The sequence below is a fragment of the Streptomyces sp. NPDC028314 genome (genome assembly GCF_055565795.1).
The window spans coordinates 110,365-168,035 of sequence record NZ_JBVHTP010000010.1 but is presented as its reverse complement, the minus strand read 5'-3'; the positions used below and the strand labels follow the sequence as shown (position 1 = coordinate 168,035).

At 72.9% G+C, this 57,671-nt stretch carries 45 protein-coding genes (2 of these 45 only partly in view); 23 read left to right on the top strand and 22 right to left on the bottom strand.

Translation table 11 applies throughout. The features are described 5' to 3' along the window. From lipA to ACZ4TG_RS23210, 3 genes are all read right to left on the bottom strand, one after another. On the bottom strand, positions 1-324 hold the beginning of the coding sequence (gene lipA / locus ACZ4TG_RS23220; RefSeq protein ID WP_468165794.1) for a lipoyl synthase. 624 nt of this gene lie to the left of the window's left edge; only the first 324 of its 948 coding nucleotides appear in the window; the start codon lies at positions 322-324; the stop codon falls past the left edge of the window. Positions 325-434: 110 nt separating this feature from the next. Further along, positions 435-1,232 (bottom strand): lipoyl(octanoyl) transferase LipB, encoded by a 798-nt coding sequence (gene lipB / locus ACZ4TG_RS23215; RefSeq protein WP_468165792.1) that lies wholly within the window; start codon positions 1,230-1,232, stop codon positions 435-437. 76 nt (positions 1,233-1,308) lie between these two features. After that, on the bottom strand, positions 1,309-1,569 hold the full coding sequence (locus ACZ4TG_RS23210; RefSeq protein ID WP_468165790.1) for a hypothetical protein: 261 nt from the start codon (positions 1,567-1,569) through the stop codon (positions 1,309-1,311). A 173-nt stretch (positions 1,570-1,742) separates the two neighbouring features. Here ACZ4TG_RS23210 and ACZ4TG_RS23205 point away from each other — a divergent pair, with 173 nt between their 5' ends. After that, positions 1,743-3,182 (top strand): regulator, encoded by a 1,440-nt coding sequence (locus ACZ4TG_RS23205; protein ID WP_468165788.1) that lies wholly within the window; start codon positions 1,743-1,745, stop codon positions 3,180-3,182. 28 nt (positions 3,183-3,210) lie between these two features. On the opposite strand, the gene ACZ4TG_RS23200 is transcribed toward ACZ4TG_RS23205, so the two are convergent. The 3 genes from ACZ4TG_RS23200 to ACZ4TG_RS23190 all read right to left on the bottom strand — a co-directional run bounded on the left by ACZ4TG_RS23200 (position 3,211) and on the right by ACZ4TG_RS23190 (position 6,330). Then, the gene (locus tag ACZ4TG_RS23200; RefSeq protein ID WP_468165786.1) at positions 3,211-4,473 is read right to left on the bottom strand and encodes an NAD(P)/FAD-dependent oxidoreductase; all 1,263 of its coding nucleotides are present in this window, start codon (positions 4,471-4,473) and stop codon (positions 3,211-3,213) included. Positions 4,474-4,648: 175 nt separating this feature from the next. Then, complete coding sequence (locus tag ACZ4TG_RS23195) at positions 4,649-5,539, bottom strand: TIGR01777 family oxidoreductase (RefSeq protein WP_468165784.1); 891 nt, start codon at positions 5,537-5,539, stop codon at positions 4,649-4,651. A gap of 92 nt (positions 5,540-5,631) precedes the next feature. Then, positions 5,632-6,330 carry a VIT1/CCC1 transporter family protein gene (locus tag ACZ4TG_RS23190; RefSeq protein ID WP_468165782.1) on the bottom strand — a complete coding sequence of 233 codons (699 nt, stop codon included), beginning with the start codon at positions 6,328-6,330 and terminating at the stop codon, positions 5,632-5,634. Between the two features lie 76 nt (positions 6,331-6,406). On the opposite strand from ACZ4TG_RS23190, the gene ACZ4TG_RS23185 reads away from it, so the two are divergent. Continuing rightward, positions 6,407-7,489: a PP2C family protein-serine/threonine phosphatase gene (locus ACZ4TG_RS23185; RefSeq protein ID WP_468165780.1), complete on the top strand. Its 1,083-nt coding sequence runs from the start codon at positions 6,407-6,409 to the stop codon at positions 7,487-7,489. Positions 7,490-7,526: 37 nt separating this feature from the next. Here ACZ4TG_RS23185 and ACZ4TG_RS23180 read toward each other — a convergent pair whose 3' ends face one another. Continuing rightward, entirely contained in the window at positions 7,527-7,781 is a 255-nt protein-coding gene (locus ACZ4TG_RS23180) for a hypothetical protein (protein WP_468165778.1), read from the bottom strand. Between the two features lie 107 nt (positions 7,782-7,888). Here ACZ4TG_RS23180 and ACZ4TG_RS23175 point away from each other — a divergent pair, with 107 nt between their 5' ends. Both ACZ4TG_RS23175 and ACZ4TG_RS23170 read left to right on the top strand, forming a co-directional pair. After that, a complete protein-coding gene (locus tag ACZ4TG_RS23175) occupies positions 7,889-8,260 on the top strand; it encodes an ArsC/Spx/MgsR family protein (RefSeq protein ID WP_468165776.1) in 372 nt (123 codons plus the stop codon). Positions 8,261-8,826: 566 nt separating this feature from the next. Continuing rightward, positions 8,827-9,273: a hypothetical protein gene (locus ACZ4TG_RS23170; RefSeq protein WP_468165773.1), complete on the top strand. Its 447-nt coding sequence runs from the start codon at positions 8,827-8,829 to the stop codon at positions 9,271-9,273. A 124-nt stretch (positions 9,274-9,397) separates the two neighbouring features. On the opposite strand, the gene ACZ4TG_RS23165 is transcribed toward ACZ4TG_RS23170, so the two are convergent. After that, positions 9,398-10,339 (bottom strand): Gfo/Idh/MocA family protein, encoded by a 942-nt coding sequence (locus ACZ4TG_RS23165; RefSeq protein WP_468166168.1) that lies wholly within the window; start codon positions 10,337-10,339, stop codon positions 9,398-9,400. A gap of 228 nt (positions 10,340-10,567) precedes the next feature. Here ACZ4TG_RS23165 and glnII point away from each other — a divergent pair, with 228 nt between their 5' ends. Together glnII and ACZ4TG_RS23155 are read left to right on the top strand one after the other, a co-directional pair. Then, on the top strand, positions 10,568-11,587 hold the full coding sequence (gene glnII, locus ACZ4TG_RS23160; protein WP_468165770.1) for a glutamine synthetase: 1,020 nt from the start codon (positions 10,568-10,570) through the stop codon (positions 11,585-11,587). Between the two features lie 663 nt (positions 11,588-12,250). Next, a complete protein-coding gene (locus ACZ4TG_RS23155) occupies positions 12,251-12,904 on the top strand; it encodes a winged helix-turn-helix domain-containing protein (RefSeq protein ID WP_468165767.1) in 654 nt (217 codons plus the stop codon). A gap of 105 nt (positions 12,905-13,009) precedes the next feature. On the opposite strand, the gene ACZ4TG_RS23150 is transcribed toward ACZ4TG_RS23155, so the two are convergent. Further along, positions 13,010-14,461 (bottom strand): PepSY-associated TM helix domain-containing protein, encoded by a 1,452-nt coding sequence (locus tag ACZ4TG_RS23150; RefSeq protein ID WP_468165764.1) that lies wholly within the window; start codon positions 14,459-14,461, stop codon positions 13,010-13,012. Between the two features lie 78 nt (positions 14,462-14,539). Beyond that, the gene (locus ACZ4TG_RS23145; RefSeq protein WP_468165761.1) at positions 14,540-15,280 is read right to left on the bottom strand and encodes a hypothetical protein; all 741 of its coding nucleotides are present in this window, start codon (positions 15,278-15,280) and stop codon (positions 14,540-14,542) included. A gap of 163 nt (positions 15,281-15,443) precedes the next feature. On the opposite strand from ACZ4TG_RS23145, the gene ACZ4TG_RS23140 reads away from it, so the two are divergent. From ACZ4TG_RS23140 to ACZ4TG_RS23105, 8 genes are all read left to right on the top strand, one after another. After that, entirely contained in the window at positions 15,444-16,073 is a 630-nt protein-coding gene (locus tag ACZ4TG_RS23140) for a rhomboid-like protein (protein ID WP_468165758.1), read from the top strand. 43 nt (positions 16,074-16,116) lie between these two features. Beyond that, on the top strand, positions 16,117-16,917 hold the full coding sequence (locus ACZ4TG_RS23135; protein ID WP_468165755.1) for a tyrosine-protein phosphatase: 801 nt from the start codon (positions 16,117-16,119) through the stop codon (positions 16,915-16,917). 150 nt (positions 16,918-17,067) lie between these two features. Beyond that, positions 17,068-18,996, top strand: coding sequence for a hypothetical protein (locus ACZ4TG_RS23130; RefSeq protein ID WP_468165753.1), 1,929 nt, complete (start codon positions 17,068-17,070; stop codon positions 18,994-18,996). 133 nt (positions 18,997-19,129) lie between these two features. Then, the gene (locus tag ACZ4TG_RS23125) at positions 19,130-20,032 is read left to right on the top strand and encodes a metal-dependent hydrolase (protein ID WP_468165751.1); all 903 of its coding nucleotides are present in this window, start codon (positions 19,130-19,132) and stop codon (positions 20,030-20,032) included. After that, entirely contained in the window at positions 20,029-21,075 is a 1,047-nt protein-coding gene (locus ACZ4TG_RS23120) for a PDR/VanB family oxidoreductase (protein ID WP_468165749.1), read from the top strand. Before ACZ4TG_RS23125 ends, ACZ4TG_RS23120 begins: the two co-directional genes overlap by 4 nt. A gap of 143 nt (positions 21,076-21,218) precedes the next feature. Beyond that, positions 21,219-21,929, top strand: a complete 711-nt coding sequence (locus ACZ4TG_RS23115) for a TetR/AcrR family transcriptional regulator (RefSeq protein WP_468165747.1) — start codon at positions 21,219-21,221, stop codon at positions 21,927-21,929. Between the two features lie 36 nt (positions 21,930-21,965). Then, complete coding sequence (locus ACZ4TG_RS23110) at positions 21,966-22,490, top strand: GNAT family N-acetyltransferase (RefSeq protein WP_468165745.1); 525 nt, start codon at positions 21,966-21,968, stop codon at positions 22,488-22,490. A 167-nt stretch (positions 22,491-22,657) separates the two neighbouring features. Beyond that, the gene (locus tag ACZ4TG_RS23105) at positions 22,658-23,272 is read left to right on the top strand and encodes a polysaccharide deacetylase (protein WP_468165743.1); all 615 of its coding nucleotides are present in this window, start codon (positions 22,658-22,660) and stop codon (positions 23,270-23,272) included. Positions 23,273-23,356: 84 nt separating this feature from the next. Here ACZ4TG_RS23105 and pulA read toward each other — a convergent pair whose 3' ends face one another. The 7 genes from pulA to ACZ4TG_RS23070 form a co-directional block, all read right to left on the bottom strand. Then, positions 23,357-28,738 carry a pullulanase-type alpha-1,6-glucosidase gene (pulA, locus tag ACZ4TG_RS23100; RefSeq protein ID WP_468165741.1) on the bottom strand — a complete coding sequence of 1,794 codons (5,382 nt, stop codon included), beginning with the start codon at positions 28,736-28,738 and terminating at the stop codon, positions 23,357-23,359. A 99-nt stretch (positions 28,739-28,837) separates the two neighbouring features. Next, positions 28,838-30,619, bottom strand: coding sequence for a carbohydrate-binding module family 20 domain-containing protein (locus ACZ4TG_RS23095; protein ID WP_468165739.1), 1,782 nt, complete (start codon positions 30,617-30,619; stop codon positions 28,838-28,840). Positions 30,620-32,629: 2,010 nt separating this feature from the next. After that, positions 32,630-33,637: a LacI family DNA-binding transcriptional regulator gene (locus ACZ4TG_RS23090; protein ID WP_468165737.1), complete on the bottom strand. Its 1,008-nt coding sequence runs from the start codon at positions 33,635-33,637 to the stop codon at positions 32,630-32,632. Next, positions 33,634-35,235, bottom strand: coding sequence for a glycoside hydrolase family 13 protein (locus tag ACZ4TG_RS23085; RefSeq protein WP_468165734.1), 1,602 nt, complete (start codon positions 35,233-35,235; stop codon positions 33,634-33,636). The genes ACZ4TG_RS23090 and ACZ4TG_RS23085 overlap by 4 nt, the downstream gene beginning before the upstream one ends. Before the next feature lie 49 nt (positions 35,236-35,284). Further along, the gene (locus ACZ4TG_RS23080; RefSeq protein ID WP_468166165.1) at positions 35,285-36,199 is read right to left on the bottom strand and encodes a sugar ABC transporter permease; all 915 of its coding nucleotides are present in this window, start codon (positions 36,197-36,199) and stop codon (positions 35,285-35,287) included. 2 nt (positions 36,200-36,201) lie between these two features. Continuing rightward, positions 36,202-37,239 carry a carbohydrate ABC transporter permease gene (locus ACZ4TG_RS23075; protein ID WP_468165732.1) on the bottom strand — a complete coding sequence of 346 codons (1,038 nt, stop codon included), beginning with the start codon at positions 37,237-37,239 and terminating at the stop codon, positions 36,202-36,204. A gap of 7 nt (positions 37,240-37,246) precedes the next feature. Further along, a complete protein-coding gene (locus ACZ4TG_RS23070; protein WP_468165730.1) occupies positions 37,247-38,521 on the bottom strand; it encodes an extracellular solute-binding protein in 1,275 nt (424 codons plus the stop codon). Between the two features lie 222 nt (positions 38,522-38,743). Between ACZ4TG_RS23070 and ACZ4TG_RS23065 the strand changes: the two genes are divergently transcribed. The 3 genes from ACZ4TG_RS23065 (at position 38,744) to ACZ4TG_RS23055 (ending at position 42,403) form a co-directional block, all read left to right on the top strand. Then, the gene (locus tag ACZ4TG_RS23065; RefSeq protein WP_468165728.1) at positions 38,744-40,363 is read left to right on the top strand and encodes a glycoside hydrolase family 13 protein; all 1,620 of its coding nucleotides are present in this window, start codon (positions 38,744-38,746) and stop codon (positions 40,361-40,363) included. Positions 40,364-40,388: 25 nt separating this feature from the next. Continuing rightward, the gene (locus tag ACZ4TG_RS23060; protein WP_468165726.1) at positions 40,389-41,420 is read left to right on the top strand and encodes a LacI family DNA-binding transcriptional regulator; all 1,032 of its coding nucleotides are present in this window, start codon (positions 40,389-40,391) and stop codon (positions 41,418-41,420) included. A 95-nt stretch (positions 41,421-41,515) separates the two neighbouring features. Next, the gene (locus ACZ4TG_RS23055; RefSeq protein ID WP_468165724.1) at positions 41,516-42,403 is read left to right on the top strand and encodes a phosphatase PAP2 family protein; all 888 of its coding nucleotides are present in this window, start codon (positions 41,516-41,518) and stop codon (positions 42,401-42,403) included. A 103-nt stretch (positions 42,404-42,506) separates the two neighbouring features. Here the strand turns inward: ACZ4TG_RS23055 and ACZ4TG_RS23050 are convergent, their stop codons facing one another. Beyond that, positions 42,507-44,090, bottom strand: a complete 1,584-nt coding sequence (locus ACZ4TG_RS23050; protein WP_468165722.1) for an amidohydrolase — start codon at positions 44,088-44,090, stop codon at positions 42,507-42,509. After that, positions 44,012-45,595 carry an APC family permease gene (locus ACZ4TG_RS23045; RefSeq protein ID WP_468165720.1) on the bottom strand — a complete coding sequence of 528 codons (1,584 nt, stop codon included), beginning with the start codon at positions 45,593-45,595 and terminating at the stop codon, positions 44,012-44,014. The genes ACZ4TG_RS23050 and ACZ4TG_RS23045 overlap by 79 nt, the downstream gene beginning before the upstream one ends. Before the next feature lie 121 nt (positions 45,596-45,716). On the opposite strand from ACZ4TG_RS23045, the gene ACZ4TG_RS23040 reads away from it, so the two are divergent. Continuing rightward, positions 45,717-46,361, top strand: a complete 645-nt coding sequence (locus tag ACZ4TG_RS23040) for a TetR/AcrR family transcriptional regulator (RefSeq protein WP_468165718.1) — start codon at positions 45,717-45,719, stop codon at positions 46,359-46,361. Here the strand turns inward: ACZ4TG_RS23040 and ACZ4TG_RS23035 are convergent. Further along, positions 46,349-49,336 carry a bifunctional [glutamine synthetase] adenylyltransferase/[glutamine synthetase]-adenylyl-L-tyrosine phosphorylase gene (locus ACZ4TG_RS23035; RefSeq protein WP_468165716.1) on the bottom strand — a complete coding sequence of 996 codons (2,988 nt, stop codon included), beginning with the start codon at positions 49,334-49,336 and terminating at the stop codon, positions 46,349-46,351. The two genes, ACZ4TG_RS23040 and ACZ4TG_RS23035, sit on opposite strands and share 13 nt — an antisense overlap. A gap of 270 nt (positions 49,337-49,606) precedes the next feature. On the opposite strand from ACZ4TG_RS23035, the gene ACZ4TG_RS23030 reads away from it, so the two are divergent. The 3 genes from ACZ4TG_RS23030 to ACZ4TG_RS23020 all read left to right on the top strand — a co-directional run bounded on the left by ACZ4TG_RS23030 (position 49,607) and on the right by ACZ4TG_RS23020 (position 55,097). Then, the gene (locus tag ACZ4TG_RS23030; protein ID WP_468165714.1) at positions 49,607-51,988 is read left to right on the top strand and encodes a PIG-L family deacetylase; all 2,382 of its coding nucleotides are present in this window, start codon (positions 49,607-49,609) and stop codon (positions 51,986-51,988) included. A 197-nt stretch (positions 51,989-52,185) separates the two neighbouring features. Next, positions 52,186-54,261: a PIG-L family deacetylase gene (locus ACZ4TG_RS23025; protein WP_468165712.1), complete on the top strand. Its 2,076-nt coding sequence runs from the start codon at positions 52,186-52,188 to the stop codon at positions 54,259-54,261. A gap of 83 nt (positions 54,262-54,344) precedes the next feature. Beyond that, the gene (locus tag ACZ4TG_RS23020) at positions 54,345-55,097 is read left to right on the top strand and encodes a hypothetical protein (RefSeq protein ID WP_468165710.1); all 753 of its coding nucleotides are present in this window, start codon (positions 54,345-54,347) and stop codon (positions 55,095-55,097) included. A 73-nt stretch (positions 55,098-55,170) separates the two neighbouring features. On the opposite strand, the gene ACZ4TG_RS23015 is transcribed toward ACZ4TG_RS23020, so the two are convergent. Beyond that, positions 55,171-55,362: a hypothetical protein gene (locus ACZ4TG_RS23015; RefSeq protein WP_468165708.1), complete on the bottom strand. Its 192-nt coding sequence runs from the start codon at positions 55,360-55,362 to the stop codon at positions 55,171-55,173. Positions 55,363-55,595: 233 nt separating this feature from the next. Continuing rightward, positions 55,596-56,957: a type I glutamate--ammonia ligase gene (gene glnA, locus ACZ4TG_RS23010; RefSeq protein ID WP_351040235.1), complete on the bottom strand. Its 1,362-nt coding sequence runs from the start codon at positions 56,955-56,957 to the stop codon at positions 55,596-55,598. 173 nt (positions 56,958-57,130) lie between these two features. Here glnA and ACZ4TG_RS23005 point away from each other — a divergent pair, with 173 nt between their 5' ends. Next, positions 57,131-57,541, top strand: a complete 411-nt coding sequence (locus tag ACZ4TG_RS23005; RefSeq protein ID WP_468165706.1) for a hypothetical protein — start codon at positions 57,131-57,133, stop codon at positions 57,539-57,541. A gap of 73 nt (positions 57,542-57,614) precedes the next feature. After that, positions 57,615-57,671, top strand: the 5' end (the start) of a protein-coding gene (locus ACZ4TG_RS23000) for a DUF3105 domain-containing protein (RefSeq protein ID WP_468165704.1). The gene runs 597 nt beyond the window's last position; 57 of the gene's 654 nt are visible here — the first part of the coding sequence; its start codon is at positions 57,615-57,617; its stop codon lies off the right edge, out of view.

Below are 57,671 nucleotides of genomic sequence, written 5' to 3'. Positions count from 1 at the left end.
GCCCACACGGCGGGGCTCGTCGCGGTCCAGGGCCTCGGGCTTGCCCGTGTCGATCTGGCAGAAGTCACAGCGCCGGGTGCACTGGTCGCCACCGATGAGGAAGGTGGCCTCGCGGTCCTCCCAGCACTCGTAGATGTTCGGACAGCCGGCTTCCTGGCACACCGTGTGCAGTCCTTCGCCCTTCACCAGGGCCTGCATCTTGGTGTACTCGGGACCCATCTTCGCCCGGGTCTTGATCCACTCGGGCTTGCGCTCGATGGGGGTCTGGCTGTTACGGACCTCCAGGCGCAGCATCTTGCGTCCGTCGGGTGCGACTGCGGACACGACCGGCTCCCTGTGACTTCGATTCTTCGGCGCCCACCAGGGTACGCCCGTAATTTCATACGCTCTTACGTCGGCCAACCTGGGGGCGGCCGGACGCATTCCCCGCGTCGTCAGCCGGCGGCCGGCGCTGTTTCCCGGGGCCGCAGCTCGGCCTGCTCCAGTACCTCCCTGAGGTGGCGCTCCACGACCGGCAGCACCTCCGCGATGGTGATCTCCCGGCCCAGTTCGTACGAGAGCGAGGTCACACCCGCGTCCCGGATGCCGCAGGGGATGATCCGGTCGAACCAGGTGCTGTCCGGGTTCACGTTGATCGCGAAGCCGTGCATGGTGACGCCCTTGGCGACGCGGATGCCGATGGCGGCGAGCTTGCGGTCCTCGCGGCGCTGGCCGGCATTGGACGGGGCGTACTCGGGGCCGTTCAGCCGGGCGTCGAACTCTTCGTCGGTGAGCCGGGGGTCGAAGTCGAGGGAGAGGCCACCGATCTTCGGGCGCTCCTCCACCGGGTCCCCGAGCACCCACACCCCGGAGCGGCCCTCGACCCGGGTGGTCTCCAGGCCGAACTCGGCGGCGGTGCGGATCAGCGCCTCCTCCAGGCGGCGGACGTGGGCGACCACGTCGACCGGGCGGGGCAGCTTCATGATCGGGTAGCCGACCAGCTGGCCCGGGCCGTGCCAGGTGATCTTGCCGCCGCGGTCCACGTCGACGACGGGCGTGCCGTCCAGGGGGCGCTCGCTGGGGTCGGTCCGCCGGCCGGCGGTGTAGACCGGCCGGTGCTCCAGCAGCAGGCAGGTGTCGCCGATCTCGTCCGCGAAGCGGGCGGCGTGCACCCGGCGCTGCTCTTCCCAGGCCTCGGTGTACTCGACGAATTCCGGCCCGAAGCCCAGATGGACAAACCGAAGCTCAGTCACCGCAGCGCCTCCTCGTTGAACCTGCTGTGTGCACCTATCGCACCAGCCAAGAGTACGGCGGCCCGCGCGCGGCCCCTCAGGGCCCCGGCAGCCGCTTGCGGGCGCGCCTGCGCTCCGGCGGCCGGTCCGGGTCCTCGTCCGCCCTCGGCAGCCGCCGGTGGCCCTCCGAGTGGTCGTTGACCCAGCCGCAGACCCCGCACGCGTACCGCCCGTCCAGCCCCGCGATGTACGTGCCGCAGCGGCGGCACTCCGCCTCCGTCAGCTCGGGCGCGGGGAGCGGTGCGGCGGATTCTGTGCAGTCGTCGGGGCGGTGCGCCCCGGTGGGCCGGCGGGTCATGAGCCGCAGCCTATGCGGGCGGAGGGGGGCAATCCGTAAAGGGTCCCACCGGTTCTGCACACGATCGGATGAATGTGGGGCAGAGCGGGCGGTACGGGCGGAGTTCGCCGCTACATTCACGCCGTTCACAGGGCCGGGACCCCGGTCCGTCACGTCAGGAAACCGTGGAGCCGATGACGGAACGACCTGCCCAGCGCGTCCCCAACCGGCAGCTCGCGGCGCTGATCGCGGAAGCCGGGTTCTCCAACGCCGGTCTGGCCCGCCGTGTCGACCAGCTCGGCTTGGAGCACGGTCTCGACCTGCGGTACGACAAGACCTCCGTGACCCGGTGGCTGCGCGGCCAGCAGCCCCGCGGCACCACACCGGCGCTGATCGCGGAAGTCTTCACCCGGCGCCTCGGGCGGCGGCTCTCCGCCCAGGACCTGGGACTCGACGCCTGCGCGCCCGTCTACGCGGGGCTGGAGTTCGCGGCCACGCCGGAGGAGGCCGTGGACATCGCGAGCGGGCTGTGGCGCAAGGACTCCGGCTCGCACGCCGAGCTGCGGAAGATCGCCTTCACCCCCGCCGGGCTCGTCGTACCGAGCCGGGACTGGCTGATCGGCCGGCCCGACGAGCGGGTGGGGCGGGGCGCGGAGACCGCCGGCGCCCGGGTCCCGCTCCAGGGCCGGACCTCGGTACCCCGCCAGCGGCAGCTGGAGCGCGGGCCTGGACAGCGGGTGACGGGCGGCGACATCGCGGCGCTGCGGTCGGTGGGCGAGCTGTTCCGGACCCTGGACGAGGCCTACGGCGGAGGGCACGCCCGGCAGGCCCTGGTGCGGTACCTGGAGCACGAGGCGGAGTCGATGCTCCGCGGGACCTACGGGGAGACCACCGGGCGGCGGCTGTTCTCGGCGGCCGCCGACCTGACCCGGCTCGCGGGCTGGACCTCGTACGACATCGCCGCGCACGGGCTGGCCCAGCGGTACTTCGTCCAGGCCCTGCGCCTCGCGCAGGCCGCGGCGGACCGGCCGTACGGGTCCTACGTGCTGGTCACCATGAGCCGCCAGGCCGTCTACCTCGGACACGGCCGGGAGGCGGTGCAGCTGGCCCGGGTGGCCCAGCAGGGCGTGGGTTCCGGCCCGCCGCCGGTGGTGCAGGCCCTGCTGCACTCGGCGGAGGCGCGGGGGCACGCGGTCCTCGGCGAGGTGCGGGCCTCGACGGCCTCCCTGGTGCGGGCGGAGCGGGCGCTGGGCGCGGCCCGGCCGGGGGACGACGTACCGCACTGGGCGCGGTTCTACGACGAGGCGCAGCTGGCGGACGAGTTCGGGCACTGCCACCGCGACCTCCAGCAGTACCGGGCCTCGGCGCAGCACGCGGAGCGCTCGCTCCAGCTGCGGGCGCCCGGGTACGCGCGCTCCCGGCTGTTCTGCCGGGTGGTGCTGGCCACGGCCCGGCTGGGGCTGGGCGAGCTGGACCAGGCGTGCGCGCTGGGCGCGGAGGCGGCGCAGCAGGCGATGGAGATGCGGTCGGCGCGCGCGGTGGAGTACGTACGGGACTTCGAGCGGCGGCTGGAGCCGTACCGGGACGCCTCGGCCGTGCGGACCTACCGGGACCGGGTCGCGGCGCTCTCGTGAGCCGCTGCCCGGTCCCGGCGGGGTGGTGTCAGGCCGCCAGCGGAACTTCTGATTCCGAGATGGCCGGCACCGGGATGCCGAAATCGCGCAGGACGGCGGTGGTGGCGCGGCGGGCGGAGCTCAGGGCCCCCTGGACGGTGTTGGAGTCGCGGTGGTCGCCGCACACGTACAGCCCCGCCAGGACCCGTACCGGCCGCCGCAGGTCGTGCGGCGGGGGCATGGCCGGCACCGCCTCCGGGGTGTGGTGGACGGCCAGCAGCTGCCACTCCCGGGTCGAGGTCTCGTAGAGCCGGGCCAGCCGGGAGGCGACGGTCCGGGTGGGCGGCGGCGGCCCGTGGACGGTGGTGGTGACCAGGCTCCGGCCGGCCGGGGCCCGCGTCGGGTCGACCGCGCTCATCACCGTGGTGTGGGCGACCGGCCACTTCGGGTCGGCGTCCAGGAGCAGCGAGCCGTCCCACGGCAGCGGCGCGGCGGTCGCGTGGTGGATGACGGTGACCTCGTGGAAGTCCGGCACCCGCAGCCCCGGCAGCAGTTCGGCGGCGGCCCGGGCGCCGGTCGCGAGCACGGCGGAGCGGCAGCTGAAGTCGCCGTGCTGCTCGGTGGTGACGAGGTTGGTCGCCACCGACCGGACCCGCACCCCGGTGCGTACGGTGCCGGGCGGCAGGGATGCGGCGAGCAGCTCGGGCAGGATCGCGGCGCCGCCCTCGGGCACCGCGAGCCGGCCTCGGGCGAAGCCGCGCAGGGCCAGGTCGGCGACCCGGCTGGAGGTGGTGAGCTCCGGGTCGCGGAGCAGGGTGGCGAGCAGGGGGCGCACCACCCCGTTGACGGTGCGCGGTGGCAGGCCGCGGGTGCGCAGGGCGGCGAGCGCGGTGCGTTCAGGGCGGGCGAGCAGGCGGTCGACGGGCAGGGCGGCGAGCCGGCCGAGGGCGGCGCTGAGCCGGGCCTGGTCGAGGGAGCCGCTGGCCAGGGCGCGGGCCGGGGTCAGGGCCCCGGCGCGCTGCTGTTTGCCGTCGCTGCCGTGGACCAGGACGCCGGGCGCGAAGGGGCGCAGGGTGAGGCCCTCCAGGCCCGGGGTGCGGGTCAGCTCCGTGTACGAGGTGCCCAGGAGCTGGCCGATCCGGTCGAGGCGGAAGCCGTCGGCCGTCTCGGTGGCCATCCGGCCGCCGGGGTCGTTCGCGGCCTCCAGGACGGTGACCGAGACTCCGGCGGCGATCAGGTGGTGTGCGGCCGCGAGTCCTGAGACTCCGGCTCCTACGATGACAACGTCTGCGTGGTGTGCGCTACTGAGCACGTGCCCCTCCCCGAGGTCGGCGCGGCTGTGTGGGGTTCCTCCTTCCCCCAACCGGCTCCAGGAGAACCCGAGTCCGGTGCCGTATTACGAACAACTCCGGTCGCACGGTGGTCGCATGCGGGTCACAACCGGTCGCACGTGAACGGGCGGTGCTCCCCCGGGTCCGCCGGGCCCTTCAGGCCAGCGCGGCCCTGATCGACTCGTCGATCCCCGGGTACCGGAAGACGAAGCCGGACTCCAGCAGCCGGGCCGGGCGCACCCGCTGACTGCCCAGCACGTCCTGGGCGAACTCGCCGAGCACCACCCGCATGGCGGGCGCCGGCACGGCGAACACGGCCGGGCGGCGCAGTACCCGGCCCATCGCGGCGGTGACCTCGCGGTTGGTCAGCGGCTCGGGGGCGGTCAGGTTCACCGGGCCCGACATCGCGGGGGTGTCCACCAGGTACCGCAGGGCGGCGATCTCGTCGTGCATCGAGATGTGCGACCAGTACTGGCGCCCGTTGCCGAGCCGGCCGCCGAGGCCCGCCCGGAAGACGGGGAAGAGCTTGCCCCAGGCCCCGCCCTCGGCCGCGACCACCAGGCCCGTCCGGGCGAAGACGGTACGGATCCCGGCCTCCTGGGCCGGAGCCGCCGCCGCCTCCCACTCGACGCAGACGGAGGGCAGGAACCCCTCCCCCGCCGGGGCGTCCTCGTCGACGGCGCGGTCACCGGTGTCGCCGTAGTACCCGACGGCGGTACCGCAGACCAGCACCGGCGGGGGCTCGGCCAGACCGGCCATGGCCCGGGCGATGGCCGCGGTGCCGAGGACCCGGCTGTCGCGGATCTCCCTCTTGTACGCGGCCGTCCACCGGCGGTCCCCGACCCCGGCCCCGGCCAGGTGCACGACGGCCCCGCAGCCGGCCAGCCCGGCGGGGTCGACGTGCCCCCGCTTGGGGTCCCAGGTCGCCTCACCCGGCCCGGCGGCGGGCCGGCGCACGAAGCGGACCACCTCGTGGCCGTCCGCCTGGAGGGAGCGCACGAGGGCCTTGCCGATGAGGCCGGAGGATCCGGTGACCGCGATTCGCATGGGGCCAGTGTGCCGCGTCGCCGCGCGAACCGAACGCAGCCCCGCGCCCTCCGCCCCAGGCAGCGCGGGGCGTCCGGGGACCGTGCCGTCGCTCAGCCCGTGCCCAGCCAGCTGCCCACCGCGTAGGTCACCGCCATCGCCAGCGCGCCCCCGCCCACGTTCCGCAGCACCGCCCGCCCCGCGGGCGCGCCGCCCAGGCGGGCGCTGACCACCCCGCACAGCGTCAGCGCCGCCAGCACCGCCGCCACCGTCACCGGCACCCGCTCCGACGGCCCCGGCAGCACGATCGCCAGCAGCGGCAGCACCGCCCCCACCGTGAAGGCGATCAGGCTCGCGATCGCGGCGTGCCAAGGGTTCGCCAGCTCGTCCGGGTTGATCCCCAGCTCCACCCGGGCATGGGCCCGCAGCGCATCGCGTTCCGTCAGCTGCACGGCCGCCGCCCTGGCGAGGTCCCGGCTCAGGCCCCGATCCGCCAGCAGACCCGTCAGCTCCTCCAGCTCGGCCTCCGGATCGTCCGCCAGCTCCGCCCGTTCCACCTTCAGCGCAGCCTGCTCCGAATCCCGCTGCGAGCTGACCGACACGTACTCCCCCGCCGCCATCGACAGCGAGCCCGCCAGCAGCCCGGCGACCCCCGCCGTCAGGATCTCGGCCCGGGCGGTGGTGGCACCGGCCACACCCACCACCAGGCCCGCCGTGGAGATGATCCCGTCGTTGGCACCCAGCACCCCCGCCCGCAGCCAGTTGAGCCTGCTGCTGATCTCCGCGCTCTGCGTCCGCGCCGCTTCACTCACGCCCCCACTGTCGCGGGCACGGCCGAACGGGGCCACCCGGGGTGCGCGCCGGGCTCCTCAGGACCAGGGTGGAGGGGTGAGACGCGGACGCGAGGACCCTGGCTGGCTGCGCGGGGCTCCGCCCCCACGCTGGGCCCGGCTCGCGCCCGCCGTGGCCCTGGTGGTGCTGTGCTGCGCGCAGTGGCTCACCCCCGGGGACGTGGAGCTCGGCTACTTCCTGGCGGCCCTGCCCGCCGTGGCCGCGTTCTCGTACGGCGCCCTCGGGACGGCCGCCTTCGCCGCCCTGGTCCTCGTCCTCCTCGGCGTGCCCCAGATCGGCGTGGGTCACGCCCAGGGCTCCGACCTGGCCACCGTGGCCGTCGTCGGCCTGCTCAGCGTGGTCATCGCCTGGGTCCGGCGCCGCCGCGACGCCCAGCTGGTCAGCGTCCGCACCGTCGCCGAGGCCGCCCAGCTGGCGGTCCTGCCGCCCGTACCGGACCAGGTCGGCACGGTGCGCTGCGCCGGCCTCTACCGGGCGGCCCAGCGCGGCACCCTGGTCGGCGGCGACCTCTACGACGTACGGGCAGGGCCCTACGGCGTCCGGGCGGTGGTCGCGGACGTCCAGGGTCACGGCCTGACGGCGGTCGGAACGGTCGCCGCGCTGCTCGGCGCCTTCCGGGAGGCGGTACTGGACGACCCCGAGCTGACGGCCGTCGCCGCCCGGCTGGACCGGCGACTGGTGGCCGACGCGTCCGCCGCCTCGATCGAGCACCCGGAGCTCTTCGCCACGGCGGTGCTGCTGGAGTTCCCGCCCGGGCTGGACCTCGTACGGATCGTCTCCTGCGGGCATCCGCCCGTACTCCTGCTCCGCGGCTTCGCAGCCTCGGAGCTCACCGTCGAACCGGGCCCGCCCCTGGGCCTGGGCCTCGCCGGGCCCGCCCTCCCGCCGACCGCCGAGGTCCCCCTGCTGCCGGGCGACCGGCTGCTCGTGCACACGGACGGCGTCACGGAGGCCCGCGACGCGGCGGGCCACTTCTACCCGCTGGCCACCCGCGTGCCGGTACTGGCCAACGACCCGGCGGGCCTGGTGCGCGCGGTCTGGCGCGACCTGGAGACCTTCACCTCGGGCGGCCCGAACGACGACGTCGCGGTCCTGGTCCTCTCCCCCACCCACCCCTGAGGCCTCCGGGAACCCCTTCCCGGAGGCCCCCCCGAGGTCAGCCGACGTCGCGGATGAAGGCGCGCACCATCTTGCAGGTCACGTTGGACGGCCGGTGGATCCCCACCCGCACCGCCATCGTCCGGATCTTGCGGTTGGTGGCGCGCTGAGCGTCGTACGTCCCGGTGTCGAGCAGGGATATCGCCAGCCGCATGGCCTTCAGGCGGCGGTTGTGGTTCTCGTACCACTCGCGGGGCAGACCCGCGGGCAGCGGCTTCTTCTTGGGCATCGAAATGATCGCGGCAGCGGCCATCTACAGCCTCCCAAACGGTAGTTGGCTTCCTGTCGTTCTCCCTCGATTTTACCGGCGACCACTGACAAAAGCCCCTGGCCAGACCGCCCCTGACTACGCTGGGAGCCATGGAGATCTGGATCAACCCCGCCTGTTCGAAATGCCGCAGCGCACTGACCCTGCTGGACGCGGAAGGCGCCGAGTACACGGTGCGCCGCTACCTGGAGGACGTCCCGTCCGAGGCCGAGATCCGCGAGGTACTGGGCCGCCTCGGCCTGGAGCCCTGGGACATCACCCGCACCTCCGACCCCCTCGCGAAGGAGACCGGAGTACGGGACCTGCCGCGCGAGGAGACGGACGCCGCGCGGGCCCGCTGGATCGCCCACCTGGCCGCGCACCCGAAGCTGATCCAGCGCCCGATCATCACCGCCGAGGACGGCACGGCCGTGGTAGGCCGCTCGGAAGAAGCCGTCCGCGAGGCCCTCTCCCGCCGCCCCTAGCAGCAGCCGCCCTACGGGGCGTCCCGCAACGACCGGGTCCCAGGACAACAACCAGCCGCCGAACCAGCCGGAGCACGTAGCGATCTGGGGCGTGGGCCGTGACCGCGCCGGGGCTGCGAAGGCACCGGAAGCTGGCTGCGGGAAAAACGAATCTGCCCGTACATCACGAGGGAGCCGGAACCGCACACGAACCTCCCGGCCACTCCCCTGGGGGCTTCCCGGCAGTCTTATGGCATTCCGGGGCGGTCCGGTCGGTCAAGGGTGGCCGAAGGCCATCGCGAAGCGACGCGAGCGCGGCGAGCGCCCTTGAGGGACCGGACCGAACCGGAAGGACAGTGGACTGCCGGGAAGCCCCCAGCCGCTCTCCCACTCCGCTCCCCCGTCCCCCGTCTTACCCGAAGCCCATCCGCCACCCCCTACGCTGACCCGAGCACAAAGGAGCCATTAACCACCCAAAAAGGAAAAAAGTGACCGCACGCCACCCCCAACCCGAACCCCACCCCCAACCCCACCCCCAACCGCACCTCCCCCCACCCCGCCGCAGCGCGGACTGGATGTTCGGCGGGGTGTACGGAACCGTCCTCGCGAGCGGGCTCCTGGCAGCGCTGGACCAGAAGGGCGGCGACTACACACCCTTCTACGACGCCGCCTGGGTACTCGTCACCGCTGCCGCGGCGGCAGCCGCGCACGGCTACTCGCACCACATGACCACCCACCAGGCCGGCTCGGCCGGGCATCGCTGGCGGGTGCTCACCCGCGCGCTCTGGAACGAGTGGCCGCTGATCGCGGCCACCCTGCCCACCGTCCTCCTCCTGCTGATCGCGGGGCTCACGCACTGGGACTCGTACGGAGTGACGGCCGTCGGACTGGGCCTGAACACCGCGCTGCTGTTCGGCTGGGGGTCCTTCGTGGCCGTCCGGGTCGGCTACCGGCTCCGCTCCGCCCTGTCCATCGGCCTGGCCGACGCCACGATCGGCCTGGCCATCATCGTCGCGAACGCGGTAATCAAATAAGCCCCACAAGAGCGAACGGGGTAATCAAACGGCCCGCAAGCACCCCACGCACGCCCCACAAGGCCCCCGCAGCACACCCAACACCCCCACCCACCTCACCCCACCCACCTCACCCCCCACCCCCTCACCCGCCCAGCTGCACCTCCGCCTCCGCCAGGATTTCCGTCAGCCGCACCCCGAACTCCACCCCGCGCGGATCCGGCACCCCCGTCCGGGCGGCGGTGAGCAGCGCGTCCAGGGCCCGGCCGTAGGCGCCGGGTACGTCGCTCCAGTCGGGCAGCCCGAAAACGCCCTCGGCCCCGCGCAGTTCCAGCCCCACCCCGGCGGCCGCATGCGGCGCGCCCAGGCTGAGCACGGCGGTGCTGGCCGCGCCCGAGGCGTGCCGCAGGGCCAGCTGGACCACGTCGGACGGGCCCCGGGTGGCGCTGACGGCGGTGACCTCGCCCAGCACCGGAATCAGCACGGACAGCGCGTGCGGCCCGACGTCCCACAGTCCGCCCTTGGCCTTGCGCCAGGGCGAATCGGCGTACGCGCTGGGCGCGCCGTCGGGCGGGAAGACCGCGCCCAGCCAGTGGGCGGAGGCGGTGAACCACCCGGACCGCCGGGCCTGTTCCTCGACCCATCCGGCGGTCGGCTCGGCGAACCGCAGGGTCAGGAAGACGACGGAGGCGACCTTGTGCTCCGCCACGGCGGCGGCCACGGCCGCCGCGTCCGCCACGGTGGTCGCGACGGGTTTGTCGAGCAGCAGATGGCATCCGGCGGCGGCCGCCCGCACGGCGAGCGGGGCCTGTACGTCCGGCGGCAGGGCGAAGGCCACGACGTCACAGTCGGCGAACAACTGGTCGGGGTCTTCGTACACCTTCACGCCGTACGCCTGCGCCAGCTCGGCCGCCGCTTCGGGGCGCCGGCCCCACACGCCGACGAAATCGGAGCCGGCATGGGCGGTCAGGGCAGGGGCGTGGGTGCGGTGGGCCCAGGGACCGGTGCCCAGCAGGCCCACCCGGGGACGGGGGCTTTCGGCGGCGCCCTCGAAGGGATCGCCGGCAGGGTTCAAATCGTACGAAATGCTCACCCGCTCAGTTTGCAGCACTCGGACGGGTGTCCACGCTTCAACCCGCACAAGCTGTCCCACCTGCGGCGCAACCCCCGGTAACACGGGGTTCACACACGGGCAACGGAAGAGAAATCGCAAGCGGGCACGCTGCGGTCATCACCGCAGCATCATCACCGCAGCATCACCACCACCGCAGCACCGAGAGTCTGCGCCGGGGCGACGCACCGAAGGATGGGGACCGTGAGCTACAAGGCTGAGTACATCTGGATCGACGGAACCGAGCCGACGGCGAAGCTTCGCTCCAAGACGAAGATCCTCGCGGACGGCGACGCGCTGCCGATCTGGGGCTTCGACGGATCCAGCACCAACCAGGCCGAGGGCCACGCCTCCGACCGGGTGCTGCAGCCGGTCTTCTCCTGCCCGGACCCGATCCGCGGCGGTGACAACGTCCTCGTGCTGTGCGAGGTCCTGAACATCGACATGACCCCGCACGAGTCGAACACACGCGCCCTGCTCCGCCCGATCGCCGAGAAGTTCGCGGGCCAGGAGCCGATCTTCGGCATCGAGCAGGAGTACACCTTCTTCGACGGCAGCCGCCCGCTCGGCTTCCCCGTCAACGGCTTCCCGGCCGCCCAGGGCGGCTACTACTGCGGCGTCGGTTCGGACGAGATCTTCGGCCGCGACATCGTCGAGAAGCACCTGGACCACTGCCTCGCGGCGGGCCTGAGCATCTCCGGCATCAACGCCGAGGTCATGCCCGGCCAGTGGGAGTTCCAGGTCGGCCCCGTCGGCCCGCTGGAGGTCTCCGACCAGCTGTGGATCGCGCGCTGGCTGCTGTACCGCACGGCCGAGGACTTCAACGTCTCCGCGACGCTGAACCCCAAGCCGGTCAAGGGCGACTGGAACGGCGCGGGCGCGCACACCAACTTCTCCACGAAGGCGATGCGCGAGGACTACCGCGCGATCATCTCCGCGTGCGAGGCACTGGGCGAGGGCTCGAAGCCGCTGGACCACGTCAAGAACTACGGCGCGGGCATCGACGAGCGCCTGACGGGTCTGCACGAGACCGCCCCGTGGAACGAGTTCAGCTACGGCGTCTCCGACCGCGGTGCCTCGGTCCGCATCCCGTGGCAGGTGGAGAAGGACGGCAAGGGCTACATCGAGGACCGCCGTCCCAACGCGAACGTCGACCCGTACGTGGTGACCCGCCTCATCACGGACACCTGCTGCACCGGCCTGGAGAAGGACGGCCTGATCTAAGCCCTCCCACCCAGCAGCCCCCACCCGACAACGGCGCCCCGGCAACGGCGCTCCGACAACGGGGCCCCGACAAACGACGGCGCCCGCCGAGCCCCAGGCCCGGCGGGCGCCGCTGTCAGCTGGTCGGGGCCACACGGCGCCGGCCGACCGGGACACACGGCCGCCGGCCGACCGGGGGCACACAGCCGCCACCCGGCCGACCGGGGCCCGCGCCCGGCGAACGCCCCCCGGAACAACGCCCTGGGACGGATCCGCCCACCATCCGATACGCACCCCCGGCCCGGACCACCGCGTACCCCCGACCAGCTGACGGATTGTCGCGATTGTGACACCGCATTCACACCCACCGCCCGGAATTTGAGATTCCGATCCATGAAGTGAGACGGGGTCTGCCCTGGGCCCCGCACATCTGCTTGAATGGCGTCCATGGCCAGCTACTCGTACACCTCGACAGGTCGCAGCGACCTCGAGCCGTTCTGGCCGTCCCGTCAGGATCATGATTTCGACCGGGTGTGTTGCCGCGCGAAGAACGCGCCGGCCCTCTAAAGCCTTCCGGGATCTCCCACCAGACGACCTTCCCGAGGCCTTCGGTCTGCGCGGTACGACATCGACGACGTACGCACGTCTCCTGCCGACCACTCCGCGTGAAAGAGCTGACCACTCATGGCTAACACCCGTTCCATCACTTCTGCCGCCTCCGCTGCGACCTCCGCTCCCCTGACCTTCCCGCCCAGTCCGCGCCACCGGCTCCGGGCCGTGGACCGGGACGAGGTCGCCCGGGTGGTGGACCTGCTCCCGCCCGGCGCCACCTGGCTGCCCGCGCCCCAGCACACCCTCCCGACGCTGCCGGGGCAGCCGCCGATGGTCGGCTACCTGGTCCTCGTACCGGCCGACCAGCAGCCGATCGCCTTCGCCCCGCACTCCGTACCCGCCCCGGCCCGCACGAGCCCGCCCGCCGGCTCCGCCACCGCCGGCACCGCCATCAGCGGCTCCGCCTACGCCCCCACCGCCCCCACCGCCTCCGTCACCACGGGCGACGCCCTGGTCCGCATCGACGCGGCGCAGCGCACCGCCGAGGTCGACGGCCAGGTGCTGGACCTGACGTACCTGGAGTTCGAGCTGCTGGCCCACCTGGTGGCCCACCCGCACCGGGTGCACAGCCGCGACCAGCTGGTGACCACGGTCTGGGGCTACGGGCACGTCGGCGACGGCCGCACGGTCGACGTCCACATCGCCCGGCTGCGCCGCAAGCTGGGCACGGCCCACCGCGGCGCGATCCAGACCGTACGCCGGGTGGGCTACAAGTACGCCCCGTGAGCCCCTGATTGAACATCGAAGCGCTCGCCGGCCGGCCCGGACACACCGGTGGGCCCGTACTCACGAGGGGGAGTACGGGCCCACGGTCACGGGCGGCGCCGGGCGCTAGGCCTGGGACACCGACACCGCCCCTCCCCCACGCCGGCGCGCCACGAAGCCCCACGCGGCATCGACCACCAGGAACACCAGCAGGCTGATCCCGAGCATCGGCACGAACCACCCCACCACGGCCGTGACCGCGCCCAACGGCAGCAGTGTCGTGACGGGCAGCTTCCGCCAGGCCCCGCGCGGCTGCGCACGGCCGACCGAGAGCCCGCGCTCCTTGGTGGGCCGGCGCATCCACCACATCCGGTAGCCCCAGACGACGAGGAACATCACCGCGACGGCGAGCGCGGCCAGCGCGAGCTGGTTGGCGAGCCCGAAGGTCAGGCCCATGTGCAGGTCGATGCCGAAGCGGGTCAGCTGGGCGAGCAAGGGGTAGTCCGCGAAACGCAGTTCGTCCAGGACCTTGCCGTCGGCCGGGTCCACGGCCACGGAGTCCAGGTGCACGGGAAGCTGCTTGTCCGCCTCCTTGACGACGTAGCCCTTCCCCGCGGCGGGCAGGGTCACCCGCAGGTACTCGGTGACCCCGGCGGCCCGGGCGGCGGCCACGGCCGCGTCGATGCCGACGTCGGCGGTCGGCGCGGGCGGGGGCATCTCCATGCCCTCGGTCATGACATGCCCGGCGTGCTCGTCTCCCCCGCCACCGGCGGCGGCGCCGCTCAGCTTGGCGGAGACCGACGGGGTGGCCCCGCCCAGACCGTCCTGGAGCTGCCCGATGTTCTCGCCGGCGTACTTCGACCAGGTCAGGCCGGTTGCGGACAGGACGACGAGTCCGGCGACGGCCCAGAGGCCGACGGTCCCGTGCCAGGACAGGGTCCGGCGACGGCCGGTCGCGGACCGGTCGGGAAGGATGAGCTGCGCCTTGCGGGTGCGGCGGCGGCCGATCCACAGGGCGAGTCCGCCCAGGGCGACCACCCACAGCCAGCTCGCGGCGAGCTCGCTGTAGTTCCGGCCGAACTCCCCCAGCTGGAGGCTGGAGTGGAACTCGCTCAGCCAGGCCCGCAGCGGCAGCGCGTCGCCGGCGGTGGTGAGCTGCCCGCGCACGTCGGCCGTGTACGGGTCGACGAAGACGGTCAGGGTCTCGCCCTCCGCGAGCCCCTTGCTCTCCATGATCACGCGGGTGGTCGCGTCCGCCTCGGGCGCCGGCCACACGGCCGTGACCTTGCCCTGGGGGGCGGCCTCCCGAGCGGCCTGGACCTGGGCGCTGAGCGGCAGGGCGCTCTCGCCGACGTGGGCGACGGTCAGCTCGTCGGCGTAGAGGATCTTCTCGGCCTGCCACGAACCGGCGTACAGCAGTCCGGTGGTGGCGGCGACGAACAGCAGCGGGGCTATGAGCAGCCCGGCGTAGAAATGCATCCGCAGGAGCAGCGGCCGCAGCGCGGCCCAGCCTCCGGCGGTGCGCTTGGGTACCTCGGCGTCCCGGGTCGGGACGTCCTGGATCTCGTCAAGGGACATGTCGGTCCTAGGTGTTGGCGAAGACATGGGTGATCGGCCCCAGGTCTCGCCCCCTCACCGAGGAGGGTGGTGCGCCGGTCAGGCGCAGGCAGGACGGCCGGGGGCCGTGGCTCGGGCGGTCCGCCGCAGCGGCGGACCGCGACGCACCACGGCATGGGCGTGCACCGCCCCGCGCAGGCCGCGCGGTCGTTCGTACGGAGGGCAGTACGCGGGCGGGGCCGGTACGAGGGCCACCCGCGTCCGGACCAGCGCGAGAGCGCGGGAGAGCGGCCGGGCCGCGAGGAGGGCGGCGGCCCCGAGAGCTCCGGCGAGCCGGAAGACGGCGGCCTCGCCCCAGGCCAGCCAGGCGGCGCAGAACAGCCCGGCGAGCACGTGGGCGGCGATCATCCCGAGTCCGCCGTGCCCGTGTCCGGCCATCCCGGCGAGGTCGGCGAGGTCGGCGAGGTCGGAACCCCCTCCGGCACCCACGGCTCCCCCGCCCATGGACCCCATCTCCATGCCCGCGACGTGCTGGTGCGCGGGCATCGGCTCGACCCCGTGCCCGCCGGCCGGCATGCCCCCGCCGACCGGCACCGGCGCGAGCCCCGGCATCGGCATCGGCATCGGCATCGGCATCGGCATCGGCACGAGCCCCGGCATGGCCGCCCCATGGCCCCCCTGGCTCCCCTGGCTCCCGGAGAAGGCGAGGTGCAGCATTCCCTGCGCGGCGAGCAGTCCGGCGGTGATGCCCAGCGGGCCCCGGCGGCGCCCGGCGGCGAGCCATGCGAGCCCGCCGATCACCCCAAAGGCACCCAGAAGGCCGATAAAAGGGATGTCCATGCCAGACATGTACGAATGCCCCATCGCACCCAAGGCGACACACACCGCCGCGAACATCGCGGCCCGCGTGGCGCGCATCGGCGCGCGGGTTTCAGACATGTCCTGGTCATGCTCCCATGGGCCCGGTGGAGGCCGGAACGGGGCCGTGTCCGATCATGGTCCGGTGAATCCACTGCCCTGGTCATGGTCATCACCTCCCGGCGCCCTCAGCGCCCTCTACACCGGCGGGGTCCAGCTCGGCGCCCACGCACTGGAACGGCTGGATCCGGCCGACCGGGAGCGGGTGCTGCGCGGCTGCTCGACGAACGTCGACAACCTCGACGCGGGCCACTGGGGGACGCTGCTCAGCAGCGCCTTCGTCGTCGAGGAACCGATGCCCCTGCCCTACGCGCTGCTGCTGGTGGCGGTGCTCGGCTACGCGGAGTACGCGTACGGGGCCTGGTGGACGGCCGCGGCGTTCCTGTTCGGGCACCTCAGCGCGACGCTGCTCGTCTACGGAGTGCTGCGGCGCACGGCGGGCACCGAGACGCGGCGGGCCCTGGACGTGGGCGCGAGCTACGGGCTGAACGCCGTACTCGGCGTCCTGACCTCGGCGCTGCCGCGCGGTGCGGTGCGCGGGGTCGCCCGGGCGGGGCTGCTGGCGCTCGCCGCGCGGCCGGTACTGAAGCGCGGACGGACGTTCACGGACGCCGGGCATCTGGTGGCGCTGGGCGTCGGGGTCGGGATCTCGCTGGCCGTCGATTGTCTTTCGCGAGCGAATCATCAGAAAATCACTCTCGGACGAGCGATATGACACGAGTAAGCAACCCGATCCGCACCCCGCTGGAGCCGCCACGATGACCGCCATCCCCTCCACCACCGTCCCGAACCTGCGGGATCTCGGCGGCACCCCGCTCTCCGGCGGCCGCAGCGTCCGGCCGGGCCTCGTCCTGCGCTCCGGCCAGCTCGACCGGCTCGACCTCGACGCCGACCCGGTGGTGGCCGCGCTGGGAATCCGTACGGTCGTCGACTTCCGCAGCGACGTCGAACGCGGCGACCACCCCGACCGGGTGCCGGCGGGGGCCCGCCTGCTGGTCAGCGACGTGCTGGCGGACAAGGTGAACTCCGACCGGGGCAGGATGCCCGCCGCCACGCAGCTCAAGGACCTGCTGCGCGACCCGGCGGTGGCCGAGGAGCACCTGGGCGGCGGCAAGGCGCAGGCGATCTTCGGCGACGTCTACCGGTCCTTCGTGAACTCGGGCTCCGCGCACGCCGCGTACCGGCTGCTGCTCACCGAGGCCGCCGACCCGGAGTCGGGCCCGCTGCTCTTCCACTGCACGGCCGGCAAGGACCGTACGGGGTGGGGTGCGACCGTCATCCTGTCGCTGCTCGGCGCCGGGGAGGCGACCCTGATGGAGGAGTACCTGTCCGTCAATCCGGCCGTCAAGCAGGCGTTCGCCCCGTTGATCGAGGGCTTCACGGCGGTCGGCGGGGACCCGGACATCGCGCTGGCCCTGGTCGGGGTGTTCCCCTCGTACCTGGAGACCGCGCTCCAGGAGGTCGAGGCGCGCTACGGCTCGATGGAGAAGTACGTGCGCGAGGCCCTCGCAGTCTCCGACGAGACGGTCGAGGCGCTGCGCGCCCGCCTCATCGCCTGAACCCGCCCCGGTCCGGGCCGGCCTCGCCCCGCGTGCGCCGACCGCCCCCGGCCACGCTCAGCCCCACCCCGCCCCGCCCCGCCCCCGAATCGCCCGAACGTGTGAGCTGAAGGCGGGTGACCATCCGACGATTCGCTCGTTCTGCTGAACGTGACTGCGCCGGATACCGCCACCCGCCCCCTGCCTCCCGTGACGCCCGACGTCGAACTGGCCGAGGCCGCCATCGTCGAGCACTACCCGCGGCTGGTGCGGCTCGCCTATCTGGTGCTGCCGCCCGCCCTCGGCCGCAACCGGCGGGTGATCACCGCCCATTCCCTGACCCAGCGGGCGCTGCCTCGCGGGCGCCGGGGCACGGAGGCCGCCGTCCGGGGCGGGGTTCCGGCGCAGCGGGGCGAGGTGGGCGGTCCGGAGTCCGGGTATGCCTACGTCCGGCTGCGCGTACTGCGCTCCGCGCTGGAGGCGGGGGTCCCGCTGACCTTCCGGGCGCTTCCGCTGCGCGGGCAGCTGCCGCCGCTGCTGCCCCAGGTGTGGGGGCTGCGGCTGTTCCCGCGCTCGGGCGGGGCGGAGGAGCTGGCGCTGGACCAGTGGCTGGCCACCCTGAACGGGCCCGGCCGCGCGGCCTGTGTGCTGCGGGCGCTGGAGGGGCTGTCGGAGCCCGAGGTGCTGGAGGTGCTGACCGAGGCCGGGGTCGCCCATCCCACCGCGGCGGTCGCGGAGTCCGGGGACCCGGCGCACGACGGCCTCTTCACCTCCCCCGAGTTCGACCCGTGCGTGCTCCAGGCCCGGCCCACCGACCTGCTGCGCCGCCGGCGCTTCGTGCGGGGCGGGCTGGCCGCCGCGGCCGCCCTCGCGGTGTGCGGGGCGCTGCTCGCGCTGCCGGGCGGGGGCTGGGGCTCGGACGGGCCCGCCGCCCCGCCGTACGCGAGGAACGCGGCGGCGGAGCAGGCCCTGGACCCCGGTCAGCTGGTGCGGGTCGCGCCCACCGTCTGGCGTACGTCCTCCCGTACGGACTACTCCGGATGGCCCGCGCGCGGCGACCGCGCCGACGACACGGAGCTGCTGCGCCGGGCGCTCGCCGTCTGGGCCCGGCCCGGTTCCTCGGTGGTCGTCTCGGCCACGCCCGGAACCCCGACCGGGCCGCCGATGGGCCCGCCGCAGCTGCTGTACGCGGGCGCCGTCGACCAGGCCGTCGTGGTCCTCCTGTACGACGGCCTGCGCGTGATCCGGTACGCGGAGCCCCGCTCCGGGACCGCCGGCGCGGCACTCGACTTCGCCCGGACCGACGGGGCCTCGGCGGACACCGCGACCGGGCTGGTCCTCAGCCGGGTCGACGGCAACGTCCGCTACCTCACGGCGCCCTGGGTCCTCGGTGCCTCGCTGCGGGACCTGCTCAAGCCGGGCGACTCCCCGGCGGCGCTGAAGCTGACCCCGGACGGGGTCACTCCGCCGGTCGTGGGCCCGGCCCCCGGGGGCAAGTGCAGCAGCTGGAACGCGCTGGCCCTGACGGGCGACGGCGCCACCCGGCTGGTGACCGACCTGGGCGAGCTCACCCCGGCCCGGCTGACCTCGGGCGCCCCGGGCGCGGAGCGTGACGTGACGGAGGCGGCGGAGCTCGGCGAGTGGTCGAGGACCGCTTGCCTGCTGCCCTCGGTCCGCTCGCACGGGGTGCGCAGCGTCAACGCCTGGACGTACGCGAAGCAGCCGCTGCCCGAGGGCGACGGAACGGCGACCTGGCTGTGCTCCCGCGCCGAGACCTGGCGGGGCACGGCGGACCGGGTGCAGGCCCAGTTCCTGGCCCCGGGAGCGCCGCTGGCGGCCCAGGCGGCCAAGGCCGAGGGCTCGCCGGCCTGCGGGCCGCGGGAGCCGCGGGTGCTGGCGGGCGTGCTGTGGAAGTCCCGCGCGGGGCAGTGGTACGTACTGGCCGCGGGCAGCGCGCAGTTCGCCTCGCTGTCGGTTTCGGGCGGCGGGGTGAGCGGGGCCGCGACCGGGAATCGACTGGCCGTCAAGGCGCGGGAGGGCGCCCAGGTGGACCTGTCGGGCAAGCTGACGGACGGCTCGAAGGCGGGGGTGCTGCGCTAGGCCGTCTCTTCCGGGGCGACCGGGCCCGGCTTCCCGCCCGGGACCGGGCCGTCTTCCACGGCGCGCCCGGTCCCGGGCAGGAAGTCGGCGCAGAGGGGTTTTCCTCCCCGCTACCCCTCAGTACATTGACGCCATGTCTAATACGCCGCTCGCGCCGGCCCCCGTGGCGTCGGAACACATAGACCTCCAGGCGCGGAACGTGTCCTTCTCCTGGGACGCGACCCCGCTCCACTGGCTGCCCGGCGACCCCTTCGCCGGCCACACCATCAACGTGCTGCACCTGCTGCTGCCCGCCGGGGAGCGCTGGTTCGTACACGTCTACAAGCAGGTGCTCCCGTACATCACGGACGAGCGGCTGCGGGCGGACGTGGTCGGCTTCATCGGCCAGGAGGCCATGCACGCCGCCGCGCACGACGACGTGCTCCCCCACCTCAAGCGGCTGGGGCTGGACCCCACCCCGTACACGGCGCAGGTCGACTGGCTCTTCGAGAAGCTGCTGGGCGACCGGACGCTGCCGCCGGGCAAGGCGCGCAAGTGGTGGCTCATGGAGCGGGTCGCGATGATCGCGGCGATCGAGCACTACACGGCCTTCCTCGGCGACTGGGTGCTGAACGCGGACGAGCTGGACCGGCGCGGCGCCGACCCGATGATGCTGGACCTGCTGCGCTGGCACGGGGCGGAGGAGGTCGAGCACCGCTCGGTGGCCTTCGACCTCTTCATGCACGTGGACGGCAGCTACCGCCGCCGGGCCAGGACCTGGGCCACCGGCTTCGCGGCCCTGGCGTTCCTGTGGCAGCGCGGCACCCGCTTCTTCATGGAGAACGACCCCGAGCTGCCCGCCGCCAAGGCCTCGCTGGGCCAGTTCTTCCGGGCGGGGCAGCAGGGCGTACTGCCCTCTGCGGGGGCGATGCTGAAGTCGATCCCGACGTACCTCTCCCGTACGTACCACCCCTCGCAGGAAGGGTCGACCGCCCAGGCGGAGGCCTACCTGGCGTCCTCGCCGGGCGCCAACGGCGGCTTCGGGGCGCGGGCATGAGGCGCACCCTGACGGTGACGGCGGTGGCCGGGGCGGCGCTGCTGACCCGCCGCGCCCTGCGCAGGCGGATCGCCCGCTCGCCCCTGTGGCCCCTGCCGGCCCTGGACACCCCGGTATCGGGGTACTCCCCGCGCCGGCTGCTGCGGGCCCTGATCGTGGAGCGCGCCGAACCGGCCGAAGGCGTGCTGGAGCTGACCCTGGAATCGCCGGAGCTGCCCGCCTGGGCCCCGGGCGCGCACGTGGACGTGGTGCTGCCGTCGGGGCTGGTCCGCCAGTACTCGCTGTGCGGCGACCCCGCCGAAGAGGGCCGCTACACGATCGCGATCCGGCTGGTCGAGGACGGCCGGGGCGGCTCCCGCGAGGCGCACGACCGGCTGGTGGCGGGCGCGGAACTCGAACTGCGCCCGCCGCGCAACCGGTTCCCCCTCCAGCCCTCGTCCTCGTACGTCTTCGTGGCCGGCGGGATCGGCATCACACCGATCCTGCCGATGCTGCGGGCGGCCACGGCCGCCGGGGCCGGGTGGACCCTGCTGTACGGGGGGCGCAGCCGGGCGTCGATGCCGTACCTGGCCGAACTCGCCGCGTACGGGGACCGGGTCACGGTCCTCGCCGAGGACGAGACGGGCCTGCCGGACCTCGGCCCCCTCGCCGCCGCCCGCCCGGGCACCCTGGTCTACTGCTGCGGCCCGGAGCCCCTGATGGCGGCGGTCACCGAGGCCGCGCCCCCTGGCGTGCCGGTACACCTGGAGCGCTTCGCCCCGGCCGCCTCGACGGACGCCGCGCACCCCTTCACGGTGGAACTGCGCCGCTCGGGCCGCACGGTGGAGGTCGCGGCGGACGAGTCCACCCTGACGGCGGTCCGGCGGGAGCTCCCGAACACCCCGTACTCCTGCGAGCAGGGCTTCTGCGGCACCTGCCAACACCGGGTCCTGGCGGGCGGGATCGACCACCGCGACGAGCTCCTCACGGACGGCGAACGCGAGGACAGCATGCTCCTGTGCGTGTCCCGCGCCTCCTCGGACCGCCTGGTCCTGGACCTGTAGCGAGGGAGGACGGCCTACCGGGCCGCCCCGTCCCGCAGTTGCCCCGGGTGCGGAGGGCCGGGATCCGGTCCGGCTCCGCGCGCGGCGGCCGGACCGGGAGGCGCTCTGGTCAGGGGGGCCGGGCGGCGAAGTAGGGTGTCCGCATGACAACCGGGGTGCGACGCAGGATGGGTGTCGAAGAGCGGCGGCAGCAGCTGATCGGGGTGGCCCTGGAGCTGTTCAGCCACCGGTCGCCCGACGATGTGTCGATCGACGAGATCGCGGCGGCCGCCGGGATATCCCGGCCGCTCGTATACCACTACTTTCCGGGCAAACTCAGCCTGTACGAGGCCGCGTTGCGGCGGGCCGCCGATGAGCTCGCGCAGCGGTTCGTCGAGCCTCAGGAAGGGCCGCTCGGGTCGCGGCTGCTGCGCGTCATGGGCCGGTTCTTCGCGTTCGTCGACGACCACGGGCCCGGCTTCTCGGCGCTGATGCGGGGCGGGCCGGCGGCCGGGAGCAGCCGGGCCAACGCGATGATCGACGAGGTGCGGCAGGCCGCGTACGAGGAGATCCTCAAGCACCTGCGGGTCGAGAAGCCGCCCGCGCGGCTGGAGCTCGTGGTGCGGTCGTGGGTGTCGCTGGCCGAGTCCACGGCGCTGATCTGGCTCGACGGCCGGAAGATCCCCCGCAGCGAGCTGGAGCTGCAGCTGGTGCACGACTTCGCCGCGCTGGCCGCGGTGAGCGCCGCGTACGACGAGGAGATGGCGGGGATCCTCGTACGGATCCTGGCCGACGAGCCGGCCGAGGGGCCGTTCGGGGTGCTGGTGGGACGGCTCGCCGCGATCGTGCCGACGACGGTGCCGCGCCCCCGCTGAACACGGCGCGGGGGGACGCCGCGTGATAATGCCCGCGTGATCATTGACGACGGGATGTTGTTCCGGCCGGCCGTGGAGAAGGACGCCGGCACGCTGGTGAAGCTGTACGACCAGGCCGCCCGGTGGATGCGGGCGAACGGGATCGACCAGTGGAAGCCGGGCGAGAAGGACACCGCGCACTTCCGGGCCAAGATGCGCGAGGGCGAGGTGTGGCTCGCCGAGGACGCCGACGGGCGGGTAGTGGGCGCGTACGAGCTGTGGTGGTCGGACGAGGAGGCCTGGGGGATACAGCCGCCTGTCGCCGGCTACGTGCACCGGCTGATGGTGGAGCGCGGGGCCGCGCCCGCCGGGGCCGGCCGGCGCATCCTCGAACACGCCGAGTACCGGATCGCCAGGACCGGGCGGGAGAGAGCCCGGCTGGACTGCGTCTCCTCCAACGCCCGCCTGCTCGCCTACTACCAGGGCGCGGGCTACCGGGTGGTGGGCGAGTTCCCGTCGAAGCAGGCCCAGGACGGCCGGGTGTACGGGGTGATCCTCCTCGAGCGGCGCCTCGACGTCTGACGCGGCCCTGACCACGGCCGCGGCGCACTGGGCCGTGAACGCGCGCGAGCACCCGGCGCGCGCCGGGGCGGGTCCCCTCTCGGCCGTGGCCCCCGCGGCCGGTTGCCCCTCGCTCCGGCCCGCCGGTACAGATGGGCGCGACCAGTCGGTACCAGGAGGGGAAAACCGTGAAGAATTCCATGAGCAGGGCCGCGGGCGCCGTCTTAGGCATGGCGCTGGCGGGTGTGCTGGGTGCCACGGGGGTGGCGCAGGCCCAGGAGCAGCCGTCGGCGCCGGCTCCGGCGAGCGGCAGGGCGGTCGCGGGCGGCGGCGTCGTACAGGCGCCCGCCGCGGTGATCGCGCAGGTGGAGGCGGCGGCGGCCAGGCAGCGTTCGCTGGCCCCGGCCGCCCGCGTGGTCTGTTACTCCGCGCACGTGCAGGACATCGGGTGGCAGGCCGCGGTGTGCAACGGCCAGGTGGCCGGGACGACCGGGCAGGGCCGCCGGATGGAGGCCGTGGTGATCGCCACGCGCGGGGTCGGCGGGGTCTGCGCCAACGCGCACCTCGCCGACGTCGGCTGGCAGGGCTGGGCCTGCGCCGGGGAGGGCGCGGCCGTGACGGTGGGCACCACCGGGCAGTCGCGCCGGATGGAGGCCCTGGGGGTGCAGGTCGGCTCCGGCGGGGTGAGTGCGCAGGCCCACGTCGCGGACCACGGCTGGCTGAACTCGGCGGCCGGGAATCCGGTGTACGTCGGGACGACCGGCCAGTCGCGGCGGATGGAAGCCGTGCGGATCTGGGTCTGAGGCCTGGGGCCGCGGCCCTGTTGACGGCATGAAGCGGCGGTGCCGGACCATGGCCGGCACCGCCGCCTCAGGAGCCCTCGCCGGTCAGGAGCGCTTGAAGACGGCGACCGTACGGGCCGGGACGGTGAACTGCCCCGTCTTCGTGTCGTACGCCGACCCCTTCACCGCCGGGTCGGAGCCGGCGGCCTGGACCGGGTGCAGCGCGTAGGGCCGGCCCGCGAGGTCCGCGACGCGCTGGGACTGGGCGCCGGGGGTGGCGTTGAAGACGACCACCAGATCGCCCGCGGTCATGGTGATCACGCCCGGGGTCTCGGCCGTCCCGGAGAGCGGGAAGCCGATGCCGGACTGGACGGCCTCCGCCGTGGTGAGGGCGAAGGCCGGTTCCGTCGTACGGATCCTCAGCAGGTCGCGGTAGGCCGCCGAGGCGCCGGCGGTCTCGGTGCAGCCGGGGGCCGGGCCGGTCAGCAGGGGCTTCGCGTAAGGCCACTTCGGGCGGTTGTCGGCGGCCGGCGGGAGGCCGCGGCCGAAGCCGTTGCCGTCCCGGCAGTCCCAGTGGATGGCGTTGAACCAGTCGCCGCTGTCGAAGGAGTTGCGGTCCAGCGACTTCGAGCGCAGCAGGTCGGTGCCGGCCTGGGACAGGGCCGGGCCCTGGGAGAGGGCCGCGGTGGCCATCGCCAGGACCTGCATCCGGGCCTTGTCCGCCTCCGGGGTGCCCTGCGGGAGCTTGAAGGTCAGGGCGTCGTACAGGGACTCGTTGTCGTGGGCGTCGGCGTAGGCCAGGGCGTCGCCCGGGGCCGCCGCATAGCCGGCCGGGGCGCCGTTGTAGTCCAGCTCGGAGCCCTTGATGCGGCGGCCGGTGGTGTCGGTGAAGGCGTACGGGGCGAGGTTGCCGGTCAGCCCGACCTTGATCAGGTCCTGGGAGTGCAGGAGCCGGGCGCGCTGCTGCTCCGGAGTGCCGTTCGCGGGCGAGGAGTTCGGGGCGGTGAAGAGCCCGGACGCGAAGCCCTGGACGCGCGGGTCCTCGTCGAAGGGGCCGCCGCCGCGGACCGCGTCGCGCGAGCGGTCGGAGAAGGTGGCGATGCCGGTGCCTGCCATGTTCTTCTGGGTGGCCTGGACGAAGCGGGCGTCGTCCGCGACCTCGCCGAAGTTCCAGCCCTCCCCGTAGAGGACGATCTTCTTGCCGTCGACCCCGTCCTTGGCCACGGTCAGCTGGTCGAGGGCCGCCCGCACCGCCAGGATGTTGGCCTTCGGGTGGTGGCCCATCAGGTCGAAGCGGAAGCCGTCGACCTTGTACTCCTTCGCCCAGGTGACGATCGAGTCCACGACCAGCCGGCCCATCATCGCGTTCTCGGGAGCGGTGTTGGAGCAGCAGGTGGACGTGGCGACGCTGCCGTCGGCCAGCAGGCGCTGGTAGTAGCCCGGCACGATCCGGTCGAGGACCGACTTGTCGGACTGGCCGGACGCCACGGTGTGGTTGTAGACCACGTCCATGACCGTGCGCAGTCCGGCGCCGTTCAGCGACTGGACCATCCTGCGGAACTCGACGCTCCGGGCCGTGCCGTCGGCATCGCTCGCATAGCTGCCCTCCGGCACCGTGTAGTGCAGCGGGTCGTAGCCCCAGTTGTACGCGTCCTTCGCGGCCGCGGCGGCCACGCAGGCCTGCTGCTCCTCGCTGTCGGGGGCGTACGCCTTCAGGTCGCAGGCCGGCTCGGTGCGGTCGGCGGGCTTCTCCGGGACGGTGCCGAAGTCGAAGGCCGGCAGGAGGTGGACGTACGAGGTTCCGGCGGCGGCCAGCTCGCGCAGGTGCCGCATGCCGGCCGAGCCGGTGTCGGTGAAGGCCAGGTACTGGCCGGGGTGGGCGCTGGTGCGGTCCGCGACGGAGAAGTCGCGGATGTGGAGCTCCTGGATCTGCGCCGAGGTGAAGGGCACGGGCGCGGGCTTCTTCAGATCGCGCCAGCCGGGCGGGGCGAGCTTGGGGTCGGCCAGGTCCACGGCCAGGCTGTGGGAGGAATCGGCGGTCAGGGCGGTGGAGTACGGGTCGGTGACCAGGTTGCGGACCACCTGGCGGGTGCTCGGGGCCCAGACGGTGACGGCGTAGCGGTACGGCTTCCCGGTCCAGCCCCGCTCGCCGCGTACCGACCAGACGCCGGTGGCGTCGTCGCGGCGCATGGCGACGGTGCGGCCGTCGAGTTCGAGGGAGACCTGCTGGGCGGTCGGCGCCCAGACGGAGAGGGTGGGGCGGCCGTCCTGGAAGACCGGGCCGAGCCGGGCGTTCGTCGCGTACAGGTCGTCGAGGACCCCGGCGAGCTGGACCCCGGTGGCCGCCAGGGCGGCGCCGTTCGCGGCGCGGGCGCTCGCGACGAGCTGGCCGCGCAGGGCCTCGCGGACCCGGTCGCGGTCGCGCGGGTCGACGGTGTAGGCGGCGTACGAGGCCAGGTGCGGGAACTTCTGCCGCTGGGCGTCGGTCAGCTGGGTCCGGCCCAGGCGCAGCCACTGGGCGCCGCCCTCCTTCAGCGCGCCGTTCTCCACGGTGATCCGGCCCTCGCGGGAGGCGAGGAGCTGGACGGAGGCGGCGGCCCCGGGGGCGTTCCAGGCGACGGTGTCGCGGTCGATCCAGACGGCCTCCGCCTTGGTGAGGTCCAGGGCCGCGGCCGAGCCGGCGGGCTGCGGGAGGAGGTACTTCTCCTTTCCGCCCAGCATCCAGACCTCGTGGCCGGAGGCCTTGAGGTCCAGGGCCTGGTCGGTCGGGAGGTCCTTCTCGTCGCCCTTGTGCAGGATGTAGCTCAGGCTCTGGGCGCCGGCGGCGAGCGGGACCTCGTACACCGCGCCGTAGGAGTCGGTGCGGGCGGGCGGCAGCGGCTTGGACCAGTCGGTCGGGTTCGCGGCGCCGGTCCAGACGTGCAGCCCCCAGCCGTCGTAGGCGCCGTCGGGGCGCTGGTAGTGCAGGACGGCCTTGGCGGTGTCCTGGGGCGGGTAGGCGGGCCGGTCGGTACGGGCGGGCTCCTTGCCCTGCTCCAGCCAGATCTCGCCGGTCTTCGTCACGTCGAGGGTGCGGTCGGCGGCGACGTCCTTGTTGCCGTCCTTGTCGATGACGAGGTAGCTGACCGAGGAGGCGCCGGGCTTGAGGCGTACGTAGGCGAACGCCCCGTACGCGTCGCGGCCGGTGAAGGCGTGGCCGGCGGGCCAGGGCGTGGCCTCCCCGTCGGCCAGGTCGCCCCAGGCGTAGAGCCGCCAGTCGGTGTAGTCGCCGTCGGGGCGGTTGTAGTGGACCACCGCGTACTCGCGCTGGGTGGCGGTGGGGACCTCGACGGGCGGGGCCTGGCCGGCGGCGGATGCGGCGAGGGCGCTCGCGGTGCGCCCGGCGGAGTCGATGACCACGGCCTTGTAGCGCAGGGGGGTGCCGGGTGCGGCGGTGACGTGCTGGGTGACCTTGTACGGGGCGTGGTCGGCGGAACCGAGGACCTGCCACTTGTCGGAGCCGGTCTGGGCGGCGAAGACGACCCGGTTCAGGCCGCCGCCGCTGACCTCGGCGGACAGTTCGACGGTACCGGCGGCGCCGGCGGCCGGGGCCTTCAGCGTCAGGGCCGGCTTGGCGGCGGGCGCGGCGAGCGGGGCGGTGCCCTGCAGCACCACCGCGGCGAGGGCCGGGACGGTGACGGTGAGCTTGCCGGCCGCCGAGGAGCGGACGAGGGCGCTGCCGCTGCCGAGGCTGCCGCTGCCGCCGTAGAGGGTGCGGTACTGGGCGCCGGCCGGGGCGTCGATCTCCACGGTGCGGGCCTCGGAGCCGTTGTTCGCGGCGACCAGGTACTCGGTGCGCGCACGGGGATCCGTACGGGCGAAGGCGTAGACGCCGCCGTCCGAGAGCCGCTCGCTCTGGATCCCGTCGCGCAGGGCCGGGTGGGCCTTGGTCAGCTTCGAGAGAGCACTGATCTGCCGGTAGAGCGGGTGTTCCGGATCGTAGGCGTCGCTCGCGTGGGTGCGCACCGTGCCGAGCTGGTCGTCGTCCAGGTAGTCGGCGGTCCGCGAGGCGAACAGCGGCTGGCGGGCGTCCTTGTCGCCGCCCGCGCCCGTGAAGCCCTGCTCGTCACCGGAGTAGATCACCGGGTTCCCCCGGGAGAGGAACATCAGCTCGTTCGCGAGCCGGTACCGGTCCAGCAGCTCCTGCTCCCCCGCGGCCGGCCGGTCCTGCTTCAGGAAGGTCCCGAAGCGCCCCATGTCGTGGTTGCCGAGGAAGGTCACCTGCTCGTAGGCGTTCGCCTTGTCGGTGGTGTAGCGGTAGTCGTCCCCGAGGACGGCGGCCAGCCGCCCGGCCGCCGCGCCCTGGGAGGCGTACGCGCGGATCGCGTCCTGGAGCGGGAAGTCGAGGGTGGCGTCGAGGCGGCCGCGCGTCACGTACGGGGAGGTGACGGCCGTGTCGGCGGAGTAGACCTCGCCGAACATGAAGAAGTCCTTGCGGCCGTGCTGCGCCGCGTACTTGTCGAGGGCGGTGGCCCACTGGGTCCAGAAGGCTGTGTTGACGTGCTTGACCGTGTCGATGCGGAAGCCGTCGATGTCGAAGTCCTTGACCCACTTCTCGTAGATCTTCTCCATCCCGTCGACCACCTCGGGACGCTCGGTCCACAGGTCGTCGAGGCCGGAGAAGTCCCCCTGCTCCGAGGACTCGCCGGCGAAGGTGGAGTCGCCCCGGTTGTGGTACATCGACGGGTCGTTGAGCCAGGCCGGGGCCTTGAGGTTCTTCTTCGCCTCGGGGACGAAGGGGTTGCGGGGGAAGGAGCCGGGACCGGTCGTCGGGAACTTCCGCTTGCCGGCCGCGCCTTCGGCGTGGTCGGCGTAGTCGGCGTCGTCGAAGGGGACCCCGTCCTTGGTCAGGTACGGGAAGGCGCCCTTGGAGAGGTACCCGTAGGAGGCCTCCCGGTAGTCGACGACGTCGGCGGTGTGGTTGGTGATGACGTCGAAGAAGACCTTCATCCCCTTCTTGTGCGCCTTGTCGATCAGCCGCTCCAGATCGGCGTTGGTGCCGAAGTGCGGGTCGACCTGGGTGAAGTCGGTGATCCAGTACCCGTGGTAGCCGGCCGACACGTCGGCGCCCTTGCCCTGCACCGGCTGGTTCTTGAAGATCGGCGCCATCCAGATGGCCGTGGTGCCGAGCCCCTTGATGTAGTCGAGCCGGTCGGTCAGCCCCTTGAGGTCGCCCCCCTGGTAGAACCCCTTGTCCGTCGGGTCCAGGCCGGTCTCCAGCCGGGTGCCGGTCAGGCCGCCCCGGTCGTTGCGCGGATCACCGTTCGCGAACCGGTCCGGGAGCACGAAGTAGAACTGCTCCCGGGTCAGGTCGTGGCGGGCCGGCTCGGCCGCCAGTTTGGCGTCCGAGGGCGGGGCCGGCGGCCGGGTGGCGGCCGCGGCCGGCAGGGCGGGCAGGAGCGTCACGGCCAGGGCGGCGGCGAGCACTCCTGCGGCGGGGCGTATCAAGGCGGGTCTCCTTGTGTACGGGGGTACGCGTGGATGAGGGCCGCCCGGCGGTGGCGGGGTCGGGTGGTACACCGGGCGGCCCTGGTCTGCGGGGCGGGGTCAGTTGCGCCAGGTGTCGTTCAGCGCGACCTTGCCGCTCGCCGGGACGGTCGCGACGCGGTCGGCTCCGCTCTCCCAGGTGACGGTCCCGGCCGCGTTCTTGCGGACGTACTTGTACGAGAACGTCGTGCCCGGCGGCAGCTGGACGTCCAGCTTCCAGACGGGGTACGACGCCGGGTCGAGCTTCGGGGCGCTGCCGGTGTTCCAGCCGCCGAGCTCGGCGCGGTCACCCGTCACGTGGATGTTCTCCCCGGGGACGGTGGTGGCGTTGACGGCGAAGGACGCGCCGGAGGCGGGGGTGGTGGGCGGGCTGGTGGGCGGGGTGGTGGTGCCGCCGCACGTACGGGCGTTCACGTGCAGGGCGACGGCGGTGCCGGCCGCGAGGGTGGCCGTGAACCGGCCGCCGGAGTCGACGGCGACCGTGCGGCCGCTCTGGACGTCGCAGTAGCCGCCCGACGGGAGGGAGGTCTGGAAGGTGCGGGTCAGCGCCGAGCCCTCGTGGTTGAGGGCCACGTACGCCTTGGAGCCCCGCCCGAAGGCGATCTGGTCACCCCCGTTGTCCCACCAGTCGGTGACCGCCTGGCCGCGCGCGGCGTTGCGGAAGGCGACCATGGAGGAGATCTCCCGCCAGGCGTGCTGGCACTTCCAGCCGTCCGCGTAACAGGCGCTCACCGCTCCCCCGCTGGGCGGACCGGCGTCCTTGTCGCTCCACTCGTACCCCGAGTGCACGTCCGGGGAGCCGTACGGCCAGGCCAGCATGAAGACGCCGGCGAGGGTGTAGGCGGAGCCGTCCTTGTAGTTGAGGGTGTCGCCGCCGCGCTCGGTGTCGTGGTTGTCGACGAAGACGGCCGACCGGTCCGAGGGCATGTAGCCCCAGGCCTCGCCGAAGTTCTTGAGGTGGGCGAGGTTCTCGCTCTGGAAGACCCGCTTGAGATCGCGGGCGTAGCGGAACTCCTGCACGTCGCCGTTGCCGAGGTACTCGGAGGGCGCGACGGCCTCGCCCGCGCCGTATATCGCCTCCTGCTTCCAGTACACGCCGGGGTTGCTCAGCCGCGACTTGATGTTGGCGAGGTCGGCGGCGGGCATGTGCTTGGCGGCGTCGATCCGGAAACCGTCGACGCCGAGGGAGAGCAGGTCGTTGAGGTACCCCGCGATCCGGCCGCGCACGTAGTCCTCGCCGGTGTCGAGGTCCGCGAGCTGGACGAGCTCGCACTTCTGGACGTCGGCGCGGTTCGTGTAGTTGGAGATCGACGTCCGGCAGTCGTCCATGTCGGGGCCGGAGTAGAGGCCGGGGTAGTTGTACTTCGTGTACGAAGAGCCGCCGGTTCCGGTGCCGTCGGCGGCGGCCATGTGGTTGATGACGGAGTCCGCGACGACCTTCACACCGGCGGCGTGACAGGTGTCGACCATGGCCTTGAAGGCGGCCCGGTCACCGAGCCGCCCGGCGATCTTGTAGCTGACGGGCTGGTACGAGGTCCACCACTGGGAGCCCTGGATGTGCTCCTGCGGAGGCGAGACCTGCACGTACCCGTACCCGGCGGGCCCGAGGGCATCGGTGCAGGCCCGCGCCACGGAGTCGAACCGCCACTCGAAGAGCACGGCGGTGACGTCCTTCTCCCCGGGGGCCGCGGCGGAGGCGTGGGGAGCCTGCGCGGTCAGCGTGGCGGCGGCAAGGGCGGTGGCGGAGAGGAGGGTTGTGGTGATGCGGGTGGGCCGGATGGTGCGGGTGGTGCGGGTGGCTCTCGTGGGGGTTCTTGCAGCGCTGACGGCTCTGGCAGGCATGCGGGGGGCCTCCTGGCGGAAGAGGTGGGGATGCCAGCGACCGTAGGGGGCGGGGTGAACAGCTGCAAGACTTTGCGCAAGAGATTGCAGAATTGTTTCCGGGACGAGGCGGGGCGGGTCGCTCCAGCCGGGGGCGGACAGCCGGGCGGCGGCGGGGGGTGAGCGGGTCACCCCAACCGGGGGCGGACAGCCGGCGGCGGCAGGGAGTGAGCGGGTCACCCCAAACGGCAGCGGACAACCGACGGCGGCAGGGGTGTTGCCGGGATCCAAGTCCGCGGTGTCGGAGAGGTCCTGGGGGCGTCCCGTCAGTCCACTGTCCTTCCGGTTCGGTCCGGTCCCTCAAGGGCGCTCGCTGCGCTCGCGTCGCTTCGCGATGGCCTTCGGCCACCCTTGACCGACCGGCCCGCCCCGGAATGCCAAAAGACTGCCGGGAAGCCCCCAGAGGAATGGCCGGGAGGTTCATGTCCGGTCCCAGCTCCCTCAGCGATAGACGGGCAGATTCCCCGTTCCCCGCAGCCAGCTGGCGGCACCTTCGCAGCCCCGGCCCCATCACGGCCCACGCCTCAGATCGCTACGCGCTTCTCCCGGCTCAGCGTCCGCGCCCCGTCTTGGGCTGGACATAGGCCGCCTCAGATCGCTACGCGCTTCTCATCTCTCAGCGTCTACGGCCTGTCTGTGCTTGGACATAAGCCGCCCCCGGCCTGTGGGTGCTTCTCCTCATCTGGCGTCGATCAGCCCGTCGTGGGCTGGACATAAGCCGCGAGAGACGGGCAGGCGCTCGTCTTGGTCCAGCGTCTGCGGCCCGTCTGTCCTTGGACATAAGCCGCCCCCGGCCTGTGCGTGCTTGTCATCATCTGGCGTCGATCAGCTCGCCATGGGCTGGACATAAGCCGCAAGAAAGGGGCAGGGGCTCGTCTTGGTTCAGCGTCTGCGGGTCGTGTGTGTCTGGACGTCATCGACGACAGGCCGGCAGATGGCTCTGGGCATTAGCGGCCCTCAAGCTGCCTTGGGTAGGGCCTTTGGGCGGCCGTGAGGGTCGGATATTGCTCTTTGCCTGCGTCTTGCGGCCGTTTCCGGCCGGGGAGGGCGGCGGATGGGGATTGGCGGGCGGTCTGTCGGAGTCTGCGGGTGATGGATTCATCATTTGGCTCCTCTTACGCCCGCAGACGCCCAAATCGCTAACCGACAAGCGCTCCTGGGCGGTCTGCGTGCATCGAATGCCGCACAGCTCGCCACCAGATCACCTCAAAGCCCCAGACGTCATCGCCCACACCCCAAACAAGCCGCAGACGCCCTCCTCGGCAAGCGCACAGCGATCGATGGCGGCCTATGCGCAGCTCACAACGATCCGATCGACGCTAGATGAGGAGAAGAACGGACAGGCCGGGGGCGGCTTATGTCCAGGCACAGACAGGCCGCAGACGCTGAGAGATGAGAAGCGCGTAGCGATCTGAGGCGGCCTATGTCCAGCCCAAGACGGGGCGCGGACGCTAAGCGGAGAGGAGCGCGTAGCGATCTGCTGCGCGGGGGTACCGCCCCGGCCGGAATGGAACCCGGGGCATGTCCGGGGAGACGGGGGGCTGCCCGCCCATCTCTGATGTGGCCGTTTCTGGAATGTGTACCTCCCGGCCATTCCTCTGGGGGCTTCCCGGCAGTCTTATGGCATTCCGGGGCGGGCCGGTCGGTCAAGGGTGGCCGAAGGCCATCGCGAAGCGACGCGAGCGCAGCGAGCGCCCTTGACGGACCGGACCGAACCGGAAGGACAGTGGACTGACGGGACGCCCCCAGGACCTCTCCGACACCGGGTACTCGGACCCCGGCGACCCGCCCGCCGCCGCCCGGCTTTCCGGCCCCGGTGGGGAAAACCCACCCAGCGACGCCGCCGTCCGACTGACCGTCTCCGCCGAGCCTCGCGCCCCCACCCCGCAGCCACCGCCCCGCCCACAGGGCGGCGGGTGGGCAGGCGCCGCCCGGGCCCGACGGCACGAGGGGCCCAGAGGCGCCGCCCCCTCAGCCCCCCGGGACCTGTCCCGTCGAGCCGCGGACGACCAGTTCCGGCTGGAAGACGTACTCCGTGCGCTGGACCGGGGTGCCCGAGACCGCTTCCAGGAGGGCGCCGACCGCGGCCGTGGCCATCGCGCGGACCGGCTGGCGGATCGTCGTCAGCGGGGGGTCCGTGAAGGCGATCAGCGGGGAGTCGTCGAAGCCGACCACCGATACGTCCTCCGGCACCCGCAGCCCCCGCTCGCGGACGGCTCGGATGACTCCGAGTGCCATGGGGTCGCTGCCGCACACGATCCCCGTGCACCCCCGGTCCAGCAGGGCGCCGCCCGCCGCGTGGCCGCCCTCCACCGTGAACAGGGTGCGCTGGATGAGCCCCTCGGCCTCCGCCCCCGGCACGGCGGCCGTGAACCCCGCCTCCTTGCGGGCGGACGGTACGTACCGTGTCGGGCCGATCGCCAGGCCGATGCGCCGGTGGCCCAGGTCCTCCAGGTGGCGGACGGCCATGTCCGCCGCCGCCCGGTCGTCCGGGGAGATGAAGGGGGCGTTGACCTGCTCGTTGAAGCCGTTGATCAGCACGAAGGGGACACCGCGCGCCGCGAGGCGCTGGTAGCGCGAGGGGTCGGCGGAGGAGTCCGCGTGCAGGCCGGACAGGAAGACGATGCCGGTGACCCCGCGCTCCTCCAGTTGCTCGACCAGCTCGTCCTCGGTGGCCCCGCCGGGTGTCTGCGTGCACAGCACCGGCGTGTACCCGTGCCCGGCCAGGGCCTGCTCTATGACCTGGGCGAACGCCGGGAAGATGGGGTTGGTGAGCTCCGGGATCAGGAGCCCGACCAGCCCGTTGCTGCGGCGGCGCAGCCGGACCGGCCGTTCGTAGCCGAGCAGGTCGAGGGCGGCCAGCACCTTGTGCCGGGTGCCGGCCGCCACTCCCGACTTGCCGTTGAGCACGCGGCTGACGGTCGCCTCGCTGACCTCGGCCTGCGCGGCGATGTCCGTCAGCCGTAGCGGGGAGGTCACCCCTGCCGCCACACCGCGGTGTCGGCCGGTACGAGGTCCGGGTCGCCGAGCGGGGTGCTGGTGAGCAGGACGGTTCCGGTGACGGGTGCCGGTACGGCCTGCCCGGTGGTGTTGACCGTGCAGGTGAACTCGCCGCGGCGGAAGGCCAGGACGCCTTCGGGCGCCTCCAGCCACTGCACGGCGTCGCCCGCGCCCAGCTCCGCCCGCTCCCGGCGGATGCGCAGCGCGGCCCGGTACAGCTCCAGTGTGGAGTCGGGGTCACCGGTCTGGGCCTCGACGCTCAGTGCGGCCCATTCGGCGGGCTGCGGCAGCCAGCTGCCGCCTTCGCCGAAGCCGTAGGGGGCGGCGGAGCCCGACCACGGGATCGGTACGCGGCAGCCGTCGCGCAGCCCGTCCTGGCCGTTCTCCTTGAAGAAGGACGGGTCCTGGCGGACGGCGTCGGGGAGGTCGGTGACCTCCGGGAGGCCGAGTTCCTCGCCCTGGTAGACGTACGCCGATCCGGGCAGCGCCAGCATCAGCAGCGCGGCGGCCCGCGCCCGGGCCAGGCCCTGCGCGCCGCCCCCGTACCGGGTGACGTGCCGTACGACGTCGTGGTTGGACAGCACCCAGGTGGTCGGCGCACCCACGGGGCGCATCGCGTCGAGGGAGTCGTCGATGGCGGAGCGCAGTGCGGCGGCGTCCCAGCCGGTGTTCAGGTAGTGGAAGTTGAAGGCCTGGTGGAGCTCGTCGGGGCGCAGGTAGAGGGCCGTGCGGTCGGCGCTCGGGGTCCAGGCCTCGGCGACGCCGATGCGGTCGCCGGCGTACTCGTCGAGGACGGTGCGCCAGGAGCGGTAGATCTCGTGGACCCCGTCCTGGTCGAAGAAGGGGAGCACCTGGTTGCCGAGGAGCTTGAGCTGTTCGTCGCGGCCGAGGTCGGGCAGGCCGGGGGCCTTGACGAGGCCGTGTGCGACGTCGATGCGGAAGCCGTCGGCGCCGAGGTCGAGCCAGAAGCGCAGGATGGAGCGGAACTCGTCCTGGACCGCGGGGTGTTCCCAGTTGAAGTCGGGCTGTTCGGGGGCGAAGAGGTGCAGGTACCACTCGCCGTCCTCGACCCGGGTCCAGGCGGGACCGCCGAAGATCGACTCCCAGTCGTTGGGCGGGAGCTCACCGCAGGCGCCCTGGCCCGGGCGGAAGTGGAAGCGCTCGCGCAGCGGGGTGCCGGGGCCTTCGCGGAGCGCCTGCTTGAACCATTCGTGCTGGTCGGAGCAGTGGTTGGGGACGAGGTCGACGATGATGCGCAGGCCCAGGGCGTGGGCTTCGCGGATCACGGCGTCGGCGTCGTGCAGGGTGCCGAACATCGGGTCGATGGCCCGGTAGTCGGCGACGTCGTAGCCGGCGTCGGCCTGGGGGGAGGCGTAGAAGGGGCTGAGCCAGACGGCGTCGACGCCCAGCTCCTTGAGGTAGGGGAGCCTGCTCCGGATGCCTTCGAGGTCCCCCATGCCGTCCCCGTTGGAGTCGGCGAAGCTGCGCGGATAGACCTGGTAGATCACCGCTTCTCTCCACCAGCCGGGCTGGGTACCGGTCGTGGCGGGGAGGGCGTCGGCGAGGTGCTGGGTCATGTCGTCCTTGGAGAGATCGGGCCGGTGATGCGGGAGCAGGCAGGGGTGGTCAGCCCTTGGTCGCGCCTGCCGTCATCCCGGCGACGAGGTGACGCTGGGCGAAGAGGAAGAAGATGGCCGCGGGGATGGCGATGAGGACCGAGGCGGCGGTCATCGCACCCCAGTTGGAGGTGTACTGCGTGACGAAGGTCTGGAGTCCGCCGGCCAGGGTGAGGTTCTCGTCGCCGACCATGAAGGCGGAGGCGTAGGCGACTTCGCCCCAGGCGGTGATGAAGGCGTAGAACCCGGTCACGGCGAGGCCGGGCTTGGCCAGGGGCAGGATCAGCCGCCAGAAGGTGCCGAAGGGGTTGAGTCCGTCGACCCGGCCGGATTCGTCGATCTCCACCGGGATGGTGTCGAAGAAGCCCTTCATCATCCAGGCGCAGAACGGTACGGCGATGGTGAGGTACGTGATGATCAGGCCGACGGGCTGGTTGAGCAGCCCGAGCTGTCCCATGAGGTTGTAGAGCGGGACGATGAGGATGGCCATGGGGAACATCTGCGTGATGAGCAGGGTCCACATCAGCGGTTTCATTCCGGGGAACTTGAACCGGCTGACGGCGTATCCGGTGGTGGCCGCGATGAACACGCCGAGGACGGTGGTGACGCCGGCGACGAGGACGGAGTTGCCGAACCAGGAGAAGAAGGAGGTCGACTCCACCAGGTAGCGGTAGTTCTCGAGGGTGGGTTCCTTGACGAAGTCCGTGCTGATGGCGTGCTTCGCCGGCTTGAGCGAGGTCAGCAGGACCCACAGCACGGGGAAGACGGCGATGACGGACGCGACGATCAGGGTGGCGTGCAGGCCGGCGGAGGCGACCGGGGAGCGCTGTCCCCGCTTGCGCCCGGCGGGCCGGGCGGTGCCGGCGGGCGCGGGCGCGGCCGAGGCGGACCCGGTGGGCTCGGTGGGCTTGGCGGCAGTGGTCACGGTCACCACACCTCTCCCTGCTTGCGCAGCGAGCGCCGGTAGACCAGCGCGAAGATCATGAGCAGCAGGAGGATCAGTACGCCCCAGGTGGCGGAGCCCGCGAAGTCGCGCGGGCTGGCCACGAAGGCTTCCCGGAAGGCCTGGGTCACCAGGATCTCGGTGGAGTCTCCGGGTCCGCCGCGCGTCAGCAGGAAGATCACCGGGAACATGTTGAAGGTCCAGATGGTGGAGAGCAGGATCACCGTCATGCTCACCGCGCGCAGTCCGGGCAGGGTGATGTGCCGGAACCGCTGCCAGGGCGTGGCGCCGTCCATCTCGGCGGCCTCGTAGAGCTCGCCGGGGATGGACTGGAGTCCTCCGAGCAGGGCGACCATCATGAAGGGGACGCCGAGCCAGACGTTGACGGTGATGACGGAGACCTTGGCCCAGGTGGGGTCGTCGAGCCACGGGATGGCGGAGATGCCGCCGCCGTCGAGGAGCTTGTTGAGGATGCCGTTGTCGCGGTTGAAGAGGAACCGCCAGGCGAAGACGGAGACGAAGCCGGGGACGGCCCAGGGCAGGATGAGCGCCATCCGGTAGGCGGCGCGGCCCTTGAAGTCCCGGTTGAGCATGTTGGCCAGGGCCAGTCCGAGCGCGAAGGTGATCGACACGCACAGGACGGTCCAGCTGACCGTCCACACCAGCCGCTGCAGGAACACCGGGTCGGCGAGCACGTCCGCGTAGTTGTCGAGGCCGACGAACGTGTAGGTGGCCTCGATGTGGTTGGCGCCGATGGTGCGGCCGACGTTGCGCTCGTTGGCGTCGGTCAGCGACAGGTAGATGCCGCGGACGAGCGGCCAGCCGATGATCACGCCGAGGACGAGCACCACCGGTGCGATCATCGTCCAGGCGTACCAGTGGGTGGCCAGGGCGCGCCTGAAACCGCCGCGATTGCCGCTGTCAGTCCTGCGGCTCCGGCCGCGGGCCGCGACGCCGACGCCCGTGGCATCGTCGTCGCCGCCCGCGGCCTTCGCCACCGACTGGCTGGTGTGAGCAGCCATGTTCTCGTTACTTCCAGCCCTTGAGGATCTTGCGGAACTCGGCGCCGGCCGACTTGGCCGCGTCCTCGGGGCTCGCGGCCCCGGTGATCGCCTTGGTGTACTCGACCTTCAGCGGCTCGAAGAGGGAGCCGTTCTCGGGGATCCAGGCGCGCTCGACGGCCTTGTCGACGGCCGGCTTGAAGAACTGGACCATCTCGCTGGCCTTGACCTCGGGCTGCTCGTAGGCGGCGGTCCGGGTCGGGAGCAGGCTGAGGTCCTTGGCGGACTGGACCTGCACCTCCTGGGAGGTCATGTAGTCGACGAAGGCGTGCGCTGCGGCGCGGTTCTTGGAGCCGGCGTACACGGCGAGGTCGTGGCCGCCCTGCGGGGCGCCGGCCTTGACGGAGCCGGCCGGGACGGCGGCGACTCCGAGGTTGGCCTTGTCCTTGAACTGGTCGCCGGCGTAGCTGTCGGCGACGGCCCACGGACCGTTGATCATCATGGCGGCTTCGCCCGACTTGAAGGCGGTCTGCATGTTGGTCCAGCCGTCGGTGGCGTTGGTGATCGCCGCTCCGGAGGTGACCAGGTCACGGGCGGTCTTGAAGGCCTTGACGCCCGCCGCGTTGTCGACGGTGACCGTCTTGGTCTTCGCGTCGACGAGGTCGCCGCCCTCGCCGTAGATCAGCGGGAGGAACCAGTACGAGTCGTCGCCGCGCAGGTACAGGCCGGCCTTGCCGGTCTTCGCCTTGATGGCGGCGGAGGCGGTCTTCAGCTCCTCCAGCGTCTTGGGGGGCTGGACGCCGGCGTCCGCGAGCATCTTCTTGTTGTAGAAGAGGCCCAGGGTGTCGATGACCTGCGGGACCGCGTAGGTCTTGCCCTCGTACTTGCCGCTGGCCGCGGCCTGGGGCAGGAACTCGGCGTCGACCTTCTTCGCCGAGTCGGCCGGGACCTCGTCGAGGTAGCCGAGGGAGGCGAAGTCGGCGACCCAGCCGACGTCGGCGCGGATCACGTCAGGGGCTTCGGAACCGCTGCTGAAGGCGTTCTTGACCTTGTTCTGCGCGTCGCCGTACGGGACGTTGACGTACTTGACGGTGACCTTCGGGTGCTTCGCGGTGAACGCCTCGGCGATCTTCTGGAAGCTGGCCTTCTCGGCGTCGTTCGAGGTGTCCCACCACGTCACCGTGCCGGTCAGCTCGCCGCCGGCGTTGGTGTCGCCGCTGCCGTCGTTGCCGTCACCGCTGCAAGCCGTCGCCGCGAGCGCCAGGGCCGCGACCAGCGCGGTGGCCGCTATGCCACGCCGCATATGAACTCCTTCGATGATCCCGGCCGCTTCCTCGCGGTCCCGAGTTGCAGGGAACGTAACAAGACTGAAAGCCGACGGAAAGACCTTGCGGCAATTTTCTGCAAGAGCTGGTGATCGTTACATCCGTGTGTCCGTACGGTTGCCGCAGCTTGCTGTTGGTTCGAGTCACGTTCGGCTCCCCGGGCCCGCAACCAGGGGGCGTGTGCTCGCGTTGACCCCGATATGACCCATGAGCTGACCGCATCCCGGCTTGCAAGCGCTTCCAGCAAGGCCTCCGCGAGCGGCGGCTGGTGGCGCGATGCCGTCATCTACCAGGTGTACGTACGCTCCTTCGCGGACAGCGACGGCGACGGGATCGGGGACCTGCGCGGGGTGCGCGAGCGCCTCCCGCACCTGGCGCGGCTCGGGGTCGACGCGGTGTGGCTGACCCCCTTCTACGTCTCCCCGCAGGCGGACGGCGGCTACGACGTCGCCGACTACCGGGCCGTCGACCCCCTCTTCGGCGACCTCGCCGACGCCGACGACCTGGTCCGGGCCGCGCACGCGCTGGGGCTGCGGGTCATCGTCGACGTGGTGCCGAACCACACCTCCGAGGAGCACCCCTGGTTCCGCGCGGCCCTGGAGGACCCCGCCGCCCGGGAGCGGTACCACTTCCGCCCGGGCCGGGGCGCCTGCGGTGAGCTCCCGCCCAACGACTGGGAGTCGATCTTCGGTGGCCCGGCCTGGACCCGCGTCGAGGACGGCGAGTGGTACCTGCACCTCTTCGCCCCCGAGCAGCCCGACCTCAACTGGGACCACCCCGAGGTCGCCGCGGAGTTCGCCTCCGTCCTGCGCTTCTGGCTCGACCTCGGGGTGGACGGCTTCCGCGTGGACGTGGCGCACGGCATGGTCAAGGCCCCCGGGCTGCCCTGCATCGGCCACTCCGCCCAGGCCACGCTGATCGGCACCGAGCCGCTCCCCTTCTTCGACCAGGACGGGGTCCACGAGATCCACCGCTCCTGGCGCCGGCTGCTCGATTCCTACGAGGGCCCGCGCATCGGGGTCGCGGAGGCCTGGGCCCCGACCTCGGAGCGGCTCGCGCTGTACGTCCGGCCCGACGAGCTGCACCAGGCGTTCAACTTCCGCTTCCTGAACTGCCCGTGGAACACCGCCTCGATGCGGACCGTCATCGACGAGTCCCTGGCCGCCACCGCCTGCGTGGGTGCGCCGACCACCTGGGTGCTGTCCAACCACGACGTCGTACGGCACGTCACCCGGTACGGGGGCGGCGCGCAGGGCCTGGCCCGGGCGCGGGCCGCCGCGCTGCTGATGCTGGCCCTGCCCGGATCGGCGTACGTCTACCAGGGCGAGGAACTCGGCCTGCCCGAGGTCACCGACCTCCCCGACGCCGTCCGCCAGGACCCCGCCTTCCTGCGCACCGCCGGCCAGGACGGGCTGCGCGACGGCTGCCGGATCCCGATCCCCTGGTCGGGCGGGGAGCCCCCGTACGGCTTCGGCGCGGGCGGCAGCTGGCTGCCGCAGCCCGCGGACTGGGCGGGGCTCAGCGTCGCCGCGCAGACCGGCGACCCGCACTCCACGCTGGAGCTGTACCGGGCGGCCCTGGAGCTGCGGCGCGCGCTGCCCGGGCTGGGCGCCCTGGAGGCGGGCCCGCTGACCTGGCTGCCCGCCCCCGAGGGGGTGCTGCTGTTCACCCGGCCCGGCTTCGCCTGCACCCTCAACTCCCGGGCCGCCGCGCTCGAACTGCCCGCGCCGGGACGCCCCGTGCTCTCCAGCGCCCCCGTGGAGACGGACGGGCGCACGGTCCTGCTGCCCCCGGACTCGTGCACCTGGTGGGCAATGTGACGTGCGACCGGTACAGTCCAATCCCGTGACCGCACGGCTAGCCGACATCGCAGCCCAGGCGGGGGTCAGCGAAGCCACAGTCAGCCGCGTGCTCAACGGCAAGCCCGGTGTGGCCGCAGGCACCCGCGAATCCGTGCTGGCCGCCCTCGACGTACTCGGCTACGAGCGGCCCGTGAAGCTGCGCCAGCGCAGCGCGGGGCTCGTCGGCCTGATAACCCCCGAGCTGGACAACCCCATCTTCCCGGCGCTCGCGCAGGTCATCGGCCAGGCCCTGACCCGCCAGGGGTACACGCCGGTGCTGGCCACGCAGACGCCCGGCGGGTCCACCGAGGACGAGCTGACGGAGATGCTGGTCGACCGCGGGGTCTCCGGGATCATCTTCGTCTCCGGGCTGCACGCGGACACCACGGCCGACATGGGCCGCTACGACCAACTCCGCGGACAGGGCGTCCCGTACGTCCTCATCAACGGCTTCTCCGACAAGGTGCAGGCCCCCTTCGTCTCCCCCGACGACCGGGCCGCCATGCAGCTCGCCGTGACCCACCTGACCGCCCTCGGGCACAGCCGGATCGGCCTCGCGGTCGGACCCAAGCGGTTCGTGCCGGTGCTGCGCAAGATCGAGGGCTTCCGGCTCGGCATGAAGGAGCGGCTCGGGCTCGGCGAGGACGAGGTCGAGGAGCTCATCCAGCATTCCCTGTACACCCTGGAGGGCGGCCAGGCCGCGGCGACCGCGCTGATCGCGCGCGGCTGCACGGCGGTGGTGTGCGCGAGCGACATGATGGCGCTCGGCGCGATCCGGGCCGCCCGCCAGCAGGGGCTCAAGGTCCCGCAGGACGTCTCGGTCGTGGGCTTCGACGACTCCCCGCTCATAGCGTTCACCGATCCGCCGCTGACCACCATCCGGCAGCCGGTGCAGGCGATGGGGCAGGCGGCGGTCCGGACCCTGCTGGAGGAGATCGGCGGTACACCGGCCCCGCACAGCGAGTTCGTCTTCCTCCCCGAGCTGGTGGTCCGCGGCTCGACGGCGTCCGGGCCGCGGCAGCGGCGTACGACCTGAGGGGGACCCCCTCGTCCGCAGGGCTGAGCGGCTGCGCCGAAGACCCTCCCGGGGGATGATCGAAGGCGAGAGCTCATCTGGCAGACTCTTTTCCCATGGGTGAAGCGAGCGTGAAGACACTGGAAACCCGGACGGACGTCTCGTCACCCACCGTGACCGAGAGCGAGGCCCGCCCGGGCTCCGAGCGCTCCCTCCTCACCCGGCTGCGCGCCCCGCGCCGGCCGCGGATCTGGTTCGAGATCCTGCTCATCGCGATCAGCTACTGGACGTACTCGCTGATCCGCAACGCGGTACCGGAACAGAAGGCGGTCGCGCTGGCGAACGCCGACTGGATCTGGAGCGTGGAACGCACCCTCGGCATCGCCGTGGAGCAGTCGGTCAACCACGCCGTCAACTCGGTGACGTGGCTGATCGTGGGCATGAACTACTACTACGCCACGCTGCACTTCGTCGTGACCATCGGTGTACTGGTGTGGATCTACCGCTTTCATCCCGGCCGTTACGCGGCCATCCGCCTGGTCCTCTTCGCCACGACGGGCGTCGCCCTGGTCGGCTACTTCTTCTATCCGCTCGCGCCGCCGCGGCTGATGAACGGGCAGGACTTCGTCGACACCGTGCTGGTCCACCACACCTGGGGCTCCATGGCCTCGGGGAACCTCAAGCACATGTCGAACCAGTACGCGGCCATGCCCTCCATGCACATAGGGTGGTCGCTCTGGTGCGGGCTGACGATCTTCGCGGTCGCCTCCGCCCCCTGGGCCCGGATCCTGGGCCTGCTCTACCCGACGGCCACCCTGATCGTCATCGTGGCCACCGCCAACCACTTCTGGCTGGACGCCGTGGGCGGCATGCTCTGCCTGACCTTCGGTTACGCGGTCTCGCGCAGCTGGTACGGCTCCTTCCCGCACCGGCTGCCCCGCCACCCCCGGCCGGCGGGGCCGCACCCGGCGGCGGAAGCGCTGCTGAACCGCTTCAAGCGCTAGCCCGCGCCTCCTCGGCCCTCTCCTCGGCGCCTCCTGCGCCCTCTCCTCCGGTCTCCTCCGCCCTCTCCTCGGCGTCCGCTTCGGCCCCGGGCCCTTGTGCCCGTCAGCGCGCCCCGTGGGTGATCCGGCCGCCCGACATCGTGAGCCGGACCGGTGCCTGCGCCACCTCGTCCGGCGCCGAGTCCACCGGGTCGAGGACGAAGGCCGTCAGGTCGGCCCGGTATCCGGCCGCGATGCGGCCCGCCACCCGCTGTTCCCCGGCCGCGAGCGCGGCGTGCGAGGTCATGCCCTCCAGCGCCATCAGCCCGGTCAGGGCCGCCCCCGCCGAGGCCGCGCCGAGCGGGCTGCGGGCGGTGGCCAGCACCTGGCGGGCGTCGTGGTGGGCGATGGGCCAGTCCGAGCCCAGGGCGAGTACCGCTCCCGCGTCACGCAGGTCCCGGCAGCGCCAGGCCCGGGCCGCCCGGTCCTCCCCGAGCCGCCTCGACCACTCGTCGGTGTGGTCGGCCCGGGTGTACGCGGTGTGCGGCGGCTGCATCGAGGCGATCACCCCGAGCTGCGCGAACCGCTTCAGCTGGTCGTCGGGGACCGTCTCGATGTGCTCGATCCGGTGCCGCATCCGGGCGTGCTCGCCCAGGGCGGAGACCGTGTCCAGGACGTGCCGTACGGCGGCGTCCCCGATGGCGTGGGTCGCCGTGCGCACTCCGGCCGCGTCGAGGACGCCCACCGCCTCTGAGTAGGCCCGCGGGTCGGGCCAGAAGGCGTCCGTGCCCTGGCCGTGGCAGTCGGCGTGCTCCAGCCAGGCCGTGCCGCCCTCGACGGTGCCGTCCATGAAGAACTTGACCCCGCCGACCCCCCAGTGGCGGCCCCCGAGCCGCTGGAGCTCGATCAGCTCCGCCAGCTCCTCGGGGCCGGCGCCCGGCATGCACCAGGGCGCCAGGCGCAGCCGCAGCGGCAGGTCGCCCTCGTACTCGACGGTCGACAGGAGCGCCGGTACGTCTCCGTCCCCGAGGTCCATGACGTGCGCGCCGGTGAGGCCGGTGGCGGCCATCTCGGCGAGGACGGCGACGAGGCGGCCGCGGCGCTCGGCGTACGTGGGCTTCGGGGCGACGGCGCCCACCAGGTCCATCGCGGCGTGCTCGATCAGGTGCCCGGTGGGGCGGCCCGCGGGGTCGCAGACGATCTCCGAGCGCTGGGCGAAGGTGCGCGGGCCGGTGATCCCGGCGGCCCGGAGCGCGGCCGCGGAGGCGAGGGCGGAGTGGCCGTCGTAGAGCCGCAGGAAGGCGGGGGCGCCCGCGAGGGCCTCCTCGACGAGGTCCCGGTCGACGGGACGGCCGCCGAAGGCGTTGTGGTCGAGGCCGTGGCCGACGACCCAGCCGCCGGGGCCCCGCTCGGCGGCGCGCAGCGCGGCGCGGAGCTGGTCGAGGTCCCGGACCGCGGAGAGGTCCGTACCGGTGGCCATCTCGACGCCCCAGACGGGGTGGCTGTGGGCATCGGTGAGGCCGGGGGTGAGGGTGGCGCCGCCGAGGTCGATGACCTCGGTGCCCGGGCCGCGCCAGTCCCGTACGTCGGCCTCGTCGCCGACGGCGGCGATCTCGCCGTCGCGGACGGCTACCGCGCGGGCCTCGGGGCGGTCCGGGTCGAGGGTGCGGACGCGGGCTCCGGTGAGGACGGTGTCGGCAGCGGGCACGGTGCTTCTCCTTGGGGTTCCGGGGCGGGTTCGGCGGACGGCGAGGGAACTGCGGGGGCTGCGGGCTCTGCGGCGAACCGGGCGTAGGTCTCGGGGCGGCGGGTCTTCAGCCGCTGGGCGAGGCCGAGGCCGGCCAGGAAGACGGCGGGTACGAAGGCTACGAGGACCGTGTTCACGGTGGTGGAGGCCATGGTGAACAGGCCCACCTTGGAGACGACCAGCGAGATCGCCACGGCCAGCAGGAGCGCCGCGGTCACCGGTGCGACCAGGGTCCGCCAGGGGCCCTCGGCGTGCGGGATCCGGCGGAAGTAGACCGGTACGGCGACGGCGGCGAGCAGCATCAGCGCCATGAGCCCGATCATGCCGGGGGTGTTCACCCAGAGCAGCAGCTGCTGGTACGGGTCGGCGCCGGCCAGCGCGAAGCCGAGGACGATCACGGCGCCGAGGGCGGTCTGGGCCGCGCCGGCCAGGTACGGGGAGCCGTGGCGGGGGTGGATCCGGCCGAGGGCCGCGGGCAGTACGCCCTCCTCGGCCAGGGCGAGGCCGTAGCGGTTGATGGCGTTGTGGAAGGCGAGGAGGGAGGCGATGACGCTGGTGACGATGAAGACGTGCATCAGGTCGGCGGCCCAGGGGCCCACGTAGGTGGTGATCGCGGCGAAGAAGAGGCCGCCGGGGTCCTCGGCGGCGGCCAGGGTCACTTCCTCGGCTCCGAAGGCCTGGATGACGGTCCAGACGACGAAGGCGTAGAAGAGACCGAGGAAGGCGACGGCGATGTAGGTGGCGCGCGGGATGGTCCGGTCGGGGTCGCGGGCCTCGCGGCGGTAGATGACGGTGGACTCGAAGCCGGTGAAGGCGGCGAAGGCGAAGGCCAGGACGGCGGCGGTGCCGGGGACGAGGACCGCGCCGGGGGCGAAGGAGCCGGCGGAGAGGCCGTGGGCGCCGCCCTTGACCAGGACGCCGGCGGCGAGCAGGACGAGTATCCCGGTCTCGGCGACGAGCAGGACGCCGAGCAGCCTGGCGCCGAAGTCGATGGAGCGGAAGCCGCCGTACCAGACGAGGGCCAGGCCGGCGAGGGAGACGGGCAGCCAGGGGACGTCGAGGCCCCAGAGGGCGTGGGCGGTGTCGGCGGTGGTGGTGCCGAGGAGGCCGTAGACCCCGATCTCCATGCCGTTGTAGCCGACGAGGGCGAGCAGGGCGGCGCCGATGCCGACGCGCTTGCCGAGGCCGCGGGTGATGTACGCGTAGAACGCGCCGCCGCTGCGGACGTGCCGGCTCATCGTGGTGAAGCCGACGGCGAAGACGGCGAGGGTGATCCCGGCGAGGAGGTATCCGGCGGGGGCGCCGATGCCGCCGAGGAGGATCGCCACGGGCGCCACGCCGGCCATGACGGTGAGCGGGGCGGCGGCGGAGACGACGAAGAAGGAGATGTCGGCGGTGCCGAGGGTGGCACGGCGCAGGGCTGGTCCGGCGTCCGGGGGTTGCGGGGTGGCGGGCGTTTCGGGCATGCGGAGGCACCCTTCTGCGAACGGCTGGCGTCGGGCAGACAGAAACCTAAAGGCTTTCGGTTCGCGGCAATGTAGCCTCCGGTTTTGGCGTACGGGAAGACCTGACGGCGGGAGAAAACCGATGGCACGGCCGCGCACCCCCTTGCTCGACCGGGAGCGGATCGGCGCTGTCGCGCTGCAACTGCTGGCGGAGAAAGGGGAGTTCAGCGTTCCGCAGATCGCCCGTGCACTCGGGGTGCAGACCGCGTCGGTGTATCACCACGTGGACGGCCGGGCCGGGGTGGTGGAGCTGATACGGGAGCGGGTGTGCTCCGCAATCGACGGCGGGGCGCTGGCGCGCGGGCCGTGGGACCGCGCGCTGGAGGAGTGGGCCCGGTCCTACCGGGCGGCGTTCGCCGCCTACCCCCGGGCGGTCCCGCTGCTGATGACCACGCCGGTGCGGGCTCCGATGGTGCTCGCGCAGTACGAGCGGGCGGTCGGGCTGCTGCTGGCGGCCGGGTTCGCGCAGGAGGCGGTGATGCCGCTGCTGACCGGGCTGGAGAACCTGGTGCTGGGCTCGGCGCTGGACCTGGCGGCCCCGGAGGCCATGTGGGAGCCCACCCCGCAGACCCCGCTGCTGGCCGGGGCGCTGGCCGCGCACGGGGGCTCGGCCGGCGGCGCGGGGCGGGGCCGGGCGGACGCGGCCTTCGACCTGGGCCTGGCGGCGTTCCTGGCGTACGCCCGCACCCTGCTGGAGCCTCGGGCCGGCCGGCTCTACGCGCCGTAGAACAGCTCGTCGACCACCGCCCGTGCGCGGCGCGTGATGCGGCGGTAGTCGTCCAGCATCTCCCCGACCGTGCCCTCCGCGTAGCCGAGGTAGCGGCCGACGGCGCCCAGTTCGCGGGCGTCGGAGGGGAAGGTGTCCCCGGCCCGGCCGCGGACCAGCATCACCGCGTTGCGCACCCGGGTGGCCAGTACCCAGGCCTCGTCGAGGATCTGCGCCTCCTCGGTCGGGATCAGCCCGGCCGCGTGCGCGGCGGCCAGGGCCTGCCTGGTCCGGGTGGTCCGCAGCCCGGGCTCCGCCCAGGCGTGCCGCATCTGGATCAGCTGGACGGTCCACTCGACGTCGCTGAGGCCGCCGCGGCCGAGCTTGGTGTGCAGGGTGGGATCGGCGCCGCGCGGCATCCGCTCCGACTCCATGCGGGCCTTGAGCCGTCGGATCTCGCGCGCCGCGTCCTCGCCGAGGCCCTCCACGGGGTACCGCAGGGGGTCGATCAGCTCGATGAAGCGGGCGCCGAGCTCGGGGTCGCCCGCGACCGGCTCGGCGCGCAGCAGGGCCTGGGACTCCCAGGTCAGGGACCAGCGGCGGTAGTACGCGGCGTAGGAGGCCAGGGTGCGGACCAGCGGGCCGGAGCGGCCTTCGGGGCGCAGGTCGGCGTCGATGAGCAGCGGCGGGTCGGCGGTGGGCAGCTGGAGCAGTCTGCGCATCTCCGCGACGACGGTCTGGGCGGCCCTGGCGGCCTCCTGCTCGTCGACGCCCTCGCGGGGTTCGTGGACGAAGAGCACGTCGGCGTCGGAGCCGTAGCCGAGTTCGTGCCCGCCGAAGCGGCCGACGCCGATGACGGCGAACCGGGTGGGCAGGCTCTCGCCCCAGTGGTCGCGCACGGCTGCGCGCAGGGCGCCGGCGACGGTGGCGCCGGTGAGGTCGGAGACGGCGTCCCCGACCCGGTCGACGAGGGCGCCGGGGTCCTTCTCGGCCGGGCTCTCCTCGGTGCCGTAGGAGCCGATGATGTCGGCGGCGGCGGTGCGGAACAGCTCGCGGCGGCGGACCCCGCGGACGGTGGCGATGGCGGCTTCGCCGTTCTCGGCGCGGCCGACGGCGGCCAGTACCTCCTGTTCGAGGGCCTCGTACGTACGGGGCTGGAGGCCTTCGGGGTCCCCGAGCAGCGCGACGGCCTCGGGGGCCCGCATGAGCAGGTCGGGGGCGAGGCGGCCGGCGGACAGGACGCGGGCGAGGTTCTCCGCGGCGGCGCCCTCGTCGCGCAGCAGCCGCAGGTACCAGGGGGTCTTGCCGAGGGCGTCGGAGACCTTGCGGAAGTTCAGCAGGCCGGCGTCCGGGTCGGCGGAGTCCGCGAACCAGCCGAGCATCACCGGCAGCAGGGTGCGCTGGATGGCGGCCTTGCGGCTGACCCCGGAGGCGAGCGCTTCGAGGTGGCGCAGGGCGGAGGCGGGATCGGCGTAGCCGAGGGCTTCGAGGCGCTGGCCGGCGGCGCGCGGGGACAGCCGGGCCTCGCCGGGGGCGAGCTGGGCGACGGCGTCGAGGAGGGGCCGGTAGAAGAGCTTCTCGTGCAGGCGGCGGACGACGGAGGCGTGCCGTCGCCAGGCCTTGTTGAGTTCGGCGACGGGTTCGGTGCGCAGGCCCATGGAGCGGCCGAGGCGGCGCAGGTCGTTCTCGTCCTCGGGGACGAGGTGGGTGCGGCGCAGCCGGTAGAGCTGGATGCGGTGTTCCATGGCGCGCAGGAAGCGGTACGCGTCGTGCAGCTGGGCGGCGTCGGCGCGCCCGACGTAGCCGCCGGCGGCGAGGGCGTGCAGGGCGTCGAGGGTGCTGCCGGAGTGCAGGGTGGCGTCGGTGCGGCCGTGCACGAGCTGGAGCAGCTGGACGGCGAACTCGACGTCGCGCAGGCCGCCGGGGCCGAGTTTCAGTTCGCGGTCGACCTGGGCGGCGGGGATGTTGTCCACGACGCGGCGGCGCATCTTCTGGACGTCGGGGACGAAGTTCTCGCGTTCGGCGGCCTGCCAGACGAGGGGCGCTATGGCCTCGATGTAGTCGGCGCCGAGGGCTTCGTCGCCGGCGACGGCGCGGGCCTTGAGCAGGGCCTGGAACTCCCAGGTCTTGGCCCAGCGCTGGTAGTAGGCCAGGTGGGAGGCGAGGGTGCGGACCAGCGGACCGTTTCTTCCCTCGGGGCGGAGGTTGGCGTCGACGGGCCAGATGGTGCCTTCGACGGTGGTCTCGGAGCAGATCCGCATGAGGTGGGAGGCGAGGCGGGTGGCGGCCTGGACGGCCTTGCCCTCGTCGCCGCCGTTCACCGCGTCCCCGACGAAGATCACGTCGACGTCGGAGACGTAGTTCAGCTCGTGGCCGCCGCACTTGCCCATCGCGATGACGGCGAGGCGGCACCGCGCCGCGTCCTCGGGGGCGGCGGCGCTCGCGATGCGCAGGGCCGCGCGGAGGGTGGCGGTGGCGAGGTCGGCCAGTTCGGCGGCGGTCTGGGCGACGTCGATGGTGCCGCAGACGTCGCGGGCGGCGATGGAGAGCAGGCAGCGGCGGTACGCGACGCGCAGGGCGACGGGGTCGTGGGCGTCGGCCAGCCCGCGCTCGAACTCGGCGAGGCCCCGGTGCAGGTCGGCGGCCTCGTAGGTGACCAGGGCCTGCCAGTCCCGCGGATGGCGGGCGAGGTGGTCGGCGAGGGCCTCGGAGGCTCCGAGCACGCCGAGCAGGCGGTCGCGCAGCGGCTTGGCGCTGACGAGGGTGTCGAGGAGTCCGGGCAGTTCCTCGGGCGGCTGGGCCTCCGCGAGCCGGACGAGCCCGAGGAGGGCGAGGTCGGGATCGGCGGTGGCTCCGAGGGCGTCGAGCAGTACGGGGTCGGCCCGTACGGCTGCCAGTGCTTCGGCGTCGAGCAGCCGGGCGGCGGCCGAGGGGTCGGTGAACCCACTGCGGAGCAGCCGGATGAAGGTGCTGCTCCTGCGTCCCGGGACTGTCATCCCGCCGCCTCCCGCGTGCGTCGCTGCCGGTGGCCCGGCCGGCCTTGGGGGCGAGCCTAGCCGGAGCAGGCGTTCGACTCACCGGGGCGGGGTGGCACATATCATGAGGCGGATTGTCGGATTATCTGAATACTTATAGAGATCCGCAATCGCTCACCGACGTACTGGGGCCCGCTCCCCGCCCGGCCTGCCACGAGGAGCCCCATGTCCGACGGACACCCTCTGCATGGCCCCATGGGCCCCACCAGCCCCAAAAATCCCACCGGCCCCATGGACCCGGCCTGGTCGCCGGCCGCCGCTCACGCCCGCACCGGGTACTCCGAGCCCCCGCTCGTGCCCGCGCCCCGGCGCTCCGACCGGCCGGCAGCCGGCAGGCGGGCCCGGCCCGCGCCCCCGGCCGACCCGCGCGCCCGCGAGGACCGGGGCGACCCCGGCGACCGGGGCGACCGTGCCGGCCGCGGCGGAGCCCGGTCCGGGCGCGCCGCGCGCCGCTCCCGCGCCTTCGGCCCCGAGGCGGGGGGCCCGGCACAGGCCCGGACGCGGGCCGAGGCGCAGGCCCACCGGCGCCGGAACACCTTCGTCAAGGTCGTCGCCTTCTGCGCCGCCACCGCCGCCGGCAGCATGCTCATACTCCGGGGCAACGAGGCCCTCGCCGGCCTCGGAGCCCCCACCACCGCGGACTCCAAGGCCACCACCGCCACCGCCGTCGACGCCCCGGACCCCGGCCGGGTGCTCCAGATCGTCGCCCACCCCGACGACGACCTGTACTTCATGAACCCGGACCTGCGGTACTCCATATCCACCGGGCACCCCGTGACCTCGGTGTACCTCACCTCCGGCGAAGCCGACGGCATCAACGCCGGCGCCGCCAAGACGGCCACCACCCCGTCGGACAAGCCCGCCTACGCCGAGGCCCGCCAGAACGGCATCCGCGCCGCCTACGCGCAGATGGCCACCGGTGACCGCAGCAGCGCCTGGAAGCGGACCGTGATCGCGACCGAGGGCGGCGGCCACGCCGAGCTCGACGTCCTGGTGGCCAAGCCCGAGGTCAACCTGGTCTGGCTGCAGCTGCGCGAGGCCGGCAGCGTCTACGGGGACGCCCCCGACAGCCTGCACGGCCTGTGGGACGGCAAGGTCACGCGCCTGGAGTCGGCGCTGGCCTCCGGCACGCCGGTCAAGCAGAGGTTCACGTACACGAAGGACCAGGTCGTGCGGACCCTCGTCGGCCTGCTGGACCGGTACAAGCCGACGACGGTCCGCTCGCAGGACCCCACCCCCGGCCGGTTCGCCGACACCAAGCGGTACACGGACCACCAGGACCACTTCTACGGTGCCCGTTTCGTGCAGCTGGCCGCCGCCGCGTACGCGGAGGACGTCAAGGACCGCCCGCACTTCGCGGTGCAGAACTACCTCGGCTACTTCAACGGCTCGCTGCCCAGCGTCCTCGACCCCGACGAGGCCAAGGCGAAGCTGGACATACTCGACACCTACGCGTGGACCGACAAGCAGAACCACTGCGGCAGCGAGGCCGGCTGCGGTGACCTCAAGGTCGCCGACCACCCCGAGGGCAACCGCTGGACGGACTCCATCAACTACGCCCGGGGCACCAGCACCTCCTGGCTGACCTCCGACAAGGACCACGGCCTGTGGGCGTTCAAGGTGCTCGACGGCCAGGTCGCCGTCTGGCACCGGGCCGGCCTGATCGGCCGCTGGAGCGGACCGCGCCTGCTCCCCGGCACCGGCATGGACCCGGGCATCTCCACCGTCACCCTGCGGGACGGCAGGATCGCGGCCTTCGGCACCCGTACGTCCTTCGGCGCCAGACCGGCGGACTACCGGCGCGAGGTCGTGTACGCGCTCCAGCAGGCCCCCGGCTCCGAGCAGTTCGGGGACTGGGAGTCGCTGGGCACGCCCGAGACCGCCGACGAGAACTGGACCTCCGACATCAGCGCGCCGGCGGTGTCCCTCGACGGCGCCGGGCAGCTGGCGGTGTACGTGCGCGACGGCGCGTACACCCTGCGCGGCCGGGTGCGGGCCGCGAACGGCAGCTGGGGCCCCTGGGAGCGGCACGGCGGCGCCGACCTGCACGGCTCTCCGGTCACCGCGACCGACGGCGCGGGGCGCCGGATGGTCTTCGCCGCCACCCCGAAGACGGTGGTCGGCTGGGTGCAGCCGAAGGCGGGGGCCCCGCTCGGCCACGCCACCCGGACCGGGCTCCCGGACACCGCGCTCCCGCTCACCGCGGAGGGCCGCGAGGGCGGGGTGCGGCTGTGGTTCCGCAAGCCGGGGTCCGGCAACGTCCGCACCGCCCTGATGACGGGCGACGACGGGCTGAAGGTGAGCAACCTGACGGACCTCGGCGGGCTCCAGGGCTTCGGCTCGGTGACGGCCAGCGGGCACGTGCTGGCCGGCCGCTCCTCGGGCGGGCAGCTGAGCTCGGAGCTCGGCGGGGGCCGGCAGTGGCAGCGGTCGCCGCTGATGTTCGTCGGGGCGCCGTCGAGCACGATGACCGGCCGGAACATGGTCAGCCTGGCGGTGGTCGGGCTCGACGCGCGGCTGTACGTGACCTCCTCGGCGGACGACCCGGACGCGCATCTGGCGCCGTGGATGCCGGTGGGCCCGCGCAACGCGGAACCGTTCAAAGCCCCTTGACCGGATAGCCGGACGATTCGCGTCCAGTTGATGTGCATAAATACGGACCAAAAACACACAAGGCACAATCACCTCCGGTCATTTCCGGAAAGCAGGAGTCATCAGCCCATTCGGTGAACCAAGTTCGCCGTATTGGCCTCTCACTGACTGACCTGCTCAGCGGTTTTTCCCGCCCGGAACGAACCAAGGCGTGACTGATGCCGACGACCCGCCGCCGCTTCCTCCTCGCTGCCCTGCTCCCCGTGCTGACCATCGGCACCACGGGCGTCCTCGCCATCGCCACCGGCCAGCAGACGTCCGCCGAGGCCAGCCAGGAGAAGAACCCGACCCCGGTCGTCCCGGCGAGCACCACCGCCGGAGCGGTCGTCCAGGTCGTCGCCCACCCGGACGACGACCTGTTCTTCATGAACCCGGACCTCAGCCGGTCCCTGCTGGCCGGCACCCCGGTCGCCACCCTCTACCTCACCTCCGGCGAGGCCGACGGGCGCAACGGGGCCGGCGGCGGCGAGGCCAAGGACCCGGAGCAGCCCGCCGACCGCGCCCACTACGCGGAGGCCCGGCAGAACGGAATACGCTCCGCCTACGCGCAGATGGCGACCGGCGACCGCACGAGCGCCTGGAAGCGCACGGTCATACCGACCGCGGGCGGCGGCCGGGCCGAGCTGGACGTACTCGTGGCCAAGCCGCAGGTCAACCTGGTCTGGCTACAGCTGCGCGAGGCCCGCAACCCGGCCGCCGAGAACCCGGACAGCCTGCGCGGACTGTGGAACGGGAAGATATCCGCGCTCGGTTCGCAGCTGACCTCGGGAACCCCGGTCAAGCAGCCGTACGCGTACACCAAGGACCAGGTGGTGCAGTCCATAGCCGGGGTCCTGGGGCGGTACAAGCCGACGACGATACGGATGCAGGACCCGACGCCGGGCCGGTACGAGCAGACCGGCAAGTACACCGACCACCAGGACCACATGTACGCCGCGCGCTTCGCGCAGGCCGCGGCCGCCGCGTACGCGCGCCAGGTCACCGACCGCCCGCGCTTCACGGTGCAGAACTACCTCGGGTACCACAACGGCACCCTGCCGCACACGCTCGACCCGCAGACCGCCGAGACGAAGATCGGCTACCTGAGGACGTACGCCTGGCAGGACCTGGAGAACTACTGCGGCAGCCCCTCGGGCTGCGGCGACCGCAAGGTGGCGGGCAGTCCGACCGGCCACAACTGGGCCCAGTCGCTGCGCTACGCCCGCGCCGACAGCACGTCCTGGCTGGTCGAGGGCGCGCCGGACCGGCTGTACGCCTTCGCCCCGCTCGACGGGCAGATGGCCGTCTGGACCCGTGACCCCGCCGGCGTCTGGACGGGTCCCGCGCTCCTGCCGGGCACCGGCATCGACCCGGGCGCGAGCACCGCCCGCTACCCCGACGGCCGCGTCGCGGTCCTCGCCACCCGCACCGTCATCGGCCCGGGCGCCGCGGACTACCGGCGCGAGGTCCTGTACGCGGCCCAGTCCGCGCCGGGCGGCCCGTTCGGGCAGTGGCAGTCGCTCGGCACCCCCGAGGCGGGCGACGAGTCCGGCACCTCGGCGATCAGCGCCCCCTCGGCCGCCGTCGACCAGGACGGCCGCCTGACGGTGTACGTCCGCGACGCCCGCCGCACCCTGCGCGCCCGCGTGGAGCGGTCCCCGGGCAGCTTCACGGACTGGGAGCGGCTGGGCGGCGACGACCTGCAGAGCGACCCGGTCACGGCGGTGGACTCCGCCGGCCGCCGCCACGTGTACGCCACCACCACGAACTCGGTCCTGGCCTGGACGCAGCCCGCCCCGGGCGCCCCGCTCCAGGGCCCGTTCCGCACGGACCTCCCGGCGACCACCGTCCCCCTCACCGCGGCCCCCGAAGCGGCGGGCATCCGCCTCTACTTCCGCCGCCCCGACTCGGGCGTGGTCCGCAGCGCCCTGGTCACGGCGGGCCCCGGCAAGCCGGTGGTCTCCAGCCTCGCCGAGGCCGGCGGCCGGGCCGGCTACGGGGCGGTCGGCGTCGCGGGCCGGGTCCTGACGGGGCGCGCGGACACCGGCACCGTCAGCGCCACCGCCGTGGGCGGCCCGCCCGCGTGGACGGAGTCCAAGATGCTCTACGCCGGCGCCCCTTCCGGCCTCCTCGGCCCGGCGGGCGCCACGACGACGGTGGTCCTGGGCCTGGACGCCGAACTCCACACCACGACCACCCCGCCCACGGGCACCCAGCGGCCCGTCTGGCACCGCGCGGTCCTCCAGGTCCCCTGACGCGTCCCACCGCGCCGGGAACCCACCGCCCGATATCCTGGTAGTCGGACATCGGGGGCTTTTCCTCCCAGAAGGGCAGCACGATGAACCGGCACACGAACCGGCATCGGAGCCTGATGCTTTTCGCGGCTCCCCTGCTCGCCTCCTCGGTCGCCCTCGCCCCCGCCTCGGCGGCCCAGGGCGGTACGGCGCAGGCCGGAGCCGCCCCGGCCGGCCCGGCCTGCGAGCTGCTGGCGACCGAGACCGGCGGCGGTGACCCCGTCTACGAACTCCACCTCACCGGCTTCCCCGCAGACCAGACGGTGCGGGTCAACGGGCCGAGGACCTCCTTCAGCGCGAGCACGGACGCCCAGGGCGAACTCGCCCGCACGGACGTGCGCTACGGCAGGTACGGCGTCGACTACAAGGACAGCGGGACGCACCGCGGCAAGCACATCGGCTGCGCCACACCGCCCCGCCACAAGCAGGACGGCGGCAAGCAGGACGGCGGCAAGCAGGACGTGAAGGTCACCAAGGTCGAGGTGCTCACCCTGACGAAGACCGGTGGCGTCGTCGACTGCACCAAGCCGGTCGAGGTGGCGTTCGACGGCAAGATCACGGCCACCGGCCAGGGAAAGGTCCGCTACTTCTGGACGTTCGCGTCCAGCGCCGACCCGATCTCCTCGGGCACGGTGGACTTCACCCCCGGCACCACGAGCCACTCCATCCTCAAGGTGATGCATGAGAAGGCGCCGGCGAACAGCTCGAAGGTGAGCCTGTTCCTCTCCCTGCACGTGCCGGACCACAACCTGAGCGCACGGAGCGACCAGGTCACCCTGACCTGCGCCCAGCCGTGAACCCTAGGAGGCCGGAGCTGGTGCTGCTTGCCCCGGGCCGCTCACGGCAGCTGCCGAATCCCTCCCCGGGGTTTCAACTCAGCTGGTCGCGCACGAGATCAAGGAATGACTGTCGGCTCGGACGGATGTGCGCCCAGACCTTCTCATCCTGCGGCTCTCCCGGGTCTTCGGGGCCCTTCCTGATCATCTCCTGTACTGCCCACGCGAGGCTACGTGCCGCTTCGCCGACCTCAGACGTGCACAGCACGTGGATCGTCTTCTGCATCACCCACACCCTGTCAAGGACCTGCCTTACCCGGGCCTGCCACTGCTCGTCAGCCAGGTTGTGGTGATGCCGATCCACCGGCATGAGCATGGCGCGGGGTTCGGCAATCGCGGGCCGGACCGGGACACGCATACGGCCAGGTCGTCGCAGCAGGGGTGAAACGGCCCCGGGCCGGCGGCTGAGTGCCGCCGGCCCGGGTGCCGTGTGACGGGGGTGTCGCCGCTGACCTGCGGCTACAGCACCGGCATCATCTTGCGGAGCTCGAAGGCCGTGACCTCCGAGCGGTACTCCTCCCACTCCTGCTTCTTGTTGCGCAGGAAGAAGTCGAAGACGTGCTCGCCCAGGGTCTCCGCCACCAGTTCGCTGCGCTCCATCAGGGAGATGGCCTCGCCCAGGTTCTGCGGGAGGGGCTCGATGCCCATCGCGCGGCGTTCCGCGTCGGAGAGGGCCCAGACGTCGTCGTCGGCGCCCGCGGGGAGCTCGTAGCCCTCCTCGATGCCCTTGAGGCCCGCCGCGAGGAGGACGGCGTACGTCAGGTAGGGGTTGGCACCGGAGTCGATCGAGCGGACCTCGATGCGCGAGGAGCCCGTCTTGCCCGGCTTGTACATCGGGACGCGGATCAGGGCCGAGCGGTTGTTGTGGCCCCAGCAGATGTACGAGGGGGCCTCGCCGCCGGAGCCGGCGGTGCGCGAGGAGCCGCCCCAGATGCGCTTGTAGGAGTTCACCCACTGGTTGGTCACCGCCGCCGTTTCCGCCGCGTGGCGGAGCAGGCCCGCGATGAACGAGCGGCCGACCTTCGACAGCTGGTACTCGGCGCCCGACTCGTAGAAGGCGTTGCGGTCGCCCTCGAAGAGCGAGAGGTGGGTGTGCATGCCCGAACCCGGGTACTCCGAGAAGGGCTTCGGCATGAAGGTGGCCTGGACTCCCTGCTCCAGCGCGACCTGCTTCATGACCAGGCGGAAGGTCATGATGTTGTCGGCCGTGGAGAGCGCGTCGGCGTAGCGGAGGTCGATCTCCTGCTGGCCGGGGGCGCCCTCGTGGTGGCTGAACTCGACCGAGATGCCCATGGATTCGAGCATGGTGATCGCCTGGCGGCGGAAGTCCATGCCGACGTTCTGCGGGGTGTGGTCGAAGTAGCCGGAGTTGTCCGCCGGGACGGGGCGGGTGCCGTCCAGCGGCTTGTCCTTCAGCAGGAAGAACTCGATCTCCGGGTGGGTGTAGAAGGTGAAGCCCAGGTCGGAGGTCTTGTTCAGGATGCGCTTGAGCACGTACCGGGGGTCCGCGTACGAGGGGGACCCGTCCGGCATCAGGATGTCGCAGAACATCCTCGCGGTCCCGGGGGCCTCGGCGCGCCACGGCAGTATCTGGAAGGTGCTCGGGTCCGGCTTGGCGATCATGTCGGACTCGTAGACCCGCGCGAAGCCCTCGATCGCGGAGCCGTCGAAGCCGATGCCCTCGTCGAAGGCCTGCTCCAGTTCCGCCGGCGCGACCGCGACGGACTTGAGGAAGCCCAGTACGTCGGTGAACCACAGGCGCACGAAGCGGATGTCGCGCTCCTCGAGCGTCCGGAGGACGAATTCCTGCTGCTTGTCCATGCCTTCATCCTCGCAGTTCAGACGGCCTGTGCACCACCGCCCCCGGAGGGGGGAGCACAGTCGGGCCGGCCCAGTATCGCCACCCGTGGTTTCCGCCACATTACGCACCCCTGAAAGCTCGTGGCACCCCCGCACTGACCTCGGAGCGGTCATGAGCATTACCATCTGCGCCCATGGGGGGCTGGGAACACGGGAAACGCGGGGGCCACGGCCGTCCCGCCGCTCGGCGTGCCGTCCTGCTGCTCGCCCTCGGGGTGCTGTTCGGCGCCGTGTTCCTGTGCGTCCGGGCCGGCGAGGCCCACACCCGGCCCGCGGCCGAGCTCTCGGCCCTGCCCGCGGCCGGGCTCGCCGGGCCCGCACACGGCGCGCCGCACGCCGTCTGCCTGGCCCCGTACGACCTGCCGGGCTGCACCCCGCACTCCCACGTGACCCCGGCGGTACTGCCCGCCCCGCCGCCCGCCGTGACCGTGCCGGGGGCCGGGCCGGTGTCCGCCGCGCGCCCCGCGCCCGCCGGGCCGGTCCGGCCGCCCGGGACGCTGGCGCGCGCCCCCGACCTGCACGCCCTCCAGGTGCTGCGGACCTGACGGGTCCGGCGCCACGCGGCGCAGCACCGACGGATCCACCCTCCACCCCCCTCAGCAGAAGGAACCAGGGCACATGGCCAGCAGGACCTCCCCGGACAACAACTCCCGCCAGGCGCGCATAGCCGAGATG

Excerpts from the sequence above, each read along its gene's own strand:
- ACZ4TG_RS23210 (WP_468165790.1), bottom strand. The coding sequence starts at position 1,569 with ATGACCCGCCGGCCCACCGGGGCGCACCGCCCCGACGACTGCACAGAA.
- ACZ4TG_RS23205 (WP_468165788.1), top strand. The coding sequence starts at position 1,743 with ATGACGGAACGACCTGCCCAGCGCGTCCCCAACCGGCAGCTCGCGGCG.
- ACZ4TG_RS23195 (WP_468165784.1), bottom strand. The coding sequence starts at position 5,539 with ATGCGAATCGCGGTCACCGGATCCTCCGGCCTCATCGGCAAGGCCCTC.
- ACZ4TG_RS23180 (WP_468165778.1), bottom strand. The coding sequence starts at position 7,781 with ATGGCCGCTGCCGCGATCATTTCGATGCCCAAGAAGAAGCCGCTGCCC.
- ACZ4TG_RS23175 (WP_468165776.1), top strand. The coding sequence starts at position 7,889 with ATGGAGATCTGGATCAACCCCGCCTGTTCGAAATGCCGCAGCGCACTG.
- ACZ4TG_RS23155 (WP_468165767.1), top strand. The coding sequence starts at position 12,251 with ATGGCTAACACCCGTTCCATCACTTCTGCCGCCTCCGCTGCGACCTCC.
- ACZ4TG_RS23150 (WP_468165764.1), bottom strand. The coding sequence starts at position 14,461 with ATGTCCCTTGACGAGATCCAGGACGTCCCGACCCGGGACGCCGAGGTA.
- ACZ4TG_RS23145 (WP_468165761.1), bottom strand. The coding sequence starts at position 15,280 with ATGGACATCCCTTTTATCGGCCTTCTGGGTGCCTTTGGGGTGATCGGC.
- ACZ4TG_RS23135 (WP_468165755.1), top strand. The coding sequence starts at position 16,117 with ATGACCGCCATCCCCTCCACCACCGTCCCGAACCTGCGGGATCTCGGC.
- ACZ4TG_RS23125 (WP_468165751.1), top strand. The coding sequence starts at position 19,130 with ATGTCTAATACGCCGCTCGCGCCGGCCCCCGTGGCGTCGGAACACATA.
- ACZ4TG_RS23120 (WP_468165749.1), top strand. The coding sequence starts at position 20,029 with ATGAGGCGCACCCTGACGGTGACGGCGGTGGCCGGGGCGGCGCTGCTG.
- ACZ4TG_RS23115 (WP_468165747.1), top strand. The coding sequence starts at position 21,219 with ATGACAACCGGGGTGCGACGCAGGATGGGTGTCGAAGAGCGGCGGCAG.
- ACZ4TG_RS23095 (WP_468165739.1), bottom strand. The coding sequence starts at position 30,619 with ATGCCTGCCAGAGCCGTCAGCGCTGCAAGAACCCCCACGAGAGCCACC.
- ACZ4TG_RS23085 (WP_468165734.1), bottom strand. The coding sequence starts at position 35,235 with ATGACCCAGCACCTCGCCGACGCCCTCCCCGCCACGACCGGTACCCAG.
- ACZ4TG_RS23075 (WP_468165732.1), bottom strand. The coding sequence starts at position 37,239 with ATGGCTGCTCACACCAGCCAGTCGGTGGCGAAGGCCGCGGGCGGCGAC.
- ACZ4TG_RS23070 (WP_468165730.1), bottom strand. The coding sequence starts at position 38,521 with ATGCGGCGTGGCATAGCGGCCACCGCGCTGGTCGCGGCCCTGGCGCTC.
- ACZ4TG_RS23065 (WP_468165728.1), top strand. The coding sequence starts at position 38,744 with ATGACCCATGAGCTGACCGCATCCCGGCTTGCAAGCGCTTCCAGCAAG.
- ACZ4TG_RS23055 (WP_468165724.1), top strand. The coding sequence starts at position 41,516 with ATGGGTGAAGCGAGCGTGAAGACACTGGAAACCCGGACGGACGTCTCG.
- ACZ4TG_RS23045 (WP_468165720.1), bottom strand. The coding sequence starts at position 45,595 with ATGCCCGAAACGCCCGCCACCCCGCAACCCCCGGACGCCGGACCAGCC.
- ACZ4TG_RS23040 (WP_468165718.1), top strand. The coding sequence starts at position 45,717 with ATGGCACGGCCGCGCACCCCCTTGCTCGACCGGGAGCGGATCGGCGCT.
- ACZ4TG_RS23035 (WP_468165716.1), bottom strand. The coding sequence starts at position 49,336 with ATGACAGTCCCGGGACGCAGGAGCAGCACCTTCATCCGGCTGCTCCGC.
- ACZ4TG_RS23030 (WP_468165714.1), top strand. The coding sequence starts at position 49,607 with ATGGACCCGGCCTGGTCGCCGGCCGCCGCTCACGCCCGCACCGGGTAC.
- ACZ4TG_RS23025 (WP_468165712.1), top strand. The coding sequence starts at position 52,186 with ATGCCGACGACCCGCCGCCGCTTCCTCCTCGCTGCCCTGCTCCCCGTG.
- ACZ4TG_RS23020 (WP_468165710.1), top strand. The coding sequence starts at position 54,345 with ATGAACCGGCACACGAACCGGCATCGGAGCCTGATGCTTTTCGCGGCT.
- ACZ4TG_RS23015 (WP_468165708.1), bottom strand. The coding sequence starts at position 55,362 with ATGCAGAAGACGATCCACGTGCTGTGCACGTCTGAGGTCGGCGAAGCG.
- glnA (WP_351040235.1), bottom strand. The coding sequence starts at position 56,957 with ATGGACAAGCAGCAGGAATTCGTCCTCCGGACGCTCGAGGAGCGCGAC.
- ACZ4TG_RS23005 (WP_468165706.1), top strand. The coding sequence starts at position 57,131 with ATGGGGGGCTGGGAACACGGGAAACGCGGGGGCCACGGCCGTCCCGCC.